This is a genomic window from Meiothermus sp. Pnk-1 (assembly GCF_003226535.1).
In the GTDB taxonomy this organism is placed as follows: Bacteria; Deinococcota; Deinococci; order Deinococcales; family Thermaceae; genus Allomeiothermus.
The window spans coordinates 1-56,204 of sequence record NZ_QKOB01000012.1 but is presented as its reverse complement, the minus strand read 5'-3'; the positions used below and the strand labels follow the sequence as shown (position 1 = coordinate 56,204).

Annotated in this window: 55 protein-coding genes (1 of these 55 running past the window's edge); 45 read left to right on the top strand and 10 right to left on the bottom strand. The window is 66.4% G+C overall.

Annotated elements, in window-relative coordinates; genetic code table 11:
• Both DNA98_RS14040 and DNA98_RS14035 read right to left on the bottom strand, forming a co-directional pair.
• Positions 1-93 carry the start of a hypothetical protein gene (locus tag DNA98_RS14040; RefSeq protein ID WP_110531789.1) on the bottom strand. 339 nt of this gene lie to the left of the window's left edge, so 93 of the gene's 432 nt are visible here — the first part of the coding sequence; the start codon lies at positions 91-93; its stop codon lies off the left edge, out of view.
• 6 nt (positions 94-99) lie between these two features.
• The gene (locus DNA98_RS14035) at positions 100-1,443 is read right to left on the bottom strand and encodes a hypothetical protein (protein ID WP_165364027.1); all 1,344 of its coding nucleotides are present in this window, start codon (positions 1,441-1,443) and stop codon (positions 100-102) included.
• A gap of 54 nt (positions 1,444-1,497) precedes the next feature.
• Between DNA98_RS14035 and DNA98_RS14030 the strand changes: the two genes are divergently transcribed.
• The 23 genes from DNA98_RS14030 (at position 1,498) to DNA98_RS13920 (ending at position 24,415) form a co-directional block, all read left to right on the top strand.
• Positions 1,498-4,284, top strand: coding sequence for a hypothetical protein (locus DNA98_RS14030; protein WP_110531785.1), 2,787 nt, complete (start codon positions 1,498-1,500; stop codon positions 4,282-4,284).
• A 309-nt stretch (positions 4,285-4,593) separates the two neighbouring features.
• Positions 4,594-4,926 carry an antibiotic biosynthesis monooxygenase gene (locus DNA98_RS14025; RefSeq protein ID WP_110531818.1) on the top strand — a complete coding sequence of 111 codons (333 nt, stop codon included), beginning with the start codon at positions 4,594-4,596 and terminating at the stop codon, positions 4,924-4,926.
• Positions 4,923-5,840, top strand: a complete 918-nt coding sequence (locus DNA98_RS14020) for a hemin ABC transporter substrate-binding protein (RefSeq protein WP_110531783.1) — start codon at positions 4,923-4,925, stop codon at positions 5,838-5,840. The genes DNA98_RS14025 and DNA98_RS14020 overlap by 4 nt, the downstream gene beginning before the upstream one ends.
• Positions 5,837-6,862 carry an iron ABC transporter permease gene (locus DNA98_RS14015; RefSeq protein WP_110531781.1) on the top strand — a complete coding sequence of 342 codons (1,026 nt, stop codon included), beginning with the start codon at positions 5,837-5,839 and terminating at the stop codon, positions 6,860-6,862. Before DNA98_RS14020 ends, DNA98_RS14015 begins: the two co-directional genes overlap by 4 nt.
• Before the next feature lie 2 nt (positions 6,863-6,864).
• On the top strand, positions 6,865-7,707 hold the full coding sequence (locus tag DNA98_RS14010) for a heme ABC transporter ATP-binding protein (RefSeq protein WP_110531816.1): 843 nt from the start codon (positions 6,865-6,867) through the stop codon (positions 7,705-7,707).
• Positions 7,704-8,048, top strand: coding sequence for a hypothetical protein (locus tag DNA98_RS14005; RefSeq protein WP_110531779.1), 345 nt, complete (start codon positions 7,704-7,706; stop codon positions 8,046-8,048). Before DNA98_RS14010 ends, DNA98_RS14005 begins: the two co-directional genes overlap by 4 nt.
• A gap of 16 nt (positions 8,049-8,064) precedes the next feature.
• Positions 8,065-8,613, top strand: coding sequence for a flavodoxin (locus DNA98_RS14000; RefSeq protein WP_110531777.1), 549 nt, complete (start codon positions 8,065-8,067; stop codon positions 8,611-8,613).
• Positions 8,610-9,263, top strand: coding sequence for a DUF4397 domain-containing protein (locus DNA98_RS13995; protein ID WP_110531775.1), 654 nt, complete (start codon positions 8,610-8,612; stop codon positions 9,261-9,263). The genes DNA98_RS14000 and DNA98_RS13995 overlap by 4 nt, the downstream gene beginning before the upstream one ends.
• Positions 9,263-10,285: an imelysin family protein gene (locus tag DNA98_RS13990; RefSeq protein ID WP_165364029.1), complete on the top strand. Its 1,023-nt coding sequence runs from the start codon at positions 9,263-9,265 to the stop codon at positions 10,283-10,285. The genes DNA98_RS13995 and DNA98_RS13990 overlap by 1 nt, the downstream gene beginning before the upstream one ends.
• A complete protein-coding gene (locus DNA98_RS18410; protein ID WP_110531773.1) occupies positions 10,282-12,501 on the top strand; it encodes an FTR1 family protein in 2,220 nt (739 codons plus the stop codon). Before DNA98_RS13990 ends, DNA98_RS18410 begins: the two co-directional genes overlap by 4 nt.
• Before the next feature lie 8 nt (positions 12,502-12,509).
• The gene (locus tag DNA98_RS13980; RefSeq protein ID WP_110531771.1) at positions 12,510-12,992 is read left to right on the top strand and encodes a ferritin; all 483 of its coding nucleotides are present in this window, start codon (positions 12,510-12,512) and stop codon (positions 12,990-12,992) included.
• Positions 12,989-13,939 carry an ABC transporter substrate-binding protein gene (locus DNA98_RS13975; RefSeq protein ID WP_110531769.1) on the top strand — a complete coding sequence of 317 codons (951 nt, stop codon included), beginning with the start codon at positions 12,989-12,991 and terminating at the stop codon, positions 13,937-13,939. The genes DNA98_RS13980 and DNA98_RS13975 overlap by 4 nt, the downstream gene beginning before the upstream one ends.
• A complete protein-coding gene (locus DNA98_RS13970) occupies positions 13,936-14,829 on the top strand; it encodes an ABC transporter substrate-binding protein (protein WP_110531767.1) in 894 nt (297 codons plus the stop codon). The genes DNA98_RS13975 and DNA98_RS13970 overlap by 4 nt, the downstream gene beginning before the upstream one ends.
• 10 nt (positions 14,830-14,839) lie before the next feature.
• Positions 14,840-15,718, top strand: coding sequence for a nitroreductase family protein (locus DNA98_RS13965; protein ID WP_110531765.1), 879 nt, complete (start codon positions 14,840-14,842; stop codon positions 15,716-15,718).
• A 99-nt stretch (positions 15,719-15,817) separates the two neighbouring features.
• Positions 15,818-16,546 (top strand): glyoxalase/bleomycin resistance/dioxygenase family protein, encoded by a 729-nt coding sequence (locus DNA98_RS13960; RefSeq protein ID WP_129865687.1) that lies wholly within the window; start codon positions 15,818-15,820, stop codon positions 16,544-16,546.
• A 42-nt stretch (positions 16,547-16,588) separates the two neighbouring features.
• Positions 16,589-17,488, top strand: coding sequence for an ABC transporter substrate-binding protein (locus DNA98_RS13955; RefSeq protein ID WP_233493225.1), 900 nt, complete (start codon positions 16,589-16,591; stop codon positions 17,486-17,488).
• Positions 17,489-17,491: 3 nt separating this feature from the next.
• Positions 17,492-18,430, top strand: coding sequence for an ABC transporter substrate-binding protein (locus tag DNA98_RS13950; protein ID WP_110531759.1), 939 nt, complete (start codon positions 17,492-17,494; stop codon positions 18,428-18,430).
• 8 nt (positions 18,431-18,438) lie between these two features.
• Positions 18,439-18,930 carry a flavodoxin domain-containing protein gene (locus DNA98_RS13945; protein WP_110531757.1) on the top strand — a complete coding sequence of 164 codons (492 nt, stop codon included), beginning with the start codon at positions 18,439-18,441 and terminating at the stop codon, positions 18,928-18,930.
• Complete coding sequence (locus tag DNA98_RS18550) at positions 18,930-20,630, top strand: ABC transporter ATP-binding protein (RefSeq protein ID WP_110531755.1); 1,701 nt, start codon at positions 18,930-18,932, stop codon at positions 20,628-20,630. Before DNA98_RS13945 ends, DNA98_RS18550 begins: the two co-directional genes overlap by 1 nt.
• Before the next feature lie 56 nt (positions 20,631-20,686).
• On the top strand, positions 20,687-21,688 hold the full coding sequence (locus tag DNA98_RS13935) for an iron ABC transporter permease (RefSeq protein WP_110531753.1): 1,002 nt from the start codon (positions 20,687-20,689) through the stop codon (positions 21,686-21,688).
• Positions 21,685-22,500: an ABC transporter ATP-binding protein gene (locus DNA98_RS13930; protein WP_110531751.1), complete on the top strand. Its 816-nt coding sequence runs from the start codon at positions 21,685-21,687 to the stop codon at positions 22,498-22,500. Before DNA98_RS13935 ends, DNA98_RS13930 begins: the two co-directional genes overlap by 4 nt.
• The gene (locus tag DNA98_RS13925) at positions 22,497-23,417 is read left to right on the top strand and encodes an ABC transporter substrate-binding protein (RefSeq protein ID WP_110531749.1); all 921 of its coding nucleotides are present in this window, start codon (positions 22,497-22,499) and stop codon (positions 23,415-23,417) included. Before DNA98_RS13930 ends, DNA98_RS13925 begins: the two co-directional genes overlap by 4 nt.
• A 2-nt stretch (positions 23,418-23,419) precedes the next feature.
• Positions 23,420-24,415: an iron ABC transporter permease gene (locus tag DNA98_RS13920; RefSeq protein ID WP_110531747.1), complete on the top strand. Its 996-nt coding sequence runs from the start codon at positions 23,420-23,422 to the stop codon at positions 24,413-24,415.
• Positions 24,416-24,427: 12 nt separating this feature from the next.
• Here DNA98_RS13920 and DNA98_RS13915 read toward each other — a convergent pair whose 3' ends face one another.
• Together DNA98_RS13915 and DNA98_RS13910 are read right to left on the bottom strand one after the other, a co-directional pair.
• Positions 24,428-27,736 (bottom strand): diguanylate cyclase, encoded by a 3,309-nt coding sequence (locus DNA98_RS13915; RefSeq protein ID WP_110531745.1) that lies wholly within the window; start codon positions 27,734-27,736, stop codon positions 24,428-24,430.
• Positions 27,737-27,972: 236 nt separating this feature from the next.
• Positions 27,973-28,974 carry a YeiH family protein gene (locus DNA98_RS13910; RefSeq protein WP_110531743.1) on the bottom strand — a complete coding sequence of 334 codons (1,002 nt, stop codon included), beginning with the start codon at positions 28,972-28,974 and terminating at the stop codon, positions 27,973-27,975.
• Positions 28,975-29,047: 73 nt separating this feature from the next.
• On the opposite strand from DNA98_RS13910, the gene DNA98_RS13905 reads away from it, so the two are divergent.
• From DNA98_RS13905 to DNA98_RS13875, 7 genes are all read left to right on the top strand, one after another.
• On the top strand, positions 29,048-29,935 hold the full coding sequence (locus tag DNA98_RS13905) for a LysR family transcriptional regulator (RefSeq protein WP_110531741.1): 888 nt from the start codon (positions 29,048-29,050) through the stop codon (positions 29,933-29,935).
• Positions 29,936-30,284: 349 nt separating this feature from the next.
• Positions 30,285-31,568: a molybdopterin-dependent oxidoreductase gene (locus DNA98_RS13900; RefSeq protein ID WP_233493224.1), complete on the top strand. Its 1,284-nt coding sequence runs from the start codon at positions 30,285-30,287 to the stop codon at positions 31,566-31,568.
• A gap of 9 nt (positions 31,569-31,577) precedes the next feature.
• The gene (locus DNA98_RS13895; protein ID WP_110531739.1) at positions 31,578-31,985 is read left to right on the top strand and encodes a sulfide dehydrogenase; all 408 of its coding nucleotides are present in this window, start codon (positions 31,578-31,580) and stop codon (positions 31,983-31,985) included.
• A 2-nt stretch (positions 31,986-31,987) separates the two neighbouring features.
• Positions 31,988-32,437, top strand: coding sequence for a cytochrome c (locus tag DNA98_RS13890; protein ID WP_110531810.1), 450 nt, complete (start codon positions 31,988-31,990; stop codon positions 32,435-32,437).
• A 1-nt stretch (position 32,438) separates the two neighbouring features.
• Positions 32,439-32,798: a sulfite exporter TauE/SafE family protein gene (locus DNA98_RS13885; RefSeq protein ID WP_110531737.1), complete on the top strand. Its 360-nt coding sequence runs from the start codon at positions 32,439-32,441 to the stop codon at positions 32,796-32,798.
• A 127-nt stretch (positions 32,799-32,925) separates the two neighbouring features.
• Positions 32,926-33,132, top strand: coding sequence for a twin-arginine translocase TatA/TatE family subunit (locus DNA98_RS13880; RefSeq protein WP_110531735.1), 207 nt, complete (start codon positions 32,926-32,928; stop codon positions 33,130-33,132).
• Positions 33,133-33,138: 6 nt separating this feature from the next.
• Positions 33,139-34,584: a S8 family serine peptidase gene (locus tag DNA98_RS13875; RefSeq protein WP_110531733.1), complete on the top strand. Its 1,446-nt coding sequence runs from the start codon at positions 33,139-33,141 to the stop codon at positions 34,582-34,584.
• A 30-nt stretch (positions 34,585-34,614) separates the two neighbouring features.
• On the opposite strand, the gene DNA98_RS13870 is transcribed toward DNA98_RS13875, so the two are convergent.
• The 3 genes from DNA98_RS13870 to DNA98_RS13860 all read right to left on the bottom strand — a co-directional run bounded on the left by DNA98_RS13870 (position 34,615) and on the right by DNA98_RS13860 (position 36,801).
• A complete protein-coding gene (locus tag DNA98_RS13870; protein ID WP_110531731.1) occupies positions 34,615-34,893 on the bottom strand; it encodes a hypothetical protein in 279 nt (92 codons plus the stop codon).
• Between the two features lie 58 nt (positions 34,894-34,951).
• Positions 34,952-35,758, bottom strand: a complete 807-nt coding sequence (locus DNA98_RS13865) for a hypothetical protein (RefSeq protein ID WP_174720030.1) — start codon at positions 35,756-35,758, stop codon at positions 34,952-34,954.
• Between the two features lie 134 nt (positions 35,759-35,892).
• Complete coding sequence (locus DNA98_RS13860) at positions 35,893-36,801, bottom strand: manganese catalase family protein (RefSeq protein WP_110531729.1); 909 nt, start codon at positions 36,799-36,801, stop codon at positions 35,893-35,895.
• A 99-nt stretch (positions 36,802-36,900) separates the two neighbouring features.
• On the opposite strand from DNA98_RS13860, the gene DNA98_RS13855 reads away from it, so the two are divergent.
• A complete protein-coding gene (locus DNA98_RS13855; protein WP_110531727.1) occupies positions 36,901-37,803 on the top strand; it encodes a LysR family transcriptional regulator in 903 nt (300 codons plus the stop codon).
• 438 nt (positions 37,804-38,241) lie between these two features.
• On the opposite strand, the gene DNA98_RS13850 is transcribed toward DNA98_RS13855, so the two are convergent.
• The 3 genes from DNA98_RS13850 to DNA98_RS13840 form a co-directional block, all read right to left on the bottom strand.
• On the bottom strand, positions 38,242-39,552 hold the full coding sequence (locus DNA98_RS13850; protein ID WP_199489395.1) for a nitrate/sulfonate/bicarbonate ABC transporter ATP-binding protein: 1,311 nt from the start codon (positions 39,550-39,552) through the stop codon (positions 38,242-38,244).
• 19 nt (positions 39,553-39,571) lie between these two features.
• Entirely contained in the window at positions 39,572-41,587 is a 2,016-nt protein-coding gene (locus DNA98_RS13845; protein WP_110531725.1) for an ABC transporter permease subunit, read from the bottom strand.
• Between the two features lie 321 nt (positions 41,588-41,908).
• Positions 41,909-42,214: a helix-hairpin-helix domain-containing protein gene (locus DNA98_RS13840; RefSeq protein WP_233493223.1), complete on the bottom strand. Its 306-nt coding sequence runs from the start codon at positions 42,212-42,214 to the stop codon at positions 41,909-41,911.
• 290 nt (positions 42,215-42,504) lie between these two features.
• Between DNA98_RS13840 and DNA98_RS13835 the strand changes: the two genes are divergently transcribed.
• From DNA98_RS13835 to DNA98_RS13775, 14 genes are all read left to right on the top strand, one after another.
• Positions 42,505-43,305: an IclR family transcriptional regulator gene (locus DNA98_RS13835; RefSeq protein WP_129865737.1), complete on the top strand. Its 801-nt coding sequence runs from the start codon at positions 42,505-42,507 to the stop codon at positions 43,303-43,305.
• Positions 43,306-43,323: 18 nt separating this feature from the next.
• Positions 43,324-44,919: an ABC transporter substrate-binding protein gene (locus DNA98_RS13830; protein WP_110531719.1), complete on the top strand. Its 1,596-nt coding sequence runs from the start codon at positions 43,324-43,326 to the stop codon at positions 44,917-44,919.
• 13 nt (positions 44,920-44,932) lie between these two features.
• On the top strand, positions 44,933-45,880 hold the full coding sequence (locus DNA98_RS13825; RefSeq protein ID WP_199489394.1) for an ABC transporter permease: 948 nt from the start codon (positions 44,933-44,935) through the stop codon (positions 45,878-45,880).
• On the top strand, positions 45,873-46,739 hold the full coding sequence (locus DNA98_RS13820; protein WP_110531717.1) for an ABC transporter permease: 867 nt from the start codon (positions 45,873-45,875) through the stop codon (positions 46,737-46,739). The genes DNA98_RS13825 and DNA98_RS13820 overlap by 8 nt, the downstream gene beginning before the upstream one ends.
• A 26-nt stretch (positions 46,740-46,765) precedes the next feature.
• The gene (locus DNA98_RS13815; protein WP_110531715.1) at positions 46,766-47,968 is read left to right on the top strand and encodes a dipeptidase; all 1,203 of its coding nucleotides are present in this window, start codon (positions 46,766-46,768) and stop codon (positions 47,966-47,968) included.
• An 11-nt stretch (positions 47,969-47,979) separates the two neighbouring features.
• Entirely contained in the window at positions 47,980-48,822 is an 843-nt protein-coding gene (locus DNA98_RS13810) for an alpha/beta fold hydrolase (protein WP_110531713.1), read from the top strand.
• A complete protein-coding gene (locus tag DNA98_RS13805) occupies positions 48,819-49,799 on the top strand; it encodes a Xaa-Pro peptidase family protein (protein WP_199489393.1) in 981 nt (326 codons plus the stop codon). Before DNA98_RS13810 ends, DNA98_RS13805 begins: the two co-directional genes overlap by 4 nt.
• A complete protein-coding gene (locus DNA98_RS17950) occupies positions 49,784-50,008 on the top strand; it encodes a Xaa-Pro peptidase family protein (protein ID WP_199489392.1) in 225 nt (74 codons plus the stop codon). The genes DNA98_RS13805 and DNA98_RS17950 overlap by 16 nt, the downstream gene beginning before the upstream one ends.
• Positions 50,009-50,185: 177 nt before the next feature.
• A complete protein-coding gene (locus DNA98_RS13800; RefSeq protein ID WP_110531711.1) occupies positions 50,186-51,421 on the top strand; it encodes an ABC transporter substrate-binding protein in 1,236 nt (411 codons plus the stop codon).
• A gap of 16 nt (positions 51,422-51,437) precedes the next feature.
• Positions 51,438-52,310, top strand: coding sequence for a carbohydrate ABC transporter permease (locus tag DNA98_RS13795; protein WP_110531709.1), 873 nt, complete (start codon positions 51,438-51,440; stop codon positions 52,308-52,310).
• Positions 52,300-53,136, top strand: coding sequence for a carbohydrate ABC transporter permease (locus DNA98_RS13790; protein WP_110531707.1), 837 nt, complete (start codon positions 52,300-52,302; stop codon positions 53,134-53,136). Before DNA98_RS13795 ends, DNA98_RS13790 begins: the two co-directional genes overlap by 11 nt.
• A 6-nt stretch (positions 53,137-53,142) precedes the next feature.
• On the top strand, positions 53,143-54,747 hold the full coding sequence (locus DNA98_RS13785) for an FAD-dependent oxidoreductase (protein WP_110531705.1): 1,605 nt from the start codon (positions 53,143-53,145) through the stop codon (positions 54,745-54,747).
• A 3-nt stretch (positions 54,748-54,750) separates the two neighbouring features.
• Entirely contained in the window at positions 54,751-55,791 is a 1,041-nt protein-coding gene (locus tag DNA98_RS13780; RefSeq protein WP_110531703.1) for a LacI family DNA-binding transcriptional regulator, read from the top strand.
• Between the two features lie 285 nt (positions 55,792-56,076).
• Positions 56,077-56,204: DUF4277 domain-containing protein (locus tag DNA98_RS13775; RefSeq protein WP_146237992.1), on the top strand; the 128-nt coding region annotated here is incomplete at its 3' end.

The following is a 56,204-nucleotide window of genomic DNA, read 5'->3' as shown; positions in this document are numbered from 1 at the left end:
GCTCAGGGTCCCCTCGATGTTCTTGGGCCCGCCACCGCAGGCCACCAACGCCACTCCCAACCCGACCAACACGATCCTGATCTTGCGCATCATCGCACCTCACGGTATGGGTTGTTTGGCATAGCGGATAAGCCGGGGGCCATCCCCCACATAGGTCCCGTTGCACCCCTGCAGGCTGCGCACGTCGTAGACCAGGTGGGCGGCGGTTTCGCTCACGCTCAGGCTGGCCCCGTAGCCGGGATACCAGAAGGCCTGGGGGTTGTTCCGGCAGCCGCCAGGCGGCGGCGGGGGTGGGGTGATCTGATCCCCCGTCTCCACCAGGGCCGCGCGCCAGGAGGCGCCGTCCCGGGCGCAGTTCCCCTCGCAGGAGAGCAGCCGCACCTCGAAATCATCGGCCACCACCATCCGGGGCCGGTCCCGGGCGTCCAGGGCCAGGCCGATCCCCACCAGCTCGCGGGATTGGGGCGGAGGCGGAAAGCGCACCGCCTGCCAGCTCTGCCTGGAGGTGCAGTTCTGGTCACAGGCTAAGTAGAAGTACGCCCGCTCGTCGGGGTTGTCGTCCCCCCGGCGGCCAAAGTAAAACCCCAGCCGGGGAGCCCCGGCGGAGCTGAGGGCCAGGGAGAAGCTCCCCCGGTAGGCCACCGGGGCCAGGTCCACCTGGCTGGTCTGCTCGCAGGTGTAGCCCGAGCAGCGTAGGTAGGTGAGCAGATCCTGCCCCTGCCCGTCGGTGCGCCGGAAGGCCAGCTGGGCCCCCCGGTCGGGCCCCATGGCCAGGGCGAAGTCACTCCAGGAAGCGTCCTCGGCCAGCTTGCGCCGGGCCCAGTTCCCCCCCTGCCGGAAGAGGTAGTAGCGGGCGTAGGAGGCGTAGTTGCTCAGGGCGTAGACGATGGCCGGCTCCCCCTCGGGGCTCGCCGCCAGGGCGGGCAGCTCGGGCTCGAGGTCCTCCTCGGGGAAGACCTCGAGCTGCCAGCCGGCCCCTTGGGTGCAACCCCCGCCGCAGTAGGCGTAGACCAGCCGCTCGGGGCCTATCCGGTTGGCGTCGGTGTCGCGCAGCCACACCGCGTGCAGCCCCCCTCGGGCATCCCGCACCATCCGCCCGTAGCCGCCGAAGAGGCCGTGGTCGTCCAGGGTGAGGAAGCGCCAGTTGGCCTCGTTGGTGCAGTCCCCTCCGCACTCTCCGTAACGGATGGGGTAGACACCTTGGCTGTTTCGGGTGAAGCCGGTATAGAGCAGGTGCACCCGCCCGCCCGGGGCCAGGGCGATGCTCCCTTGGGTGCCGTTGGTCCCCCCCGGGTTGCCGAGGTCGGGGAAGACCGCCTTGGGGGCTGCCCCGCCCCCACCTCCACCGCCACCGTCGCCAGGCGGCTGGCCGGGGCCTCCGCTTTGGCCTCCGCAGGATAGGAGCAGGGCGGACAAGCCCAGCACAAGCAGACGCGCTCTCATGGGGCTTCAGTCTAGCCGGACCCCACTCACCGCCTGATCACCTACAATGGTCCCATGGAAGGTGCCCTCGCGGCCAAGCTCCGCGGGCTCGCCTCGGGGCGCAGCGGGGTGGCCCTGGCCCTGTGGGGCGAGCCCGGCATCGGCAAAAGCCACCTGGCCCGGCGTATCCTCGAGGCCCTGCCCTTCCCCGGCTACGCCCTCGAGGCCGGTCTGCCCCCCTCGCACTGGCTCAGGCGGCTGCCCCCTGCGCAGCTTCCGCCCTGGGCCCAGCGGCTGTGGAAGCAGCTCGAGGAGGGCGGGGCCCTCGAGGCCAGGGCCCTGGTAGACCTGCTGGGCACCTGGCTGAGCGCGCGTGCCCCCGCGGTACTGCTGGTGGAGGACCTACACCACAGCGCCTGGCGCGAGGTCTGGGAGCTGCTGGCGCTGCGGGTACGCCGGCTGCGCGGGGTGGGCCTGGTGACGACCAGCCGGACCCGCCCCTCCCCCTCCTTCACGCCGCACCGCGTCCGGCCCCTGGAAGAGCCCGAGCTGGCCCAGCTCCTGCCGGGCCTGCCCCCCGAGGCCTGTGCGTGGATTTACCGGCGCAGCCGGGGGAACCCGCTGTTCGCCCTGGAGTACATACGCCTGTTGCAGCGGCAGGGTCACCTCTGGCCGGAGGAAGGGCGATGGTGCTGGCGGGAGCCCGGCCCCGACCCCAGCCACCCCGTCGCGCTGGAGGCGGTGTTGTCGGTGGCCCTACAGCCGGTCTGGGGGTCGCGGCCTGCGGCCGAGACCTTGTTGGCGCTGGGATTGGGCGGGGTCTGGGACGACCGGGCCGCCCTCGCACGGGCCCTGGGGTATACCCTCGAGGAGCTGGAGGAGCGCCTGCGCGAACTGGAGGGCCTGGGCCTGCTGCGCGAAGGCCGGCCCTTCCACCCTCTGCTGGTGGAGGTGGCCGTACGCGAAGACCCCGAGCTGGCCCGGTCGGTAGCCCGCCGCCTGCTCCCCTGCTTGCGCGAACCCCCTCCCGCCCTGCTGGCCGCGGCCCGGCTCCGGCCGGAGGAGGCGGCGGACTGGTTGGAGCGCGGGGGGGCCGGTGCGCAGGTGCTGGCCCCCCTGGCGGGGCTGCTCGAGGACGCCCCCGCGCTCCTGCGGGTGGCCCGGAAGCTGGCCCACCTCCCCGCCCAGGCCCTCCCCATCGCCCAAAAGGCCTATCGCCTGGCCTCTGAAGGGCCGACGCGCACCGAGGCGCGGGAACTCCTCGCCGAGCTGCTCCTGGAGGTAGCCTCCCTGGGGGAGGCCCGTGCCCTGCTGGAGGCGGCCCCCGCCCCCCCCAGGCGGCTGTGGGCGCGGTTGCTCTACGAGGAGCGGCGCTTTGAGGAGCTGGTCGCGCTGTGGACGGACGAGGAGCCCAGCGCGGCCGACCTCCGGCTGCTGTGCGCGGCCCTGCAGGCCCTGGGGCGCGGGGAGGAGGCCCAGGGGCTGTGCGCAAGCCGCCTGGCCCGATGCGAGGGCACCGAGGCGGGGTTCATCTGGCACGCCCTGGGGAACCTCCATGCCCACCGCGCCCAGTACGCCGAGGCGGCCCGCGCCTATGAACAGGCCCTGGAGGCTTTTGGCCCGGAGAACCCGGCGGCGCTCGGGGTGCGGCTCAACCTGGTCTACGTCTACGAGTGCCTGGGCGAGACCCCACGGGCCCTGGAGGCCGCCCAAGCCCTGGTGCGCCTGACCGCCGGGTGGGGCCTGACGAATAGGCACTTCGACGCGCGGCAGAAGCTAGCCCGGGTGTTGATCGCGCTGGAGCGGCAGGAGGAGGCCGAGGCCCAGCTCCTCGCGCTGCGGGAGGAGCTGCTGCGGCTCGACGAGCCGGTGGTCCTGGCGTATGTGGAGGGAAACCTCTCGGAGGTCCTGCGCCCGCGCAACCCCACGGCGGCCCTCTGGCATGCCCGCCAGGCCCTAGCGGCGGCCAGGCGTTCTAAAGACCCCTTCGCCCTGGGCTACGCGCTCAACTGCGCCGCCCTCGCCGAGGCCACGCACGGGGACCCCGACCGGGCGCTGCGCCTGGCCGAGGAGGCGCGCGCCCTGGCCCAACGCGCCCAGCGGCGCGGCAGTCTGGCCGGGGCGCTCCTGGCCTGCGGGATTGCCCGCCTGCGCAGGGGCCAGGAGGCCCAAGCCCAGGCCGACCTGACCGAGGCCGAGGGGATTTTCGCCGCCATGGGCTACCCCCAGGGGCTCGTAGAGGTGCGCCGCTGGCGAGAGGGGGAAGGGGCCAGCCCGCCCCCCGCCGCCCTGCGCCTGGAGGTGCTGGGGCCCCCCCGGCTCGGAGGGGTGCCCCTGCCCCCGAAGCTCGAGGCCCTGCTGCTGTGCCTGCTCGAGGCCCGCCTCCAAGGCCGCGAAGGCTACAGCCTGCCCGAGCTGCTCGACGCCCTCTACCCCGGCCTGGACGAGCCATCCGCCCGCCACGCGCTGCAGCAGCTCATCTACCGCGCGCGCCGGCGTTTCGGCGGCGGCCTCATCCGGCAGGTGCCCCAGGGGTACGCCTTGGGGGCGGTGACCAGCGACGCGGAGGAGTTCCTGCGGGGAGGGGGCCCCCAGCTCTGGCGCGGCGGCTACCCCGGGGACGGCCCCGTGCGCGCCCGGTTGGTAGCGCGGCTGCGCCAACAGGCGGAGGGCCTGATACAGGCCGACCCGCTCGAGGCCGAGCGGCTGGCGCGGCTGCTGGTGGAGATGGAACCCTACGACGAGCGGGCCTGGGGCCTGCTGTTGCGGGCGACGCCCCCCTCGGGCCGGGAGGCGGTCTGGCGCGAGGCCTGCCGGCGGCGGGCGGAGGTGGGGGAAGGGCCCCTCCCGCGGCCGGCCTAAGCCGAGGGCTAGGGGCGAAGCGGCCCACACCCAGGGGCTTGCTCAGGGCGAGCTCGGACTGGGGGCGCTCAGCGCAGACCCCTGCCGCCGGTACCGCCCCGTCTCGACCTGGACTTCCAGAATGGCCCTAGACCAGCCGTGCTGGATGTCGGCCCGGATGTACGCGAGGCTCCTGGGCGAGAAGCCCAAAGCTCGAGGTGAGGCGAAAGCGCTGTTGGGAATAGTTACTACTGCTAAAATAGTAAAATCCGACCGGAATACTTGACTTTAAGCCCTGCGCGTTCTAGCCTTGGCTCCGTGGAGGTAGGCATGTTCGTGACCATGAACCGCATTCCGGTCCACCCGGAGCACGCCGAGCGCTTCGAGGAGAATTTCCGCCAGCGGGCCCGGCTCGTAGACCGCATGCCGGGCTTCATCCGCAACCTGGTGCTGCGCCCGGCCAACCCCGCCGAGGAGCCCTACGTGGTGATGACCTTCTGGGAGAGCGAGGCCCACTTCCAGCACTGGGTGAACAGCCCCGAGTTCAAGGAGGGCCACGCCCGAAGCGGTAGCCTGCCGCGCGAGGCCTTCCGCGGGCAAAGCCGCCTGGAGACCTTCTCGGTGGTCACCGACTCCGCCGAGGCCAGGGAGGAGCGGGCATGAAGAGGCTGCTTTGGGCCGCTTCTGTGGCCCTGGGGCTCGGCCTGGCCCAGCCCTTCACCGTCAAGGACGCCCGGGGCCAGACCGTCACGGTGCGCTCCATCGAGCGCATCGTGAGCCTGAACGGGGTGACCACCGAGATCCTCTTCGCCTTGGGGGTGGGCGACAGGGTGGTGGGGCGCGATACCAGCAGCTACTACCCGGCGGCGGCGAACAAGCTGCCCACCGTGGGCTACCAGTTCCAGCTCAACGCCGAGGGCATCCTGGCCCTGAAGCCCACCCTGGTGCTGGGGCGGGAGGACGCCAAGCCACCCCAGGTCTTCGACCAGCTGGCCGCGGCCGGGGTGACGGTGGTGCGGGTGCCGGATAAGCCCACCCTGGAAGGGGCCAAGGAGAAGATCCGCACCATCGCCGCGGCGGTGGGGCAGGTGGAGCGGGGGGAGGCTTTGGTGCGGGCGTTGGAGCGCGACCTTCTGGTGCTGCGCTCCAAGCAGCGCCAGGCCACCGTGAAGAAGACCCTAAAGGGCCTCTTCCTCTACCTGCGGGGCACCCAGGTGACCTACGTGTGCGGGGAGGGCTCCAACCCGGTAGGGATGATGGAGCTGGCGGGGATCGCCAACGCCGCCAAGGGCATCAAGGATTGCCAGCAGATGACCGCCGAGGCGGTGGTGGCGGCCCAGCCCGACCTGATCGTGGTCTTCACCAAGGGGCTCGAGAGCATCGGGGGGCTGGAGGGCCTGCGCAAGCTCCCCGGGGTGATGCAGACCCCCGCCGGGCAGGCCGGGCGGGTGGTGGCCATCGACGACCTCTACCTGGGGGGTTTCGGCCCCCGGGCCGGGCGGGCGGCGCTCGAGCTCTTCATTGGGGCCTACGAGCGCCAAGGGCTCTACATCGCGGGGGAGCCGGCCCAGCCGTGACCCGCCTGCACCTGCCCCCCACCTCGCGCTATCGCCGGGCGCTGCTGGCCTTGGCGCTGGCCCTGCCGGCGGCGCTGCTGCTGGCGGCGGGAATCGGGGCCTACTTCATCCCGCCCCTGGAGATTCCCCGCATCCTCTGGGAGAAGGCCGACCAGGCCTATGCGGTGCTGGTCTCGATCCGCCTGCCCCGGGTGGTGCTGGCCGCGGCGGTGGGGGCCCTGCTGGCCCTTGCAGGGGCGGTGCTGCAGGGCCTCTTCCGCAACCCCCTGGCCGACCCGGGGCTCATCGGGGTGACCTCGGGGGCCGGGCTGGGGGCGGCCCTTTTCATCATCCTGCTGCCGGGGGCAGGGGCCTTGCAGGCCTTTGCCCTGCCCCTCATGGCCTTCGTGGGGGGGCTTCTCACCACCCTTTTGGTCTGGCGGCTGGCCAGCAGCGAGGGGCGGGTGCAGGTCCTGACCCTGCTGCTGGCCGGCATCGCCCTCAACGCGGCGGCGGGGGCTTTGATCGGCCTTCTGATCAGCCGGGCTACCGACGAGCAGCTCAGAAGCCTCACCTTCTGGACCCTGGGGGGCTACGGCGGGGCCACCTGGCCGACCCTGCTGGCCATGGTCCCTACCGGGCTGGTAGCGCTTGGGGGCCTGTTGCGCCTGGCCCGGCCCTTGAACGCCCTGGTGCTGGGGGAGCGGGAGGCCTTCCATTTGGGGGTGAACCTCGAGCCCTTCAAGCGCCGGGCGGTGGCCCTCTCGGCCCTGGCGGTGGGCACCGCGGTGGCCGCGGCGGGCGGGGTGGGCTTCATCGGGCTGGTGGCCCCGCACCTCTTCCGGCTCTTGGCCGGCCCCGATCATCGCTACCTGCTGCCTGGGGCGGCCCTGCTGGGGGCCTCGCTGAGCCTGCTGGCCGACCTGGTGGCCCGCACCGCGGTGGCCCCGGCGGAGCTGCCGGTGGGGGTGGTGACGAGCCTCCTGGGGGCCCCCTTCTTCATCTGGCTGCTCCTGCGCCACAAGCGGGAGGTGGCCCGGTGAGCCTGCTGCTGGCCGAAGGGCTGGGGTACCGGGTGGGGGGGCGCACCCTGTTGCAGGGGGTGAGCTTCGCCCTGGAGGCCGGGGAGGTGCTGGCGGTGCTGGGCCCCAACGGGGCCGGCAAGACCACCCTGCTGCGCCTGCTGTCGGGCGAGGAGCCGCCCAGCGAGGGGCGGGTGGAGCTGGCGGGGCGGCCTTTGCGGGGGTATAGCGCCCTCGAGCTGGCCCTTGCCCGCGCGGTGCTGACCCAGCGGCGGGAGCTGAGCTTTCCCTATAGCGCCTACGAGGTGGCCTTTCTGGGCCGGCTGCCCCACCTCGAGCGCCGGCCCGAGGCGCCGCTGGACCACGCCCAGACCGAGCGGGCCCTGGCCGAGACGCAAGCCCTTTCCCTCGCCCCCCGGCTCTACCCTACCCTCTCCGGCGGCGAGCAAAGCCGGGTGGACCTGGCCCGGGTGCTGGCCCAGGAACCCCGCCTCCTGCTGCTGGATGAGCCCACCAACCACCTCGACCCCAAGCACCAGGTGGAGGTCATGGCGCTGTGCCGCCGCCTGGCCGAGGGCGGCCTGGGGGTGGCGGTGGTGTTGCACGACCTGAACCTAGCGAGCCTTTTTGCGGATCGAATTCTGCTCTTGCACCAGGGGCGGATGGTGGCCCTGGGCCACCCCGCCGAGGTGCTGCACCCGGAGCGGCTCGAGGCGGTCTACGGCCTGCCCTTCGCCTTAGCCCAGCACCCCAGCGGCCGCCCCTGGGTGATGCCGCTGGCCCAATCCCCGGCCGAGCGAGGTTTTGCCCTGCAATCCGGCCCCTTTCCACACCTGGACAAAGCAAAGGGGGTGTCGAACCCATGAGCTGCCCACACCTGCGCCGCCTGGCCACCCTGAGCGAGTTCCGTTACATCGAAAGCTGCCCCTGTAGCGGGGGTATCGTGCACCTTTCCTGGGACGTGGCCACCCTGCACCTGAGCCTCAAGGATTTCGCCTGGTTGGTCGAGGTAGTAGACGAAGCCGTAGAACGAAACCGCTTCGAACCGCCGGAGGCGCTTTTCGTGCTCTGGATAGGCAACCTGGCCCTGCGGATGAGCCGCGCCGAGGAGGTTGAGCTTCGCGGGATGCTCCACTCGGCCTTAGCCGAGATGTCGCAACGGCCCGAACCCCGTTCAAGCGGGCCTTTTACCAGATTGTTGAACTGAAGGAGGAAAGCTGGCCATGTTCACGCTGGGCATCTTCTACGGTTCCACCTACGGCAACACCTACGACGCCGCCTGCGAGATCGCCGATGAACTCAAAAAGTACTTTACCGGGGAAGTATGGCTTCACGACGTCGCCGATCAGGGCTTAAAGCGCCTGGAAGAGTGCGATGCCCTCTTGCTGGGCTGCTCGACCTGGAACCTCGGGGACCTGCAGGACGACTGGGCGCGCTGCATCGGCCAGCTCGAGGCGGCCCCGCTGCAGGGCAAAAAGGTCGCCCTCTTCGGCGCAGGGGACCAGTACGGCTACCCCGACAGCTTCCAGGACGCTTTGGCCATCCTGGCGGAGAAGGTGCGCCGGGCAGGGGGGGAGTTGGTGGGCTTTACCTCTACCGAAGGGTACTTTTTCAGCCAGAGCCTGGCGGTGGAGGAGGGACGGTTTGTGGGGTTGGCCCTGGACTACGACAACCAGCCCGAGCTTTCCAGCGTGCGTATACGGGCCTGGGTCGAGCAAATCGCAGAGGAAATGGCTTTGCCGGGCTGTGCTGAGCGGGAGGTATTGGGATGAACAAGATCATCGGAGTTCTTCTGGTGGCGCTGGCCGGCTTGGGGGTCGCACAAACCGCGGCCCTGCGGGTAGCCCACCTCTCCCCGGATGCCCCTGCGGTGGAGATCTGGGTGGGGGGAAACAAAGTGGAAGCCTTCTCTAAGCTGGCTTTTAAGGCGGTCTCGGCGTACCAGAGCCTTCCGGCAGGCGAGGTAGAGCTTGCGGTGGTACCCGCAGGCCAAACCGGCCCGCGGATCGAGGCCCGGGTACGGCTCGAGGCGGGCCGAAGCTACACCCTGGCCCTTATCGGGCTGCAAGCCCAGCTCAAACCCACCCTGATCGCAGATGCCCCCGTCCCTGTCGAAAGCGGCAAGGCCCGCCTGCGCCTGGTGCACGCGGTGCCGAACTTTCCGGGCCTGGATATCCGCAGCAAGGACGGGGCGCTGCTGGCCCAGAACCTGGGGTTTGCCAGCGCCAGCGAGTACAGGCTGGTGGACGCAGGGGGGAACCTCGAGCCGGTCCTATTCGCAGCCGGCGACACCCAGCGGGGTATCCCGGTGCCCGCGTATAGGCTCGAGGCGGGCAAGACCTACACCCTCTTCCTCGCCGGGCAGTACAACCACCGCGCCGAGAACTTCGGCCTGAGCTTTGTTTGGGTGGAGGATCGTTGATGTACAGATGGATAGCCCTGTTGGTGCTGCTGGGCCTGGCCCAGGCCCAGGGGGTGGAGGCGGTCAAGGGTTACCTGATCGGGCGGGTGGAGGAGCAGAAAGCCGCCACCGCGGCCCTGGTCAAGGCCAGCCAGGAGTACTTCGCCTTGGCCCAGAAGGCCGGCTTCGACTACCGCCGCTTGGCCCAGGCCCAGCCCGGCCCGCTGCGCCGGAGCCTGCAAGCGGCGAGGGCGGCCTGGGTCAAGGCCAGCCCCCTCTACGAGAGCGTGGAGGGGATCGTGGCCGGGGTGGAGTCGCTCGCCGACTTCGACCTGAACCTCGACGCCGGAGCCTCCGCCGCCGAGGGGGGCGATGCGGTGGTCACCTTTGATTTGCACCTGGACAACGGCAAGGTGCTGAAGCGCCCCGGCAACGCCTTCGGGGTGCTGGAGGGCACCCTTTGGGGCAGCGAGCGGGCTTTTGGCAGCGGGGTGCGCTTCGATGTGGACGGCGACGGCAGGCTGGGCTTCGGCGACTACCTGCCCGACGCCCATGTGCTCAAAGCCGGGGCGGCCAAGCTGGACGAGCTGACCGGGGGGCTGCTGGCCGCGGCCAAGGGGTGGAAGCCGACCCCCAGCGACGTCTTTGGAGCCCTGGTGGCCAACGTGCCCACCGCGGCCTCGGTCTTTGTGGCCCGGTGGAAGACCTCCCGCTTTGTGCTGGGCGATAAGGCCACCCGGCGCGACTTCAACGTGATCTCCTCGCTCGACGACCTGGTGAACAACATCCGCTCCTGGCAGGAGCTCTACGCCGGGGTAGCCAGCCAGGTTCGCGCCAAGGATCCCGCGCTAGACCGGCAAATCGCCGAAGGGCTCGCGGGCCTAAAGGCCTACGCCGAGCGGCTGGTGGCCCAGGAGAAGACCCGCCGCTTCAGCCTGGAGCAGGCCGAGCTCGTCTACAAGGAGGCCGACAACCGGGCCACCGCCGTCACCGGCAAGCTGGTGCAGGCCGCGGCCCTCTTGGGGCTCAAGGTGGGCCAATGAAACGCTGGGTGGGGTTGTTGTTGGCTCTGGGGCTGGCGCTGGCCCAGTCCCCGGCCGAGCGGGCCGAAGGGCTCAGGGCCAAGCTGGTGGAGGCCCAGCTCGAGCTGGCCTTCGACCCTCAGGCCGCGGCTGGGCTGCTGAAAGCGGCCCAGGCCGAGGCGGCGGCTTTGGCCGGGGTGGGCCTGAGGGTGGACCTAACGCCCCTCGAGGGGGCCCTCGGCGCGCGGGACGAGGCGGCTTTTGCCAGGGCGCGGGCCCGCTTGTGGACCGACCTGTTGCGCCAGGGCTACTCCCGGCTGGAGGAGGCGGTGCGCTCGGGGGACTTCGCGGCGGCCCAGAGCTGGGCCCTGTTGCGCGAGTACCGGCCCGCCACCCGCTACGCCGCGCCCCAGGCCGAGGCCACCTTGGCCCTGGAGGAGCTGCGCCAGGGCCGCCTGAAGCCCGAGGAGGCCCTCTTGGCGGTGCGCGCCGACCTGCTGGGGGCCTACCAGGCCCGGCTCGAGGCGGCTTTGCGCGACCTCGAGGCGGCCCAATCCCAGGGCCAGCCCGTTCGGGCCGCCGAGCAGCGGGCCTTGGCCCAGGGCTACTTCGAGATCCTGGCCCCGGCCTACCGGGAGGCGCGGGGAGCGGCGAAGCTCGCCGAGGCCCGCCAGGCGCTGGCCTCGGGCTCGCTTGGGGCCATCCGGGAGGCCCTCGCAGGCTTCCAGGCCGCCCCCCTCTCCCCCCGCGAGCGGGCCCGGCGGGTGGGCCAGACCCTGCGCTTTTTGGACCTGGTGGCGGTGGAGTACGGCCGGGGGGTGGCGGGCCCGGCGGGGGCGGTGCGGGTCACCAAGGCGTTGGAGATCGAGGAGGCCACGGCTTTTCTGGAGAGCGCCCGCGCTGCCTGGAGCGACCTGGAGCCGATGTTCCCGGTAGCCCAGGTGGAGGGGGTTCGCCGGGGCTTCAAAGAACTCGAGCAGGGCCTGCAGGCCGCCCACCGGGGGGAAAACCCTCCCACCGCCCAGGCCCTGGAGGATGGGGTGGGGGCGCTGCGCCAGCGGCTCGAGGCCCTGCTGCCCGCCGAGTGGCGCCGGGCCGACCCCGCGGGCGACCTGGAGGTGATCCGCCAGCAGCTCAAGGCCCTGGAAAACGCGGTGGCCCAGGGCCGCTACGACCTGGCCGAGACCGCCCGCATGGACGCTTACGCCCTCTTGGAGTCGGGGCCCGAGGCCCGGCTCAGGGTCTTCGCCCCGGCCCTGGCCCTAGCGATCGAGGACCTGTTCTGGAACGGGCGCAACCCGGACGGCTTAGCCCGCCTGATCCGGCAAAAGGCCCCGCCCGGCGAGGTGCGCCAGACGCGGCGGCAGCTCGAGGCCAGGCTGAACGAGGCCGGCGGCTTCCTCTCCACCCAGAGCGCCCCCGCCGCCACCTTAGCCAACGCCGCGGTGATCGTCTTCCGCGAGGGGCTGGAGGCGGTGCTGATCCTGGCCGCTCTCCTGGGGAGCTTGAAGCGCCCCGAGGTGCGCCGCTTCCGCCGTCCGCTGTGGCAGGGGGCCCTGCTGGCTTTTGGGGTGACGGTGCTGACCTGGTTCGCCATGCGCGGGCTTTTGAACCAGTTCGCCCGCTACGGCGAGCGGCTCGAGGCGGTGGTCTCCTTGCTGGCCATCGCGGTGCTGCTCCTCATCATGAACTGGTTCTTCCACCAGGTCTACTGGACCGACCACCTGGCCGGCTTCCACCAGCAAAAGCAGCGCCTGCTGCGGGCCGAGACCGGGCAGTACCTGGGGCTGATCTCCCTGGGCTTCGTGAGCGTCTACCGCGAGGGCTTCGAGACGGTGCTCTTCTTGCAGTCCCTGGTGCTACAGTCCAGCCTGGCCCCGGTACTTCTGGGCATCGGCTTGGGGCTGCTGGCCACCTTGGGGGTGGGCCTAGTGGTCTTCGCCCTGCAGGCCAGGCTGCCCTACAAGCGGATGCTCATCGCCACCGGGGTGCTGCTGCTGTTGGTGCTCTTCACCATGGTGGGCACCACCGTGCACGTCTGGCAGGTGGTGGGCTGGCTTCCCGTGCACCCCATCGGAGGGCTGGCCCTTCCCTACTGGGCGGGGATGTGGCTGGGGCTTTACCCCACCTGGGAGGGGCTGCTGGCGCAGGTCCTGGCGGTGGGGGCGGTGCTGGGCAGCTACTTCCTAGCCGAGGCTCTCAAGCGTCGAACGCTGCGGGCCGCCCAGCCGTCTTGAGGTGAGGCATGATCAGTAAGCGCTTACAGGAGAGGCTCAACCAGCAAATCGGCCACGAATTGACGGCCAGCCAGCAGTACTTGGGCATGGCGGCCTACTGCGGGGGGCTGAACCTCTCGGGCTGGCAGGCGTTTTTTGAGCGCCAGTCGGAGGAGGAGCGCACCCACGCCTTGAGGATTTTTCGTTTTCTCCTCGAGGTTGGGGCTCCGGTTCGGCTGCCCGCCTTGCCGGAGGTGAAGACCGAGTACGCCAGCCTGCTCGAGGCCAACCAGGCCGCGCTGGCCTACGAGCAAAAAGTCACCCGCGACTTCCAGGCCATGGCCCAGGCCGCCCTGGAGGAGAACGACCATACCACCTACGCGTTCTTGCAGTGGTACCTGCAAGAGCAAATCGAGGAAGAGAGCCAGTTCAGCCGACTGGTATCCCTGCTGGAAAGCGGCCTTAACCCCTTTTTGGCCGAGAGCCTGTTGCCCAAAGGAGAAGAGGAATGAACCTAAAAAATCTCGCCGGATCGCTCGTGATTTTAGGAGTTGCCCTGGCCCAGACCCTCACCCTCGAGCACGACGAGGGCACCAGCCGGGTGCCCCTCAACCCCAAGCGGGTGGTGGTGATGGACGAGGAAGCCCTGGGCTGGCTGGCCGCGCTGGGGGTGGGCGACCGCATCGTGGGGCTGGCCAGCGCCTACCTCACCCCGGCCGACATCAGCGGCGGGCGTATCAAGCCCGAGGTGCTGCAGAAGGGCTTTTTAGCTCGAGCCAAGCTCAACAACCCGGCCTACATCGGCTCCTGGCTCGAGCCCAACCTGGAGACCCTGCTCACCCTCAAGCCCGACCTGATCGTGCGGCTCACCTGGCAGGGCAACAAGTACTACGACAAGCTGAGCCAGATCGCCCCGACCATCGGCTATGAAGAAGGCGGCAAGGGGTTTTGGGAGCGGGGCCTGCGCGACCTAGGGCGCATCTTCGGCAAGAGCACCGAGGCCGAGCGGGTCATCGGCCAGGTGCGGGGGGCCTACCAGGCCGCGGCCGCCCGCCTGCGCAACGCGGGGGTCTTCCAGAAGTACCCCAAGGTAGTGGTGGTGGCCCCCTTCGCCGGAGGGGGCAACTGGGTCTACACCAACGTGCGGCTCATCCCCGACCTGCGGGCCATGGGCTTCAAGGACGGCTACACCCCCAAGGAGGTCACCCTGGGCGTGGGGGCCCAGGTCAGCGACGAGGCCCTCATCAGCCTGGACAAGCAGACCCTGGTGGTGGTCTTCCCGCCCGGCGGCCAGTACGACGGCTCCAAGGCCTTCTTCGACAGCCCGGTGGGACAGAAGCTCAAAGACCAGGCCATCCTCTACACCCCCGAGCCCTTTAGCCCCTACAGCGGCCCGCTGGTGAGCCTGCGCAACGTGAGCGAGCTGACCCGGCTGATTCTGGAGAAGGTGAAGCAGTGAGGGCCTGGGGTTTGCTGGTGGCGGTGTTGGGTGCAGGGCTGGCCTTGGCCCAGCCCTGCAATGGCCGCATCGTCAAACACGCCATGGGGGAAAGCTGTGTGCCCAAGGTGCCGCAGCGGGTGGTGGTGCTGGATACCGGCGAGCTGGATAGCGTCCTGGCCCTGGGGGTCAAGCCGGTGGGGGCGGTAACCGCTACCCTTGGCCAGCCCTTTCAGCGCTACCTAGGTGACCAGACCCAGGGCATCGAGGTGGTGGGGACCATCCAGCAACCTAGTCTGGAGAAAATCCTAGCCCTGAAGCCCGACCTCATTCTCACCAACAAGCTTCGCCACAGCGCCATCTACGAGCAGCTCTCGCGCATCGCTCCCACGGTGATGGCCGAGAGCGTGGGGGTGGTCTGGAAGGAAAATCTCCTCTTGGCCGGGGAGGCGTTGGGCCGCAGCACCCAGGCCCGGGTCTTGCTGGCCCAGTACGAGCGGCGGGCGGGCCAGCTCCGCAACCGCCTGGGCGGGCGCGGGCGGCTGCCCACCGTGAGCATCCTACGCTTTGTCCCGGGGCAGATCCGCAGCATGAACAAGGCCAACTTTATCGGCACCATCCTCGCCGACATCGGCCTGCCGCGCCCGGCCTTCCAGAACAAGGACAGCTTTGCCGACTACATCTCCCTCGAGCGCCTGCCCGACCTGGACGCCGATTACCTCTTCTACTCCACCTTCGGCGACCCACTCAAAACCGACCAGGCTGCCGCCCTGGCCAGCCCCTTGTGGGGCCGGCTGAGGGCGGTGCAGAACAAGCGGGCCTTCGCCGTAGACGACGATACCTGGTTCTTGGCCATCGGAATTTTAGGAGCCTACAAGGTTATGGACGACCTGGAGCGCTTCCTACGCTAGGAGGATTTGGATGACCACCACCGACCTGACCCCCGAGCGGCTGCTGGCCTACCTCGAGCACATCAACGACGACCACGCCGAGGAGCTTCTGGCCACCATCAAGGCCTTGGGCGGCCCGGAGTGGGCCGAGAGCGCCGAGATGACCCAGCTCAGCCCGGAAGGCTTCACCGCCTTGGTCTGGGACGGCGAACGGAGCGAGCGCTTTGAGCACCGCTTTGCCGAGCCGGCCAAGGACGCCTTGCACCTGCGAGAGATGCTGGTGGCGCTGATGAGCCGGCCCAAGCTGCCCCACCGGCCCTACCCCAGCTTCGACGCCGAGGCCCTCGAGGCGGTCATTCAAGGGCGGCGCAGCTACGGGGTGCAGGCCCTGAAGCCCGACCCGGTGCCCCGCGCCCTCATCGAGCGCTGCCTGGATGCGGCCCGCTACGCCCCCAACAACGGGCGCACCCACCCCTTCCGCTTCGTGGTAATCACCGGCCCCAAGGCCAAGGAAGACCTCTTTGCCCAGGTGCGGGAGGTTTTCCCCAAGGCCCTGCCGGGCTACGATCCGCGCTGGCTGGAGAACTACCGCAAGCTCATCCTGGGGGCCCCGGTCTGGATCGCCATCGGGATGCAGCCCCGCCGCGAGCGGCCCATGCCGGAGTGGGAGGAGCTGGCCGCGGTGAGCATGGCGGTGCAGAACCTGCACCTGATGGCCGCGGCCCAGGGCCTGGGGGGGCTTTGGGTCAGCGGCCCGGTGGCCACCCACCCTGACCTGGCGGCCTACTTCGGCTGGGCCGAGCCCCCCGACCGGCTCTTGGGGCTTTTCTACATGGGCTTCGCCAAGCGGGCTCTGGCCCCGCGCAAGTACCCCAGCCTGGAGAGCTTGGTGCGCTGGCAGGAAGACTGAAAAGCCCCCCGAGGGCCGTTTCGTGTCATAGCGGCGCAATCTATAGTAAATCGGTTGGAATATGTGTGTTTTAGCTATGTGAAGGGGCAGGCGGAAATCATGACGCACAGGGTATCGAGGGTATGGTTAGGCTTTGCCGACCTCGAACAGGCCACCCGGGCCTATACTCGGCTGGGTTTCCGGGTGGTCCAACCCAGACTGGGGGGCAAGGCGCTGATTTTCCTGGCCGATGGGGTGGTGCTGGAGCTGTTTTCCCTGGCCCATCTGCCGTTTGGCCGCGAAGAGGACGAGCTGCTGGAGCGTCGGCGGCACTTTTATGCGGGAAAGATGGGGCTGTTGGACTACGCCCTTGGCTCCACGGCTGCCCTCGAGCAAGCCTCGGTTTGGCTCGAGGGGCGAGAGATTCCCCACCGGGCGTTGGGGGGCAGGCTCCTGCCTCAGCTTCTGGTGTGCCCGCCGCCGCTGCCCTTGTGGCTCGGGCCCCTCACCCCCCAACCCGGACCCGAGCAAACCCAGCACCCCAACGGAGTGACCGGCCTGCACGCGTTAGTGGTGGGCAGCCCGGCCTATCCCGCCGCATTGGCCCAGCACCGCCGCCTGCTGGGCCCCCCGCTGGGCTTCGAGAACCATGAAGGGCAGAGGCGAGCGGTGTTTGCCGTGGGAGAGCACTTCATCTACCTGCAAGGGGCCGAGCGGGAAGGGCTTTCAGGCCTCATCCTGCGCAGCCGCTACGCCCTGTGGGGGCGGCTCGAGGCCGAACAGACCTTGGGGGTGCCGCTGATGTTGTTGGGCGATCCGGTCTTTGCGTTAGCCCCAGAGGCCGACTAGGAAAGGAGTGCGATGCGACGTATAGGGTTTTTGCTAATGGGGATGAGCTGGCTCGGATTGGCCCTGGCCCAGAACTGCACCGGCCAGCTCGTGCGGCATGCTCTGGGCGAGACCTGTGTGGTGGGGGTGCCCCAGCGGGTGGTGGCCCTGGAATGGACCTACGTAGAAGACCTCTTGGCCTTGGGGGTGCAACCGGTGGGGGTGGCGGAGATCCAGGGCTATCAGGAATGGGTGGGCCTCCCTTTGGGCCTGGATAAAAACGTGGTGGAGGTGGGGCTGCGATCGCAGCCTAGCCTCGAGGTACTCACCACCCTAAAGCCCGATTTGATCCTGGCTCCAGCTTTCCGGGTTAAGCCGATCTATCCCCGCCTTGCACAAATCGCTCCTACCCTGACCTTCGACCCCTTTGCTGAGGGAGTCCGCCCCTACGCGGAGATGGTAAATACCTTCCAAACCATCGCCAAGGTGCTAGGGCGCACCCCCCAAGCCCAGACCGTCCTCACCCGGATGGAGACCCACTTTGCCCAAGCCCGCCAGAGCCTGCAAAAAGCGGGCCTGGGAGGCCAGCGCTTCGTGCTGGCCCAGGCCTTTACCAGCAGGCAAAACCTCGCCACCATGCGCATTTTTACCCGCAACAGCCTGGCGAGCCAGATCTTGGAGCGCATCGGTCTCAAAAACGCTTGGGAGGATACGCCCCAGCCCTACGGCTACACCGAGGTAGGCCTCGAGGCCCTGAGCCAGATCCAGACCGATCACTTCATCTACATCGTCCATGACGACGACAACGTCTTTACAAGCAGCGCGGAGGCATTGTGGAAACGCCTGGATTTCGTGCGCAATCACCGGGCTTACCGCTTGCCCGGCAACACCTGGACTTTTGGCGGACCGCTTTCGGCGGAGCGGCTGGTGGCCATGGTGGTGGAGAGCATGACCCGGAGGTGAAAGATGCGTAGGATTCTTTGGCTTAGCGCCCTCTTCATTTCGGGGTTGGCCCTGGCCCAGTACCCCCTGCAGGTGCAACACGACGCCGGCCAGACGGTCATTCCCAAGCAACCCGAGCGCATTGTGGTGTTGGGGGAGGAGCTAATGGAACTCCTCATTCCGCTGGGGGTCAAACCGGTGGGCTATGGCTCGAGCCGGCTGAATGGGGCGCGGGTGGGAGGAAAGGTCGAGGGGCTGACCTACTACCGCCCCGAGGAGATCGGCCCGGCGGTCTTCGTGGGAGATGCCTATACCCAGCCCAACCTGGAGGCCATCACCGCGCTCAAGCCCGACCTCATCCTCTTCTGGGCCACCGCGCCCAAATCGGTGGCAGAAACCCTCAAGAAAATCGCCCCCACTGTAGGCTGGGACTACAACCGCGACGAAAAGGTGGGCTGGCGCCGGGCCTTCAGCGAGACCGCGCGGATCCTCGGGCGGGAAAAACAGGCCGAGGAGGCTTTGAAGCGCTACACCCAGCAGCTCGAGGCCTACCGCTCCCGGGCAGCCCCTTTCGTAGCCCGCATGCCCCGGGTGACCGTACTGTTTTTCTACAACGAGGAGACCACAGGTATCTTTGGCCCCCGCTTTGGATTTTCCATCGCCCTGACCCGGCTGGGGTTTGAGCTGGCGGGCATCCCCGGGGTCTCGATCCCTGACCGCTCCTACGCCCCTATCTCGACCGAGATGCTGCTCAACGTGCAAAGCGACTGGGCCCTCTACCTGCGGCCTAAAAGCCCCGATGGTCGCTACCCCGAGCTGACCAGCGAGCGCATGCTCAAGCAGAGCAAAGTACCCATCTACCGCTTCTTGCTCGACGTGCAGGAGCCCCAGTCGGGACCCATCACCGACCTGCGCCGCATCGAGGGCATACTCCGGCTTTTAGAGGCCGGAGCGCAAAAGTAGGGGGCCGGGTGCGGATCGTGGTAGGAACCCAGACCCTGACCGCCCTCGAGGTGGCCGAGCGACTACAAGGCTGCTTGCAAGGGTGGGGCTACCCCTCTCGCTTGGTCTTCGCCGAAGAGCTTCGCCCTGCGGAGCTGGCGCGAGAGGAAAGGGTCATCTTTTGCCTCTCTACCTGGTGTTGGACCCAGCGCCCTAGAACGCCCACGGAGTTGCTGCCGCAGGGAGCGGCCTGGTTGTATGAGCGTCTGAGGGCGGGGCGGCCCAACCTCTCCCGCTTGCGCTACGGGATCTGCGCCTTGGGGGAGCGGGCCTATGGGCCTTACTTCTGCAAGGCCGGGAGCATCTACACCCAGCTTCTGGGCCAGCTCGGGGCCCGCCCTTTACAGGGCCGCCTCGAGCTGGCGGCGCCGGTGGAGGGCTGGGCCGAGCTTTGCGACTGGGCGGCGGCCCTGGTAGCCAACTTGGAAAGCGGGGCTGAGCCCTGGAGAAAGGAGTGTTAATGCAGGAAGACCACTTGCTAGAGGTGCGCGACCTGGCGGTTAATTTTCACACCGACGACGGGCTGGTCGAAGCGGTGAAGGGGCTTTCCTTCTGCCTGAAACAAGGCGAGACCCTGGCCATCGTAGGAGAGTCGGGGTCGGGAAAGTCGGTAAGCGCCCTGGCCCTGATGCAGCTGTTGCCCAAGCCGGCCGCGCGCATCGTGGGCGGGCAGGCCCTTTTTCGGCGCAAGAATGGGGCGGTGCTGGACCTTTTGAAAGCCGAGGAAGCCACCCTGCGCCGAATCCGGGGCAACGACATCGCCATGATCTTCCAAGAGCCCATGACCTCCTTGAACCCGGTCTACACCGTGGGTGATCAGATCGCCGAGGCCATCGTGCTCCATCAGGGCAAAAGCCGGAAGGAAGCCCGCCAGCTGGCCATCGAGATGCTCAACCTGGTGGAAATCCCCAACCCCCACAAGCGGGTGGACGACTACCCCCACCAGATGTCGGGGGGGATGCGCCAGCGGGTGATGATCGCCATGGCGCTTTCCTGCCACCCCTCGCTGCTCATCGCCGACGAGCCCACCACCGCGCTGGATGTGATCATCCAGGCGCAGATCTTGGAGCTGATGAAAAAGCTCCAGGCCGAGATCGGCACCGCGGTGCTCTTCATTACCCACGACTTGGGGGTGGTGGCCGAGATGGCCGACCGGGTGGTGGTGATGCAGCACGGGCTGAAGGTAGAAGAAGCCGATGTGCACACCCTTTTCAAGGCCCCCAAAGAGGAATATACCCAGCGCTTGCTCGCCGCGGTGCCGCGCATAGACCAAGAGAAGCCCGCTCCCCCCGAGAAGGCCGCCCTGCCGGTGCTGGTGAGGCTGGAGAACCTGCGGGTCTGGTTTCCCCTACGGGCAGGGGTGCTTTCGCGGGTGGTGGGACACGTCAAGGCCGTAGATGACGTCTCCCTCGAGGTCTATAAGGGCGAGGTGCTGGGGCTGGTGGGGGAGTCGGGCTCGGGTAAAACCACCTTAGGCCGCAGCCTGCTGCGCCTCATCGAGCCCACCGGAGGGCGCATCTGGTTCGACGGCCAGGAGATCACCTCCCTGCCCAAAGGGGCCCTCCGGGCTTTCCGCCGCCGTATGCAGATCATCTTCCAAGACCCTTACGCCTCGCTCAACCCGCGCATGACCGTGGGGGATATCGTCGCCGAGCCCTTGGTCATCCACCGGGTGGGCAGCCCCAAAGAGCGCCAGGAGCGGGTGGCCGAGCTTTTGCAGACCGTGCAGCTCTCGCCTGATCACGCCCGCCGCTACCCCCACGAGTTCTCCGGAGGGCAGCGCCAGCGCATCGGCATCGCCCGGGCCTTGGCCCTCAACCCCGAGTTTATCGTGGCCGACGAGTGCGTCTCGGCTTTGGACGTCTCTATCCGCGCCGAGATCATCGAGCTCCTGAAGGAGCTGCGGGCTAAGATGGGCCTCACCCTGCTGTTTATCTCCCACGACTTGGCAGTGGTGGAGGATATCTCCGACCGGGTGGCGGTGATGTACAAAGGCCGGTTGGTGGAGGTCTCGAGCAGCCACCGCATCTACCGCGAACCCAAGGACGCCTACACCAAAGCCCTGCTTTCGGCCATCCCTATCCCCGACCCCAGCATCAAGCGCGAGCGCATCCCCTGGAACCCGGAGGCCTACCTGGCGGCACGCCAGCAGAGCGCTTGACGAAATCCGCCGACGGGGCATAGACTGCAAACCCGAGTAAGTCGATTGGAATACCCATGCTAGGCCGCCCCACCTTCTCCAAACCCGCCCTGCTCCCCCTGCTGGCCCTGGCCTTGTTGGCTTTGGGCGTCTTGGCCCTGGGCACCGGGGCGGTGCGGATGGGGCCTGTGGAAGTTATCCAGGCGCTGGCCGGGCCGCGCGACGAGACCTACACCCGCATCCTCTACGAGCTGCGGCTGCCGCGCATCCTGGTGGGGGCGGTCTGCGGGGCCTTGTTCGCGGCCTCGGGGGCCATCCTGCAAGGGGTGGTGCGCAACCCCCTGGCCTCGCCGGACATCGTGGGGGTGGCGGCGGGGGCGGGGTTGGCCGCGGTCTTCACCCTGATCCTGCTGCCCAAGGCCCCGGCCTGGGGCCTGCCGGTGGGGGCTTTTGGGGGGGCTTTGGCGGCCTTCGGGCTGGTGTACCTCCTGGCGCGCAAGGCCGGGGAGGTGCTGCCCATCCGCCTGGCCCTGATCGGGGTGGCGGTGGAGGCCTCGCTGGACGGGCTGCGCCGGCTCATCCTGGTGCGGGCCGACGACTCCATCGCCCAGGCCCTGATCTTCCTGAGCGGCACGGTGTACGGGGCCGACTGGGAGCGGCTGTTTCGGGTGCTGCCGTTTGCGGCAATCCTCATCCCCTTGGCTCTCGTGCTCCACCGGCGGCTGGACGTGCTCTCCTTTGGCGAAGAGACCGCCAAGAGCCTGGGGATGCGCCTCGAGCCGGCCCGGCTGGTGGCCTTGGGCCTGGGTACGGCCCTGGCCGCGGTGGCGGTGATGGGGGTGGGCATCCTGGGCTTCGTGGGGCTCATCGCCCCCCACGCCGCGCGGCTGCTGGTAGGGTCCAGGTTCCGCCTGCTGCTCCCCGCCTCGATGCTGCTGGGGGCTTTGCTGGTGGTGGGGGCCGATACCCTGGGGCGGGGCCTGGTGCCCCCCCTGGAGATCCCGGCGGGCCTGCTCACCACCCTGCTGGGAGCCCCCTACTTCCTCTACCTGATGCGAAAGGCAGGGCGGGTGCGATGAGTCTGCAAGCCCAACAACTCTCCCTAGGCTACGACGAACGCCGCGTCATCGAGGGCCTCAACCTCTCCTTGCCCAAAGGGCAGGTCACCGCCCTCATCGGCCCCAACGGCTGCGGCAAGTCCACCCTGCTGCGGGCCTTGGCCCGGCTCCTAAAGCCCAAAGAGGGGGCGGTGCTGCTCGACGGCAAGGCCATCCACGCCCTGCCCACCAAGGCCGTGGCCCGCCATCTGGCCCTCCTGCCCCAGATGCCCCAGGCCCCCGAGGGGCTGAGCGTGGAGGAGCTGGTCTGGTTTGGCCGCTACCCCTACCAAAGCGCCTTTGGGGGGCGCAGCGAGCACGACCGGCGGGTGGTGGAGTGGGCCCTCGACCAGACCGGCATGCGGATCTTCGCCAGCCGGCCCCTGGAGACCCTCTCCGGCGGCCAGCGCCAGCGGGCCTGGATCGCCATGGCCCTGGCCCAGGAGACCCCCATTCTGCTCCTGGATGAGCCCACCACCTACCTGGACCTGAGCCACCAGCTCGAGGTCTTGCAGCTTCTGCAACGGCTCAACCGCGAGGGGGGAAAGACCATCGTGATGGTGCTGCACGACCTCAACCAGGCGGCGCGCTACGCCCACCACCTGGTGGCGGTGAACGCCGGCCGGGTGGTGGCGGAGGGAGCCCCCGAGGCGGTGCTCAACGAGCGCATCCTGCGCGAGGTGTTCGGCCTCAAGGCTCACTTCCTGCGCGACCCCGAGACCGGCACCCCGCACTGCATCCCCTACGCCCTGGCGCGTAGGGAGCCCCTTGAACTGGCAGAGGAAAAACCATGAAACGAACCCTGACAGGCTTGTTGGCGCTCCTGGGCCTGGCGCTGGCCCAGGTTCAAATCCAGCACGAGCTAGGCACCCTCACCCTGAACGCTCCCGCAAAGCGGGTGGTGGTGCTGGAGTACAGCTTCCTAGATACCCTGCTGGCCCTGGGGGTGAACCCGGCGGGGGCCGCCACCGGCACCCAGGGCGGCGACCGCGGGGTACCGCCCTACCTGCGCCCGCGGGCGGCGGGGGTACCCTCCATCGGCTCGCGGGCCCAGCCCAGCCTCGAGGCCATCCTGGCTGCAAAGCCCGAGGTGATCCTGGCCGACGCCTTCGTACACAAGGACCTGATCCCCCAGCTCGGGCGCATCGCCCCGGTGGTGGCCTTCCAATCGCGGCGGGGCAGCTTCGAGGACCTGAACCAGCAAGTTCTGCTGATCGGGCGTCTGGTGGACAAAGAGGCCCAGGCCCGGCAGATCCTCGAGGACCAGGAGCGGCTGTTGCAAAAGGCCCGGGCCTTCGCCAACCCCAAAGCCCCCCCGGTTTTGCTGGGGGTGGCCACCCCCAACAGCTTCACCGTGCACTCCAACGAGAGTTTCATCGGCTCGCTGCTGGAACGGCTGGGGCGCAAGAGCCTGGCCAAGCCGCAGAACAACCAGAGCCAGTACGAGCTGAGCCTGGAGGGGTTGCTGGCGCTGAACCCCGCCACCCTGGTGCTCTTCACCGCCCCGGATGAAACCCCCATCGTGCGGAGCTGGGCCAAGAACCCGCTGTGGCAGAGGCTCGAGGCGGTGAAGCGGGGCCGGGTGTACGAGTTCGACCGCGACAACTGGACCCGGGGCCCGCTGGCCACCCGCCTCATCCTGGCCGAGCTGATCGACAGCGGCCTTCTGGCCGATCAGCCCCCCGCTTCCCGCTACGCCTTCAAGCCTTGAGCATGGTGCTCTCCCGCCGCCACGTCCAAGCCCTGCCGCTGGTGTTTGTGCTGGCAGCGGGGCTCTCGGCCTTCTCCTTCCTGCTGGCCATCTCGGTAGGGGCGGTGGACATCCCCTTGGGCGAGGTATGGCGGCTGCTCCTCTGGCCTGATGACTCCAACTCGAGCCTCATCGTGCACACCCTGCGCCTGCCCCGGGCCTTGGTGGCCTTGCTGGTGGGGGCCGCGCTGGGGGTCTCGGGGGCCATGATGCAAGGCGTCACCCGCAACCCCCTCACCGAGCCGGGCATCCTGGGGGTGAACGCAGGGGCCGCGCTGGCCCTGTTGCTGGGGGTGGTCTTCTTCCCCGGCCTGCCGGCCTGGGCCACGGTGCTGCTGGCCGCCTTGGGCGGGGTGGGGGCGGCGGTGCTGGTCTACAGCATCACCGCGGCGGTGGGCCTGACCCCGGTACGGCTGGCCCTGGCGGGCATCGCGGTGGGGGCCATGCTGGGGGCGGCGGCCAGCTTTCTCCTGATCATGTTCGAGGAGCGCGCCCGGGGGGCTTTCATCAACCTCTCGGGCAGCCTGGCCGGGCGCGGCTGGGAGCACCTCTGGACCATCCTGCCCTGGACCCTCCCGGCGCTGCTGCTGGCCCTGGCCCTATCGCAGCAGGTCAACCTGCTCTCCCTAGGCGAGGAGGTGGCCAAGAGCCTGGGGGCCCGGGTGGGCTGGGTACGCCTGGCCGCTACCGGGGTGGCGGTGCTCCTGGCCGGGGCGGCGGTGAGCGTGGCCGGGCCTATCGGGTTTTTGGGCCTGGTAGTGCCCCATCTGGCCCGCTGGCTGGTGGGCCCCGACTACCGGCGGGTGATCCCCCTCTCGGCCCTGCTGGGGGCCAGCCTGCTCTCCTTGGCCGACGTGGCCGCGAGGCTCATCGACCGCCCCCTCGAGACCCCGGTGGGCATCCTGGTGGTGGCGCTGGGGGCGCCCTTCTTCGTCTACCTCGCCCGGCGGATGGGATAAGCGCGGGGCTGGTCAGAGAGGCTGGGCCTCGAGCGCGACCCGGCAGGCCTCTTCGAGGCCCAGCGGAGGGGGTTCAGCCCCGGCCCCCAGGGCCTCTTTGGCCTTTTGGAGCTGCTCCTCGAGGTTTCGCCGGGTGCCCGGGGGTAACTTGGTGGGATGTTCCTGGTCCCAGCGCCGCACCGAGGCCGCGATCTGCAGGGCCTGGGCCGGCCGGTGCAGGGCCAGCAGGGCCTGGGTGCAGCTCACGAGCACCAGGGCCAGCGAGGCCACCTGTCCCATCTGGCGGAAGAGGGACAGGCTCTCCAGCAAAAGCGGCCAGGCCTCGAGGGGGCGCCCAGCCTCCAGCAGGCGGGCCGCGATGTTGGCGTAGGCGTTGGCGATGCCCTGCTGGTCCTTGAGCCGCCGTTTGATCTCCAGGCTCTCGTACAGCCAGCGCAGGGCCTCTTCGGGGTCTTCGCTGACCAGCGCCAGGTTTCCCAGGGCGTAGGCCACGCCCTTCTCATCGCCGACCTGCCGCTTGAGCTCGAGGCTGTGCAGGAAGTAGGTGCTGGCCGTGCGGTCCTCTCCCTGCAACCCGTAGACGATGCCGAGGTCGTTGAGGGTGGTGGCCTCGCCATAGCGATCGCCAATTTCCCGTTTGAGGGCTAGCGACTCCTCGAACGCCGCCAGGGCCTGCGCGAACTCGCCCGCCTCGCGCAGCAGCAACCCCTTCAGGTGCAGGGCCTCGGCTAAGAGCCCGGGGTCGCCCAAGGCGCGGCTGGCCCGGAGGCTCTGCTCCACCAAAGCCATGCTCTGCTCCCAGAGCCCCAGGTTCTTGAGCTGCAGGGCCAGCGACTGCTGGGTTTTGGCCTGCACCGCCGGGGGCACCGGATGGGGCATCTCCAAAAACACCTGGTGCCAGTGGGCGATTTCGCGGTAGAAGCCGTGCCAGGCGTAGCAATGGCTGAGCCAGGTGGCCATCTGCTGGCCCTGGGCGGCCCGGCCCAGGCGCTGCAGGGTGGAGAAGGCCAGCCGCAGGTTGTCGAACTCGAGCTCGATGCGCCGCACCCAGCGGCTTTGCTCGGGGCCCTGTAGGGCGGCTTCGGCCCGCTCTGCCAGGCCCCAGAAGTACTCGGCGTGGGCGGCCAGGCTGGGCTCGAGGGCCTCGGGCGAGAGCTTCTCCTGGGCGAACTGCCGCAGCAGCTCGTGCATCAGGTAGCGTCCGTCGTGGTGGGGGTCGCGCTGCACGAGCGAGAGGTTGACCAGCCCCAGCAGGCCCGAGACCGAAGCCCCGGCCACCCGGGCCGCCCCCTCGCGGTCGAAGCCGCCCCGGAAAACCGAAAGCCGCGCCAGGATCTGCTGCTCCTCGGGGTGCAGCAACTTCCACGACGACTCGAACACCGCCCGCAGGGAGTGGTGGCGCTCGGGACGGGTTTCGTCGCCCCCTGGGGCGGTCAGGAAGCCCAAGTTTTTCTCGATCTCCTGGGCGATCTCCCCTAGGCTCAGCACCTTGGCCCAGGCCGCGGCCAGCTCCAGCCCCAGCGGCAGGCCCTCCACCACCCGGCAGATGCGGCGGGCGGCCTCGAGCTCGGCCTGGCTCAGGCGCAGGCCGGGGTTGACCCGCTGGACGGCCTGCAGCAGCAGCCGCATGGCCGCCGAGTCGCTCCCCTCCAGGGCCAGCCCCTCCAAGGGCAGCACCCACTCCTCCGGCAGGCCCAGCCGTTCGCGCGAGGTCAAGAGCAGGGTGAGGCCGGGCAGGGCCTGTAGCAGGGCGCGCAGGAACTCGCTGGCCTCGAGCAGCTGCTCGAAGTTGTCCAGCACCCACAGCACCTGGCGGCCCGCGAAGTGCTGCACCAAGCTTTCCTGGGGATCGCCGGAGGTTTTGAGCCCGAATTCCTGGATGAGGCGGTTGGGCAGCGCCTCGGCCTGGTCCAGGCCGGCCAGGGAGACGAAGTGGGCCCCGTCGCGGTAGAGGTGGGCCACCTCGAGGGCGGCCTGCATGGCCAGGTGGGTCTTGCCCATGCCCCCCTGGGCTACCAGCGTCACCAGGCGGCGCTCGCGCAAGAGCCGCTTGAGCTCCAGCAACTCGCGGTCGCGCCCGATGAGGCTGTGCTTGGGGACGGGGAGGCCCGGCGTGGGCGGGGGCGGGGCTTCGGCCTCCCTCAGCCTCTGGGCGTAGTCAGGGCTTAGGGTGTACCCTTTGCCGCCCGGGCGCAGAACCCCGCTGCGTTCGGCCTGCTCCAGCCACTCCAGCAGGGGCCGGGGCCAGCCCCCCGTTTCCCGCCACAGCCACCCCACGAAGTCCTCGGGGGCCTCCCAGCGCAGGCGGCTGCGCAGCAGGACGCGGGCCGATTCAAGCGAGAGGGCCCGCAGCTCGACCTCCTCTACCAGCGCGGGCACGGGCCACTCGGCGCCATCTCCCCCGACAACCAGACCCATCACCGGCCCCTGCGGGTCGCTCAGCAACTCGGCGATCACCTTGCGGCTGGCCACGTCGAGTTCCCCTGGCCGGTCCACCAGCCACAGCACCGGCCCCTCCAGCGCCTTTAGGGCGGGGCTGCCCTGCCGGATTACGGCCTCGGTGAGCCCGAGGCCCACCCCGTCGAGCAGCGCCCCATAGGGGTGGGTGGCGTAGGCCCGGCGGCCCGTGAGCCAGAAGGTACGGTAACCCAGCAGCCGGGCGTGACGTTGGGCTTCCTCGAGGAAGCGGGTGTGTCCCGCCCCGCCGGGTCCCACCGACCGCAGCAGCCCCCGCTGATGTTTGGGCAAGGCGCGCAGGAAGTGCTGCAAGCCAAGCTGGGCGGCTTCGCGCTCGAGCCAGCGCGTCTGCTGGGGCTCGCCCTCGCCCCCCGCCTCCGCCAGCCGGGCACGCCCCTGCCGCTTGGCGGCGAGCAGGTACTGGTCGGCCCGTTCGAAGAGCGCTTGGGGGGTATCGGCACCGGCCCGGCTGGTGGCCAGCCCCACGCTCAGGGTCAGCGACAGGGGCGGGTCGCCCGCGAAGGGCCGCGACTGGACCACCTCCATCAGCCGCTCGGCCAGCAGGACGGCCTGGGCGTGGTCGGTGCCCGGCAGCAGCAACACGAACTCGTCGCCGCCGTAGCGAAACAGCCGGTCGCCCGCCCGGATCGCGCCCTGGATGCGCTCGACCAGCTCCCGCAGGACGGCGTCGCCGCGGGCGTGGCCGAAGGTGTCGTTGATGCTCTTGAAGTGGTCGAGGTCCAGAATCAGCAGGGCGGTCTCGTCGCCGGTGAGCTCCGCCGCGCTGAGGGTGGCCTCGAGGGTGGGGAAGAGCTCAGCTCGGCTCAGCGCCCCGGTCAGCGGGTCGAACTGGGGCGAGATCATGGGCGGCCCCCGAACATGTGGCTATTTTACCGGAGCGCGCGGCAAGCCTCTCCGCGCCGATTGGGAAAACTGTCCGGTTCAGGAAGACCTTGAGCTGGGCAGTGCGGGGGATGCGACGACCTGAGGCCAACCTTCGCCAAACCCATGCCCGCCATAAGAAGCCCCGAGGGCATTGCATTTTTGTGGTTACCCCTACAGGAGGCGTCCTTTGCTATGAAGTCGTGAGGCCAGCATATCTAGGGGTGGCCCAGCCGCAGGGCCAGGCCAGCCGCCAAGAGCAAGAAGGCAAACCCCACCAGGCCCACCCAGGCCGCCGGGAGGCCGTGGCCCCTAAGGCTCTTCAGATCCACCCCCAGGCCGATGGCCGCCATGGAAAAGGCGGTGAGCACCTGGCTTGCGGTCTGGAGGCCGCTCTTCAATTCCGGAGGGATCAGCCCCAGGCTGGCCACGCCCCCCAGGGCGAGGAACCCCAGGAGGAAGGGGGGCAGAAGGGGGGGCCGGTGGCCCCGCTGAACCACCCCCGAGGGCTCCCGCCGGGCCAGGATCACCCCCAGCAGGAGGAGCGTAGGGGCCAGGAGGGCCACCCGGGTGAGCTTGGCCAGGGTGGCCAGATCCAGGGCGCTGGGCCCTAGGGCTGCCCCTACCGCCAGCACCTGGGCCACCTCGTGCAGGGTGGCCCCGGCCAGCAGCCCCAAGGCTGCCTGGGAGTGAAACCAGGGGGCAACCAAGGTCAGGCCGAGCGCCCCCAGGGTGCCCATCAGGCTCACCACCGCGACAGCCAGCGAGACGTGCTCCTCCTTGGCCCGCACCACCGAGGCCCCGGCCGCGATAGCCGAAGCCCCGCAGATCCCGGTGCCCAAGGCCAGGGAGAGGCGGAGGCCACGGGGCATCCCCATGGCCTTACCCACCGCGTTGACCAGCAGCAGGGCCAGGGCGATCACCCCGAGGTCCAGCAGCAAGATCAAAGGCCCCGCCTGGAAGAGCAGGCCCAGGTTGAGGCGCACCCCCAGCAGCACCACCCCCAGCCGCAGCAGGCTCTTGGCGGCAAACTCCAGGCCCGGCCGCACCGCCGCGGGAGGGGTGTACGCCAGGCGGAGCGTGAGGCTCACCAGCAAGGCCAAGCCCAACGGGCCTACCGCCTTGAGGCCGGGCAGATTGGCCAGGGTGAAGGCCAGGATCACCGGGGGAAGGACCAGCGTCAAACCGGGAAAGAACTTGAGTGCGGCAGGTCGCGTCATGGAGTCCACGCTAGGGAGAAAAGTAATATAAGTCAAATTTTTGTCTTTTATAATCTATCAAAATAAAGTTTATATGCGCTTGGATCCCGAGAGCCTGCTCACCTTCACCGTGGTGGCCCAGCAGGGCAGCCTGAGCCGAGCCGCCCGCCAGCTTCACCGCACCCAGCCCGCCATCTCGAGCCAGATGGCCAAGCTGGCCGAACGGGTAGGGGAGCCACTGTTCACCCGGCACCCCCAAGGGGTGCGGCTCACCGCCGCGGGGGAGGCCCTGCTGCCCCACGCCCTGGCCCTAAAACGGGCCCTAGAGGGAGCGGTGGAGGCCGTGCAGGCCCTCGAGGGCCTAAAAACCGGGCGGCTACGGCTGGCCGCCAGCACCACCATCGCCCACTACTGCGTGCCCAAAACCCTGGCCCGCCTCCGCCAGGTCCACCCCGGTCTGGAGGTGGCGCTCAGGGTGGGGAACAGCCAGGAGGTGCTGAGCCTGTTGCAGGCGGGGGAGGTCGAACTCGGCCTGGTGGAGGGGCACCTGCCCCGGCTTCCCGCCGGCTTTGAGGCCGAGGTGCTGGCCCAGGACCGCCTCTTCTTGGTCACCCCACCCGGCCATCCGCTGGCCGGACGCCGGGTGGGGCCGCGGGAGCTCGCCGGCTTGGAAGTGGTCTGGCGCGAGGAGGGCAGCGGAACCCGCCAGGTGGCCGAGCGGGCCCTACGGGGGCTGGAGCTCAAAACGGCGCTCGAGCTTCCGGGCAGCGAAGCGGTAAAACAAGCCGTACGGCTGGGCCTGGGGGTGGCCTTCCTCTCAGGGTACGTGGTGGAGGCGGAAGTGCAAGCGGGCCTGCTGGGGGTGGCCGAGGTGGATCTGCCCGGTCTGGAACGGCCGTTCACCCTCCTCCGCCCCCCCGAGGCCCTCCTTTCCCGCGCCGCCCGGGCCTTTGTGGAGGCATCCAAAGGCGCGGGAAAGTAAGTAGGGGGCGCACTTGCCGGCGAACTCGAGCGCGCCCGTGGCACCGCTTCAGGGCAGTCGATGGTTTTCCCGGCCAGCGGCGAAGGGTGCTTTGGTGCTACCCCTAAACCCTTAGTGCTCTGGCAGTTTGATTTTTGGGGTATTGGGCTGCACTCGAGTCCCACGTCATACGTCGTACGCCAAGCGCGAGCTGCGGGGTACCGCCCAGTAGGCAAATCTTGTTACTAGACCACTTAGCCTCCAGGTGGGGTCATAAGGATTACTTATGGGGGGTATAGCTATCCGTGCGCTTCCTCCATCCGCTTGCCTGAAGTAGAACAGGAACACAGTGCACGTCGAGGAGGTGGTCGTGGATCCGTTGCAAACCCTTTCCATGCGCTCCCTGAAACGGCGCAGCCTGCTCGCCGCAGGTTTGGGTGCCCTGGCCAGCGGCCTGGTGCGGGCGCAGACCGCGCCCCAGGCTGAAGAGGCCCTGCCCTCCTTCACAGGTCCGGGGCCCAATCCCTACTGGAACGGGGTCAACCCCTACGTGGTCTATCCGCAGAAGCTTCCCCTGCTGCGCCTGACCGACCGGGGCGTGCAGCTCGAGACCCCCCGGGCGTATTTCCTCACCGCCCTTACCCCCAACCCGGCCTTCTACGTGCGCTACCACCTGGACATTCTCCCCAACGCCATCGACCTGGCCAAGTGGCGGCTCAACCTGGAAGGGAACTTCGAGCGCCCGCAGAGCCTCGGCTTCGATGACCTGCTCAAGCTGGAGTCCAGGAGCATCGTGGCGGTGAACCAGTGCTCGGGCAACTCCCGCAGCCGCTTCCAGCCCAGGGTTCCCGGCGGCCAGTGGGGCAACGGGGCCATGGGGTGCGCCAAGTGGACCGGGATTCCCCTGAAAACCCTCCTGGAGATGGCCAAGCCCAAGCCGGGCACGCTGCAGATCCAGTTTGAGGGGTTGGACCGGGGGCACGGCCCGGAGGGCAAGGGCTCGAGCCGCTTCATAAAGTCCCTCGACCTGAACGACCCGGTGCTGGAGGAGTGCCTTCTGGCCTACGCCATGAACGACGAGCCGCTGCCCATGCTCAACGGCTTTCCCTTGCGGCTGGTGGTCCCCGGCAAGTTCGCCACCTACTGGCTCAAGCACGTCACCTGGATCCGGGCCCTCACCGAGGAGGACAAGAACTTCTGGATGGCCTCCGCCTACCGCGTCCCCGATACCCCCAACGGCTCCACCACCCCCGAAGATGCCGCCGCGGGCAAGGTCAAGACCGTGCCCATCGGCCACTTCCAAATGCCGGTGCGCTCGTTCATCGTGGATCCGGACGGCTCCGCCCCGCTGGTCAAGGGGATGCCGGTGGCAGTGCGCGGGGTGGCCTTTAGCGGGAGCGGCCGGGTGGTGCGGGTAGAGGTCTCCGCCGACGGCGGGCAAAGCTGGGGCGTGGCCGCCTTGGGAGAGTATCTGGGCCCCTACGCCTTCCGCACCTTCACCTACTCCTGGACCCCCAAGGCCCCGGGGCGCTACACCCTGGCGGTGCGGGCCACCGACGAGAAGGGCAACGTGCAACCCGACCAAGCCATCTGGAACCCCGGGGGATATCTCTGGAACAAGATCGAGCGCCAAGAGGTCGTGGTGATCGGTTAGGAGGCTTCCATGCGCAAAGCGTATTTCGCTTTAGCCCTTTTCGGCCTTTTGGCCCTGGCCCAAAGCGAGGAGAACATGGGCCTGGTGGAGGCCGGCAGCTACACCCCAGGCTCCCTGGGCCAGATCATCCAGCCCCTCCCCGCCCCCGCGGGCGAGGGCTCGGTGTACCGCGTGGGGGCCTACCCCCTCTACACCCCGGAGCTGGCCGATGGCCCCGGAAAGGAGCTGGTGCAGGGCTATTGCCAGGTCTGCCACAGCACCACCTACATCACCATGCAGCCCCCGCTGCCCGCGGCCACGTGGCAAGCCGAGGTCACCAAGATGATCAACACCTACGGGGCTCAGATCCCCGAGGACACCGCCAAGGCCATCACCGCCTATCTCCAAGCCCACTACACCCCGGAGACCCGCAAATGAAGATGAAACCGTTCCTCCTCTCCTTTCTGCTGCTGGGTGGCCTGGCCGCTGCCCAAGAATTTGATGGAGCGAAACTGTACAGCGCTTGCTCAGGGTGCCACCAGGCCACTGGCCAGGGCATCCCCGGCGTCTTCCCTCCCCTGGCGGGCCATGTGCCCCAGATCCTGGAGGCCAAAGGGGGCCGGGAGTACCTCGTTCGCGTGATGCTGTATGGCCTTCAGGGCCCCATTGAGGTCAAAGGGAGCAAATACGCCGGCGGGGCCATGCCCGCCTGGAGCCAGCTCAAGGACGGCGAGATCGCGGCCATCCTGAACTACATCAGCACCGCCTGGGGCAACAAGTTCCCCGAGGGGCAGAAGCCCTTTACCCCTGAGGAGGTGGGGGCGGGGCGGGCCCAGAAGCTGACCGCGGCCCAGGTCCTCGAGGCCCGCAAGGCGCTGGGCTTGAAATAAGGTGCATCTCCTCCTCTCCGCTCTGATCGGCCTCTCCGCCGGATTGCTCTCGGGGCTCTTCGGAATCGGGGGCGGGGTCATTGTGGTACCCGCCCTCATCCTCCTCTTGGGCCTGGACCAGCGCACGGCCACCGGGACCTCGCTGGCTGCCCTCCTCTTGCCGGTGGGAATCCTGGGGGTGCTGGCCTATGCCCGGGAAGGGGCGGTACGCTGGCCGGTAGCCGCTTTGGTAGCCCTGGGGCTCCTTCTAGGAACCTTTTTCGGAGCCAGGCTGGCCTGGCAGCTCCCCGAAGGGGCCCTCCGGGTGGGGCTGGCCCTGCTGCTCATCGGCGTGGCGCTGCACCTTCTCCTTCGGCGCTAGGGACAAACCCCCCGCCTCTTTCATCTACATTTCACGGCCAGATGGAAACTTGGTGCATGGGTAACTCGATTTCCCGTACCTACGTCGTACGCCAAACGCAGGCTGATCCTGTTACGAGGGGGATACTATGCTGGCCGGTCAAGATCTGGTAGTGGTCCTTTTGATCGCCCTGCTGCTGCTCGGGCCCAAGCAGCTCCCTGGGCTCGCCCGGGGGCTGGGTCAGAGCATTCGGGAGTTCAAGAAGGGCGCTGAGGGGCTCTTAGACGAGGACAAACCCGCGGCGCCGGAACCGCCCAAACCCGCAGCCACCGAGCAAGACAAGGCCAAACCCTAGAGCGTCATGCAGCCGTTGCACCGGCAAGCCAAGGGTTCGCGGTCGCCAACCCTGGCCCACCTGCTCGTTGGGGGGTGGGCGCTCCTGCTGGGGTTGGCGCTCTCCGCTTGCAGCTCGGTGGCTCCTGCGCCCACCCCCTCAGGCTTCGCCCCCTGCGTGCCCAGCCCCTCGACCCAGGCCCGCCCGCTCGCGCTTCCCCAGGGCCTGGGGGACTTTCTCGCCCCCCATGTGCCGGGCGAACTCCTGGCCCTATCCGGAGGCATCGCCCCCCAGACCCTCGCCGCCCGGGTGGGGGGAATCCAGCTCCAGGATCGCCTGGCGGAAGGCTTCCTTCGCCTGCGCGTGCCGGTGGGCCAGGAGTGGGCCAAGGCGGAGGCCTTGCGAACGGCGGGTGCCCGCTGGGTGCAGCCTAACTACCTCTACTTCCCCCTTTACCAGCCCAACGATCCGCTCTACCCGGCCAGCCTCGCGGATCCGTACCGCCTGCGGCCGTTTTACCAAGAAATTCACCTGGAGTCCGCCTGGGACAGCGTGGGCACGCCGCGCTGCACACCGGTAGTGGCGGTGCTGGACACGGCCTTCAACCCGGCTCACCCCGACCTACAGGCCAACCTCCTCGCCGGGAAAAACCTGACCCCGGACGGGTTGGGCCCAGATGACCTGAGCCCCGCCCCACCTCCCCAGGGCAGCAGCTATCTGCAAGGGGAGGCCGACCACGGTGAGGGGGTGGCGGGCCTGGTCGCGGCGGCGGCGAACAACGGGCGGGGGATACCCGGAGTGGGCCTCAACTACGCGAGGGTACTCCCGATCAAGGTCTTCTACTGGGTGGGCACTAGCTATAGCGTTTCCTCCGATGTGCTGGCCAACGCCATCCGCTACGCCGCCGACCAGAAGGCCGCGGTCATCAACCTGAGCCTGGGCAGCCCCACACCGCTGGACCCGGCCGTCCAGCAAGCCCTAGACTACGCCCTATCCAAGGGGGCCCTGCCGGTAGCGGCTTCGGGAAACGACGGCGCGGATGGCCTCGACTACCCGGCGGCCTACCCGGGCGTATTAGCGGCGGGTGCGGCCCGGCTGGATGGGGGGCGCGCCGACTTCTCCAACTACTCCTCCCAGCCCAAGTACCTGGTGCTCGCCGCGGCGGGGAACAAGAGCCCCCAGCAACTCCTCTACTCGCTGGCCATCGGTCAAAATTACCCCTACTACCAAAGCCTGGGCAACTACGCCGCCTGGGCCGGTACGTCCTTTGCCGCCCCTCAGGTGAGCGGGGTGGCGGCTTTATATGTGGCCAAGTTCGCCGCCCGCTACGGCCAGGGACCCACCCCCGATCAGACCCGGCGCTGCCTCACCCAAACGGCCAGCAATGGCGGCGCCTACGATGCCCAGACCGGCTACGGACTCTTACAGGCCGACCGGGTGCTGACCGACACCACCGTTTGCTTTCCCAACTGAGCATTTGCAGGCGGTAGGGTGTACGGCAAGTTAGCCCTCCAGGAGGGCCTTTCCCTTCACCAGGCGCCCGTAGTGCTCCTTGGGGTGGCCGGCCGGGTCGGTGGAGCGCAGCAAAAAGCGGCCCTTCTGGCCCATCCCCAGGCTGCGGTAGCTCTCCACCCTCTGCGGGGTGAGCCCCTGGGCGGTGATCGCCGCGAAAAGAGCTGCCAGAGCGGTCTCTTCTTGGGGTGTGGGGGGATCCGAAAGGGCCTCGAGGCCCTCGCCGAAAGCGCTGTACTCCACCTCTGTTCCTGCGATGCGTATTTTCATAGCCACCCCACGGCTTGCGCCGAAACAAGCGCCTCGCTACGCTCGGCGAAAATACGCCTCACCTCCCGCGGCTCGGGCGGTACCCAGCACTGCGCGCCGCCTCTTCGCTCGGGAAGCAGGCTACCGCGCGGGTAGCGGCGTAATAGGGGTCGCTTGGGGGGTGGTAGACGCGGGCCTTGGAGCCTTTGATGGGCGCTTCCGCCGGGCAGGAGCCGTCCGGGTTTGGGCGGGCGCTTTGCGGGGTATACGCGGGGGGCGGTGGGGCATCTTGGCCCAGGGCAAAGAGCCTTTGCTTGGCTTCCGGAGTTAGATGGAACGCTTCTGGATAGCGTGCGCCGAAGCGGAAGGCCGCACAGCCCTCGGCAGCGTCACCGCAGACGGCCTTAAAGGCTTCGATCCAGTTTTTAGCGATGGCGTGCTGGGCCACCGAGAGGGGCAGTTCCCCGCGGCACACCAGGTAGTGCAGGGCGTTTTCCAGTCGATCTTTGACGTGGTAGTTCCAGGGGGTGATGAACCCCGCTTGAGGCCAGAGATTTCTCACTGAGTTGGAGCCGCCAAGCTCGAGGGAGATCAGATGGTCGACCTCCCAGTCCTGGCCCGGTGCCTTGGTGAGGCCGTACAGGGCAAAGACCTGCTGCTTTAGCGCAGGAGGGACATTCCTTACCGATGCGCTGTACCCTTTCTGGCAAACCAGGGAGGCGTCGGTGGTGAGTACGTCTCCTGGGGTCTTGGCGGCGTCGGGAAGAAGGGGGGGTGTGGCCTGAGCTGCGGCGATGCCTAACAAGACTCCCAGGATCCAAAACCGGGCCACGTGGCGGTCGCTGAAGCGAGCCCTGTGGCGGTCGCTGAAGCGAGCCTTGGGCATACCCAGAAGGCTAAGCCTCCCTGCTGAAGTAGGGATGAAGCAGCGGGGGTGCGCGCCCCAGGGGCCAGCCGGGGCGCGGGCGGCCTTGGGTCCACCTGGCGTGGCGTAGTTTCGCCGAGCGGAGCGAGGGTGGATTATTTAGCCTTCTCGTAGAGTTTCTTGGCGATCTCGAAGAGATCTTCCACCTGAAACTCCGGAGCGAACTCCGCCGAGTCATGGCCGGCGTCGAAGACTGAGCCGCCCTGAGGAGGCCCATCCACCACCACCACGGGGCTTCCGTCCTCTGGCGAAGCCCCGTTCCAAATAAGGCCCAAGTCCTGGTAATCGGAGGGGCTGAAGCGGTAGAGGTTGCGGTGGAAGCCCAAGTCCATATATTTCTTGGCTTCGGGGATCTTGCTGTTATCGATGCGGGGAATAGGGAGCAGCTTGGTCATCTCCACCCCGGTGAGGCTTTCTAGGGCCTTGCCGTAAGCGGCCGCATGCACCCCGCCGCGCACCAGCAGATAGCCGATCATCTCGCGGGCTACCGGGTTTTGGGTCATTTCGTAGACCCGAAGCTTATGGGTGCGGGCGGCCACCTCCAAGAAAAAGTTGTGCAGCAGGTCCAGGATCAGGTTCCCGCTGGTGAAGACGTACTCTCCATTCCAAGGTTCACCCATCGCCCCCATCACCAGGGTATTGGCCCCACCAGCTATGAAGTGGGCGGCATTGCGGGCATCTTTAGCAAAGCCCAGGGGCGCGCCGGCCGGGTCTACGGGGTTCTCTTGAGCCTGGCCGGGGTTCTTGGCCAGCAGGCTGTTCACCGTGGCTGAAACCAGTTCGATGTGCCCGAGTTCCTCGGTGGCGATGTTAGCGATGAGGTCGTAGTAGGGTTTGAGGGCCGTCTTCCCCCGGAAGTTGAAGGACTGGTACATGTAGTTCATCAAGGTAGACATCTCCCCAAAGCGCCCTCCCAGAAGGGCCTGTACGGCGGCAGCAGCGTTGGGGTCTTGATCTTTGGGCATGGGTAGCTCGATTTGCAGACGGTCTATCCTCAAAAACATCCTGCACCTCCTGTCCGGCTTAGCCGGACAGCTCTCACCCTAGCGGGCGAACGCGCATAAATCCAATAGATTGTGGGCGCATTATAATAAAATAAATTTATGACCTTGGAGCAGCTGCGTTACCTGGTCGTACTGGCTGAGGAGGGCAATTTTACGCAAGCGGCGGAGAGGCTGTTTTTGACCCAGCCGGCGTTGAGTGTGCAAATTCGCAGGCTCGAGGAGGAACTCAAAACACGCCTTTTTGATCGCAACAAGCGGCCCCTAGAACCTACTGAGGCGGGGCGCGCGGTAGTGGCACAAGCCCGGCGGGTCCTGGAGGAGGTGGAAAAAATCAAGCTTGGGGTCAACGGAGAAGCCCAACTGTTTCAGGGCCCTTTTCGGGTAGGGGTCATTCCAACGTTGGCTCCCTACCTCCTGCCTCGCTTGTTACCGCGAATCATCCAGCAGTGGCCCCAGCTGGAGCTTTCGGTGCGGGAAGAACTCACCCCCGACATCCTGCGGGACTTGCTGGAGGGCCGGCTCGACGCTGGCTTGATCGGCACCGCAGAGAAACTGCCTGGTCTCGAGGGCGCTCCCCTGTTCGAGGAGCCATTCATAGCCTATGTCTCCTGCAACCACCCGCTCTACTCCAGCCCCACCTTGCACCCTTTAGAAATTCCCCTGGAGGACACCTGGATTCTCGCAGAGGGACACTGTTTCCGCCAGCAAGTGCTCTCGCTCTGCCGTCCCGGGGTAACCCGGCGCCAGGTGGAGTTTCAGAGTGGGGACCTAGAAACCCTGATGCACCTGGTCGAGGAGATGGGGGGGATAACCCTGCTGCCCGAGGTGGCCTTGTGGACCCTGCCACAGTCCAAGCGGAGCCACCTTCGCCCACTACAGCCCAGGATGGGCCGCACGGTTTACTTGATCCATCGGGAAGGAGCGCTTAAGCGCCCGGTGGCTCGAGCCCTAGGGGATGAGGTTAAGGCGATCTATACCCAGCTCACGACCAATCCCGTCTAGTACCGTCACAAATCCAAAAGCTCGCCATCGGCAGGCGCGCCACACCGCGCTTCGGGCCCCAAGCCAACACGCCGATCCGCAGACCCGCACGTATAGATCGCCCGCGGGGCCGGGCTCGAGCCGCCCACCGCTGTACACCAGGAGCTCAAGCCCTGCTCGTCCATCGACCTCTCCACCCGCTTCTCCCGCATCGCTGGGGCACGGCCAGCCTGGCAGCCCAAGCCCCTTTCCCCATCGGGGTGGTGCAGGGTTCATGACTGATAAGGCGGCTTTGCGCAGCAGGCCCCTTGGAGTTTGCCGACCTTTGGCGAAGGGGATCGCTCTTTTCGTACTACCCGACAAAGCCCCAAGCTAGGCGGCCGCGCAGCGGGCCTTCGCCAAAGGCTCCGAGAGCAGATCGCGCTAAGCCCGGCGAGAGGGTTAGCTCCCGTAAGAACCTCAGAGGTGGCGACCGATTGCAGCCTCCCGCAGCAACACCCCCCGGTTGTAGTCGTACTCAAAAAGCTCCGCGTAGCGCCCCCAGTCGATGGCCGTGGCCAGCACTGCCTCGGCGTCCTCGGTGGACATGTAATCCTCCAGTTCCCTCAAGAAGCGCTCCTCGGGAGCCTGCCCGGTGGGGCGTGTCTGCAACACCCGGTGAATGTGCCCCACCAGGGGCACCTGGAGCAGAAGACGCTCGGCAAAGATCTTCTTGCGCTCCTCCAGATCGGCCTGCGCGAAGCGCTGACCCTCCGGGGTCAGGCGGACGTCGCCTTCCTGCAAGACCGCCAGGCCCAGGAGTTCGGCGGCGTCCAGCAGGGGGAAGAGGTCGTCCACCTCGAGGCGCATCTCCTCGGCCAGGCGGGGCAGGTCCTCCTTGCCGTAGTCGGGGCCTTCGGCCACCCGCTCCAAGAGCCCGGTCAGGGCCCCCACCGGGGCTTTGGGCAGGCGGTGGCCCAGCGTGAGGGGTTCGGGGGTGGCCCGCTCGGGGGTGGGGCGGGTGGTCAGGATGCGGTAGACCTCCTCGACCAGCTCCTGAAACGCCGGGTCCTCGCGCTCCCGCGGGTGCGGGAGCCTCACCGCCACCTCGGCCCGGATGCGGCCGGGGTTGGCCGAGAGCACCAGGATGCGGTCGGCCAGCAACACCGCCTCTTCGATGTTGTGGGTCACCAGCAGGAGGCTCTGAATGGGGATGCGCCCACTTCCCCACAGCTTCAAAAGCTCGCTGCGCAAAGTCTCGGCGGTGAGCACATCCAAGGCGCTAAAGGGTTCGTCCATAAAGAGCACTTCGGGCTCCGTGACCAGCGCCCGGGCAAACCCCACCCGTTGGCGCATCCCCCCGGAAAGCTCTTTGGGGAATGCCTTCTCGAAACCGTCCAGCCCGATCAGGTCGATGGCCTCCAGGGCCCGGCGGCGGCGCTCGGGGGCGGGAATGCCCATCGCCTCCAGGCCCAGCTCCACGTTTTGCTGCACGGTGAGCCAGGGAAACAGGGCGAAGCTCTGGAAGACCATGGCCATGCCCGGCATGGGGCCGCGCACGGCCTGGCCGCGGTAGCGCACCTCGCCCTCGGAGGGCCGCAAAAGCCCGCTCAGGCAGCGCAAGAGGGTGCTCTTCCCCGAGCCGCTGCGGCCCAGGAGGGCCACGATCTCGCCCTCCTTCAGCTCGAGCTCGACTCCCTCCAGGACGGTAAAGGGTTTGCCCTCGGGGGTGGTGAAGCGCTTGGTGAGGTGGGTGGCTTGGAGCAGGGTATCGCGGGTTGTCTGCACCATGGGGTAGACCTCCAAATATTCAGTCCAGGCGGTAACGCTCCTCGGCCAGCTGGTACAGCCGCCGCCAGATGAGCCGGTTGTAGGCCAGCACCAGCAGGCCCATCACCAGCATCCCTAGCCCCACGTGGGGGTTGAACTCGCCGGTGCTCCAGCGGGCGATATAGGCCCCCAGGCCGGTGGCCACCAGGGTGGTTTGGCCCCAGCGCACCACCTCGGCCACGATGCTGGCGTTCCAGCTCCCGCCGGTGGCGGTGATGCCTCCGGTCACGAACGCAGGGAAGATCGCCGGGAGGAGGAGCCGCCGCCAGAGGCCCCAACCCCGCAGGCCGTACATGCGGGCGGCTTCCTTGAGGTCGTTGGGGATGGCCACGGTACCCGCGATCACGTTGAAGAGGATGTACCACTGGCCGCCCAGCACCATCAGCGGCGAGACCCAGATCTCCGGGTTGAGCCTGAGGTGCGCGATGGTCACGACAAAAAGGGGAAATAGCAGGTTGGCCGGGAAGGCCGCGCCGAACTGGGCCAGGGGCTGGGCCCACTGGGTGAGGCGGGGCCGCAGGCCGATGTACACCCCCACCGGCAGCCAGACCAGCGTGACCAATAGCACAAAGAAAGTGACCCGTAGCGCGGTGAAAAGGCCGTATTTCAACACCTCGGGCACCTCCGGCCAGGAGACCTTGCCTGCCGGGGCCAGCGGACGTCGGCAAGAATCCGCCAGGTCCGCTGGAGCCCGCACTCCGGGCTCGTGCAGCAAAGCCTTCAGGCGGCTATCGAGCTGCTTTCCCCCCTGGGTGGCGGCACACACCTGGGAAAGCCAAACCGTCCCGTCGGCGCCGGGGCGGATCCCTACGGCCGCAAAGCGTTGGGCGATCTCGGGGGATAACTCGAGGTTGAGGTTGGGGTTGGGTTGGAGCGGGCGCCCCCCCTGGAAGCCCAGGCCGGGGCCAAATAGGTACCCCAGCAGCACCCCCAGCAACCCCAACGAGCCCAGGGCTACCCCCAGGTTGAAGCCGAGGTCGGCCAGGCGGGCTTGGCCTTGCCGCCGGGGCGGGGGCTCGAGGGCTTCACCCGGCCGTCCCTTGCGGGCGCTTTTGCGCCACAACCACTCCCATAGGGGCTGGGGTAGCCGGGCGATGCGCTGGGAGAGGCGGGCGCGCTTGAGCAGGGTCAGCACCCAAGACTGGGCCGTATCGCTGGATTCGGATTGCTCGAACTTGAACCGCTCGGCCCAGGCCACGATGGGGCGAAAAAATAGCTGGTCGTAGAGCAGCACCAGCAGGAACAGGGTGACCCCGGCGTAGAGCATGGCCTGGGTGTTGGCCTGTTGGATGGCCAGGGCGATGTACGATCCCACCCCCGGCAGGTACTGCGCCTGGTCGCGCCCCACCACGTTGATGGCCTCGGAGGCCACCACGAAGAACCAGCCCCCCGAGACCGACATCATGGCGTTCCAGACCAGGTGCGGCAGGGCGAAAGGCACCTCCAACTTCCAGAAGCGCTGCCAGGGGGAGAGCCGGAGCATGGCGGCGGCCTCTTGCAGCTCTTTGGGCACCGTGCGCAGCGAAGCGTAGAAGCTGAAGGTCATGTTCCAGACCTGGGAGGTGAAGATGGCAAAGATGCTGGCCGCCTCGAGGCCAAACAGATTCCCCCGAAACAACCCCAAAAAGATCGAGGTGGTCGCGGTGAGAAAGCCCAAGATGGGTAGCGACTGCAAAAAGTCCAGGATGGGAATGAGCACCCGCTCCGTACGCGGCACCTTAGCGGCTACGGTGGCGTAAACGACGGTGAACACAAGCGACAGCAGCAGCGCCGCCAGCATCCTTAGCAGGGTACGCAGCCCGTAGTAGGGCAGGTGGGCCGGGTCCAGGCTCACCGTGAGGTTGGGCGAGGCGGGGCCAAAGGGTTGGGTGGCCCCTTGCAAGGCCAGGGTGAACAGCGCGAGCAGGGCCAAAACCCCGGGGATCACCACCAGGTCCCAGCGGGAGAAGGGCGCGCGGGGCCGCAGGGCCTCAGGGGAGGGGAACACCTGCCTCATGGGCGCACCCCCAAAGACCGCGGTTTCTTGGGCGAGGTTAGGGTATAAGGGGAGAAACGGTCAGCAAGCAGGATGTCGAGCACGAAAAAACCTCCTTGGATTCGACTAGGTCCCCAAGGAGGCTGGCCCAGCGGCCATTCAGGGTAAAGCGCTACCCCCAGGGGGACTTGGCTTGGGGTTGTAACTGCCAGCGTCTTCCATGTGGAGTAGATCAGTTCCTTTCGCTAAAGGTTGAGGGATGCTTATACAAGATGGCCTGTTCTTCGATGATCCACCGCGCCTAGCGTACGACGTAAGACATAAATCCAGCCACCCGCGCCCTCAGTTGAACAGCACGTACGGCGCGATCTTCTTCCAGGTGGCGGGACCGATGCCCTTTACCTTGCGCTGGAGTTCCTGGGCGTTCTTGTAAGGGCGGTGCTTGAGGATCTCCCGGGCCAGCTTAGGGCCAATGCCCGGCAGCGTCTCGAGCTGGGCCAGGGTGGCGGTGTTGATATGCACGGGAGCAATCTTCATGGACATGGTGGCTTTACTCGCCCCAGCGGTGTTCCCCGAAGCGGCGAAGGCCATGAACGAGCCGCCCACCATCGCCAAGGCCACCAGGGCTGACCGTGCGAACTGTCTCACGCGTACCTCGCTTTCCGTGACCTCTCGGTCACGGGGGCAGTATGGCGAGGGGAGGTGAACTCACCATGAAGCGCGGAGCGATGATTCCTTGAGCCGATCTCGTGCCGTCTGAACGATGCTCGAGGCCGGGACAAACCCTGGAGGCAAAACCTCTCTCTTCTAAAGCGCGCAACGTGCGGCATAAAACGGTAGAACAAACAGCTGTGCGGTTGGACACGGCTCTCAGCAAAGCCCTGCCGATCTTGACAAAACAGCCATCTCGGAGTAACCTACCTACGTAGTTTCACATTGTGAAAAGGTTTTACATGGCGAGCCAACCTCAGAGTCAGTACGTGATGAACTCTTCCTACCGCACCCTCCAGGTGCTGTTGGCGTTCGCTGCGCCGCCCCACCGCTTCAGCTTGAGTGAGGTCACACAGCGCATGGGGCTGGAAAAAAACCAGGTCTACCGCTCCTTGAAGACGCTCGAGGAGGCTGGCTTCCTGCGTATGGATGCCGATGGGCGCTTCACCCTCACCCCGGTACTGGGGGTGTTGGGAGCCGCATCAGCAGAGAATCAACCCGTATCACTGGTGGACCTAGCAGCCCCCTTTATGGACCAGCTAGCTGCCGAAACCAAGGAGTCGGTGAACCTGTTCGTGCTGGTAGGCGATTCTGCAGTCTGCGTTGATCGGCGGGACAGCCCTCAGCGGGTGCGGGTAGCCTCAGTGCTCGGTCAGGCCGTACACCTGCACGCCGGGGCAGTCCCCAAAGCCATCCTGGCCCATCTGCCCGAAGCTGATCGGGAGCGTATATTGAGCCGCCTGAGCAACTACCCACGCTACACCGAACGCACCCTATTGGAAGCCGCTAAGTTAAGGCAGGAATTGGCCCGTATAAGAGAACAAGGCTATTCGGTGAGCGACGGCGATTATGACGTAGCCGCACGAGGGGTAGGGGCAGCGATCTTCGACCAAAGCGGCAGGGTAATCGGTGGAATCAGCGTCGGAGGGCCTGCTTTTCGGGTAGACGACGCAACTCTCCGCCGCTTCAGTGAGCTCATTATCCGCGTAGCCCAGGCCATCTCGAGGCAACTTGGCTACACCGGATAGAGAAGGAGGCTCGTGGCGATGAAAGGCATACGGTGGAAGTTTGGCGGTATACGCGCAGCGCTGCTGGCAGGAACACTCAGCTTAGGCTGGGTACTGGCCCAGGACTACGATCCCAACGCAACGCTCAACCTGGCAACCAACGCCGACCCTACCCTCAACCCCTGGACCCCGGGAGCGGTGGTGGAGTCCAACCTGATCAACACCATTCTCTTCGACCAGTTGGTGCGCTACAACAAGAAGGACCTGAGCCCAGCCCCCGGCCTGGCCACGAGCTGGAAGGTTGCCGAGGACGGGCTTTCCTGGACCTTCAACCTGCGAAAAGGGGTGACCTGGCACGACGGCAAGCCTTTCACCGCCGAAGACGTGGCCTTTACCTTTAACAATGTGGTGCTCAATAAAAAGTTGGGTGCACAAAACGCCGGCAACTTCAGCAAAGTTAAGAGCGTAGAGGTGATCAACCCCTACGCGGTGCGCTTTGTGCTCAACGCGCCCTTTTCTTCCTTACCTTACTATCTGGCCTATTACGCAGGCATCCTGCCTAAGCACGTCCTGGGCAACGCCGATAACCCCCTGCAGGTAGCCAGCTTCAACAAGAAGAGCCCCATCGGCACCGGAGCCTTCCGGGTAGCCGAGTTTGTGCCGGGTTCCTACGTGCGCTTGGTTAAGTACGAAAAGTACTGGGGGGGTACCCCCAAGATCAACTCCATCGTGTTCAAGATCGTACCCGACCCCAATACCCAGATGGCCCAGGCTATCTCCGGGGAGCTAGATTTCGTGGGGGTCTCCAACCCTGCCTTACTGGCCGGTGTGGAGCGCAATCCCAAGCTACAGGTGCTGCGTCAGAGCCAAAATCTCTACTATTTTGTGGCGCTTAATCAGAATGACCCCCGCTTCCGCGACGTGCGGGTGCGCCAGGCTCTGCTTTACGCCCTTGACCGCAAGGCCATGATTGACTCGGTGGTGCGCGGTTACGGGACCATTGCCACCGGCCCTATCGCCCCCCTGCAAAAAGCCTTTTACGTGAAGGACGTACCCCAATATCCCTATAACCCGGAGAAAGCCAAACAGTTGCTGGCTCAGGCTGGCTGGACCCCCGGCCCCGACGGCGTGTTGCAAAAAGATGGCAAGCCCTTCGAAATCGACATGCCTACCGGACAGTTTGGTTACCTGGTGCCGGCCACGCTGCTCGTGCAGCAGTACTGGAAGGCCATCGGGGTGAAGGCCAATGTCAACGTGATGGAGTGGAACGCCTACATCCAGAAGATGTTCGTCAATCGCCAGTACGAGGCCACCCTGGCCTGGTGGAGCACCCCACCCACCCCCGACGTCACCCCTTACTACGCCTCTGTCGCCGCCGACAAGGGCAACAATATCCCCAACTATAAGAATCCTGAACTGGATAAGCTGCTCGAGGAGGGCCTCAAGGCCCGCGGAATCCAGGAGCAAGTGCTCGTCTACCGGCGGATCCAGCGCCTATTGGCCGAGCAACTTCCCTATCTCTACCTGTGGTACCCCGACATCATCTCCGTACGCAACGAACGGGTCGGTGGCATGGCTGACATCAACACCGCCACGGCTTTCCAGTACTCCTCGGAATGGTTCATCAAGCGCTAGGAGGGAGCTGAAGGTGGCCGCTTACATCGTCCGCCGGCTCCTCCAGGGGGTGGTGGTGCTGTTTTTGATCTCGGCGGTCACCTTCCTGCTCATCAACCTGGCCCCCGGCGGCCCCACCTCGGCGGTGAGTCTAGGCCGCACCGCTGAGGAGCGCGAGGCCGTGCTCCGGCAGTACGGCCTCGACCGCCCGGTGCTGGTGCGCTACTTCGACTGGCTGGGCGGGGTGCTGCGGGGGGACTTGGGCAATTCCTACAACCAGGGTCTCCCCGTTGCCTCGCTGCTGGCGCAACGGATGGGCAACACCCTACAACTCGCCCTCACTACCCTGGGGCTCACGACCATATTGGGGATAGTGTTGGGGACTCTCTCGGCGTTATACAAAAACCGCTGGCCCGACCACCTCATCGGCAGCCTGGCCACGGTGGGCATGTCGGTCCCGGCCTTCTGGCTGGGCATCGTGGCCATCATCGTCTTCGCGGTGCAGCTCAAGTGGCTGCCCTCCTCGGGCATCTTCACGGTGGGGCAGGAGTTCTCCCTCGCCGACCGGCTGCGCCACCTGGCCATGCCCGCGGGGGTGCTGGCCTTTACCCTGATGCCTAATGTCATCCGCATCACCCGCTCGGCGCTGCTGGAGGTGCTGACCTCCGACTACGTCCGCACCGCCCGGGCCAAGGGCCTCTCGGAGCGGGTAGTGCTGCTCAAGCACACCCTCAAGAACGCCATGGTCCCGGTGATCGCTATCCTCGGCCTCATCACCACCGTGCTCTTCTCGGGCTCGGTGGTGGTGGAGAGCGTGTTCGGCTGGGCCGGGCTGGGTCGGTTGGCCATCGAGGCCGCCAACGGGCGCGACTACCCGGTGATCCTGGGCGTCACCCTGTTGGTGGGCACCATCGTAGTGGCGGTCAACCTTCTCGTCGACGTCCTCTACGCCGCCGTGGACCCTCGGATCAGCCATGAATAGCTCCGCGCCGAGCTCTGCCGCCCCAACCCGACCCCAGAGCCGCTTGTGGTTGCGGGTTCGCCGCAACCCGGTGGGCCTGGCGGCCTTCCTGATGATCTGCCTGCTGACGCTGTTGGTGGTCCTCGGCCCGGTCTTCTACCGCGTGGCCCCCGACACCACCGACCCGCTCAACATCCTGGCCGCCTCGAACCCCGCCCACCCCCTGGGCACCGACGAGCTGGGGCGGGACATGCTCAGCCGCCTGCTCTACGGTGGTCGGATCTCGCTCGCAGTGGGCCTGCTTTCGATGCTGGTGGGCCTGACCATCGGCACGCTGGCCGGGGGGGTGGCGGGCTACTTCAAGGGCTGGACCGAGACCGTGGTGATGCGGCTGGTAGACGTGTTCATGTCGATCCCCAGCTTCTTCTTGGTGCTGGTGATCGTGACGGCCTTCGGCAACCACCCCCTGACCGTGGTGGTCACAGTGGGGGTGGGCTTCTGGGCTCAGATGGCCCGGGTGGTCTACGCCGAGTTCACCAAGTACCGCGGGCGGGAGTTCGTCGAGGCCATGCACGCCCTGGGGGCCTCGCACCCGCGCATCATGTTCCGCCACATCTTCCCCCAGGTGCTGCCGCAAGCCATCGTGTTGGCGACGCTGGGGGTGGGCTGGGCCATCCTTACCGAGGCCGCCCTCAGCTACCTGGGGCTGGGCATCCAGCCCCCCCTGGCCTCCTGGGGCAACATGCTGCAGAACGCCCAGGCCTACCTCTACTCCAACCCCATGCTGGCGATCTGGCCAGGGCTTTTCATCGCGGTGACGGTGCTGGCTTTCAATGTTTTAGGCAACGCGCTGCGGGATGTGCTCGACCCTCGGAATTAGCCTCTCACCGCAACGGGAGCGAATCTATGCAGAAAAAACGCTACAGTGGATACAAATCCTTCCAGTACCTCGAACCTGGCGTCGATTACAAGCCTTTCAAGCTGGCTAAGGAGCTGAACCGGGTGCCGAGCCGAGGGGTGGAGGTTACTCCCGAGCAGGAAGAGCGAGTAAAACGTATCTTTCAAGAAAACCTCATCATCTCCCTGCACGACCACTGCTTCGTGGCCCCCGAGAACCTCGCCGATTTCTTCGAGTTCCGCCGCCAGGGCCGCGACTGGACCGGCTACGAGGGGTTGAGCGTCAGCGGCCTGGACTGCGTCTTTGACAACCTCATGAACGGCACCGCCATGATTACCTCGCGCTCGGGGTGGAAGTGGGACGACATCATCTACGATCTAGGCATGCGCCTGTCCGACATCGCGCACCAGGACATGGTGGTGCTGGCGACGACCACCGAGGACATCGTGCGAGCCAAGCAGAACGGTCAGATCGCCTTCGTGGTCTCGCTCGAGGGCGCGGCTATGATCGAGAACGAACTCGACCGACTGGACATCCTCTACGGCCTAGGGGTGCGCTGCTTAGGAATCGCCTACAGCGAGGGCAACCAGCTCGGCGGGGGCCTGCGCGAGCCCAACGACGGCGGACTCACCGTCTTCGGTCGCAAGGCGGTTAAGCGCATGAACAAGCTAGGCATCGCCATCGACATCTCCCACTCCGGCGACCGCACCTCCATGGACACCATCGAACTCAGCGAGAAGCCGGTCTTCATCACCCACGCCGGAGCCCGGGCTTTGTGGAACTCCAACCGCCTCAAGCCCGACGAGGTGATCAAAGCCTGTGCCGAGAAGGGCGGAGTCATTGGCATCGAGGCCGCCCCCCACACTACCATCACCCAAAAGAACCCCCGTCACTCCATCGAGAGCTTCATGGAACACTTCGAGTACTGCGTGGACTTGGTGGGCATCGACCACGTAGCCTTCGGCCCGGACGTGCTCTTTGGCGACCACGTGGGCCTGCACCACACCCTCTCGGAGGCATTGTCCATCGCGGCCAGCCGGGGGAAGCTCGAGTACCCCCAGGTAGAGTGGGTGGACGGCCTGGAGAACCCCGCCGAAGCCTTCCCCAACATCGTGCGCTGGCTGGTCAAACACGGCTACAGCGACGAGGATATCGCCAAGGTGGTGGGAGGCAATGTCATGCGGGTGCTGAAGGAAGTCTGGTACCGCTAGGAGCGTTAGCCATGAGGATTGAAGTCAACGGGGTACAGCTGGTTTACGACGACTCAGGCGGCAACAAGATTCCCTTTGTCACCCTGCACGGCGGCCCCGGCATGGGTAGCCGCAAGGGGGACTGGACCGCCTTCCAACCCCTTACCGATACTTTCCGCCTCATCAGCTATGACCAGCGCGGCAACGGCGAGTCAGAGAGCCGCGAGCCCTATTCACACGAGCAGTTTGTGGCCGACCTCGAGGCCCTGCGCCAGCAACTGGACTTGGGCAAGATCATCCTGCTAGGAGGCTCGTACGGCGGTTTCATCGCCCTGGAATACGCTCTGCGCCACCAGGAGAACCTGCATGCCCTCATCTTGCGTGACACCGCTGCTAGCAACAAATACCGGTACACCAGCAAGCAGCGCGCCCTAAAGAGCGGCTTCCCGATGGATGCGGAGCGATTGGACCGGCTCTTCGACGGGCGGATGACCTCCGATGAGGACTTCCGCGAGAGCTTCGCCATGATCCAGCCGCTTTACACCGTCCAGCGCGACCCTGTAGCAGAAGCCCGGCGGCTGGCAGCCATCCCCTTCCGCTACCAGACCCACAACTGGGCCTTCAGCCGCAACCAGCCCCACTACGACCTCACCTCGAGGTTGTCCGAAATCAGGGTACCAGTCTTGGTGACGGTAGGTCGCCACGACTGGATTACCCCCCTCGAGGCCAGCCAGGAGTTGCACCGACTGCTCCCCAATAGCGAGCTGGTGGTCTTCGAGCACAGCGGCCACTCACCCCACATGGAGGAGCAAGGACGGTATTTACAGGTGGTGCGAGATTTCCTCGAGCGCCATCTGGCCGCGCAACCGCGATGATCAACCCCATCTCCCCTGACGAGCGCGCCTACCGGGCCCAGCGGGCTTTTGAATTCGCCGGACCAGACCTGGCAGGGCTGGTTCTCTTCGACGATCAGTTTATCCAGTACTACACCGGCTTTGTCTTTATCCCCACCGAGCGCCCCGTCGCTCTGGTCATCACCCGCGAGGGTCACCGGACACTTTTCGTTCCTCGCCTTGAACACGAGCACGCCCTCGAGAGCGCCCAGGTCGAAGAGGTAAGTTCTTATCCCGAGTTTCCGGGCGAGCAACACCCCCTGCAGCTCCTGGGCAAGCTCCTGGGGAAGCTGGGCCTTGGGCGCGGCCTCATCGGTGTGGACTACGACGGCTACCCCCCGGTCATGGGCTACAGCGGCCCTGCGCTAAGCGAGCTGTGTGCAGTCCGGCGGGTATCCACCGCACTGGACCGCCAGATGGCCCTGAAGTCCGAACACGAACTCTTCCTCATCCGAGAGAGCGCCCGCTGGGCAGAGTATGCCCACCGTTTGCTGCAACGATATACCCGCCCTGGTCTCAGGGAATCCGAGGTGGAGTCGAGGGCTACCCAAGAGGCCACCCAAGCCCTCCAGGCTGCGATGGGACCGGGGTTTCGCAGCCAGAACAAGTGGGTCAGTGGGGCGGTTGCGTTGTTCCGTGGCCAGATCGGCCCCACCAGCGCCCTGCCCCACGCCATCAGCACCAATGCGGCCTTCAAGCCCGGCGACAACCTGGTCACCGGGGCTAGTGCGGGGGTGTGGGGCTATCTGAGCGAGCTGGAGCGCACCATGTTTCTTGGTGAACCCTCTCCCCAGCAGCGACGCTACTCCCGCCACATGCTCGAGTTGCAGGAGCTGGCACTAGAGCAGTTGCGCCCCGGTAGAGCCTGCGCTGAGGTTGATCGCATCGTGCGGGCTTATTATGAACGGGAGGGCCTGATCCCCTACTGGCGACACCATGTGGTGTGGGTCACGGCCTAGGGCAGCGCATTCACGAAAGCCCCTTTCTCGACGTCGGGGAGGTAGCCACACTCGAGCCTGGGATGGTTTTGAGCGTCGAGCCCGGTCTCTACGTGCCGGACTTAGGGGGCTTCCGCCACTCGGATACAGTACTCATCACCCCAAAGGGAGTTGAACTGCTCACCGACTACCCCCGCACGCACGAGGCGCTGGTGATCCCGCTGGGATAAACGCGTCGCTGCGGTCAGGAGCACGAGAGGTCGAGGCTATGACGGCCCTCGAGCCCTGCCTCGCCTATAGCCCCGGCTTGACCCGCCGATCCCCTGTTGACTTACCGCATTTCGAGTCTAATAATACGCATAACCCTATACGTATTATCAACATCTTGGGGTAATCCGGAGGCCGCGATGAAGCAAACGTTTTTGATGCTGGTGGTTCTTTTGGCCCTGGGCTCTGCTTCAGCTCAGCAAAAGATCAGTCTGCGCTTTTCTACCTGGGCAGGAGGTGACGGGCTGGCCCTCTTACAGCAGCTGGCCAGAGAGTACAGCGACAGCAGTCCACGGGTGAACGTCACCGTCGAAGTCACTCCCTTTGCCGATTACCCCCGCAAAGTAGCGATCCAAGTGGCCTCCGGCGACGCCCCGGATGTAGGTTGGTTGGCCGAGCGAGACGTTCCCGCCTTTCTGGCCAACAATGCCCTGGTAGACCTGAGGGCCAGCCTCTATGCCGATAGCACCTTTGACGCGGCCGATTTCCCACCCAGCACCCTCAGCCTTTGGCGTAAGGGCGGTGGAATCTATGGAGTGCCCTTCTCCAACTCCCCGCAAGTCCTGTTTTACAATAAGGACCTCTTCGCCAAAGCAGGGGTGGCCGACCCAATGACCCAGTACGCCAAGGGATCCTGGGATTATGCCGCTTTTCAGAAAGCCGCCGACACCATAAAAGAGAAGACCGGGGCCTTCGGGGCTCGCATCATGCGCCTCGATCCCAAAGCCTGGTCGAGCGGCACCCTGGCGGTGCTGTGGTCATATGGCGGAGGGGTCTACGATGACAAGTTCAGATGCGCCCTAGACAGTGAGGGCAGCCTGCGGGGCTTCACTCTCATGCACGAGATGATGTTCAAGAGCGGCAGCATGCCCCGCCTCGGCGACCAGACTACCTTTGAGACCGGTCGCCTGGGCATGTACATGGACAATGTGAGCTACTCCGCCCAGTTGCGCACCGTCGGCTTCAAGTGGGGCATCGCTCCCATGCCCAAGGGACCCAATGGACGCATTACCCAGCTCGGGCAGGCGGGCTACGTGGTCTTCGCCAAGTCCCGCTACCCCAAGGAGGCGACTGAGTTCCTGGCCTTCCTGGCCTCCAAGGACGTGATGGCCCGTACTGCCCGCTTCTTCCCCCCGCCCCGCAAGAGCGTTCTGGCTAACCCGGCTTACCTGAGCAGCAACCCGCTTATTCCGGCAGAGAGCTTGAGAGTTGCTTTAGTAAACCAGATCTCCTCGGCCAGGGTTTTCCTTGCCCCCACCAACTGGCTGCGGGCCAATGACGTCATCACCTCCGGACTCGATCGCCTATATCAGCCCAACGCCGACATCAAGGCCGTCCTCGGCGACATTTGCCGCCAGGTGGACGCCCTCCAGTAACCGGGAAGAGGCCCCCATGCTGCGACGGCAGGAACAACTTACCGGGCTATTCTTCACCCTGCCCTACGCCCTGGGGATGCTGGTCCTGGTCATCCTGCCGCTGCTGGCGGTGTGGGTGATCTCTGGGACCAGCTGGTCGCTGCTGGACGAGCCCCGCTGGATAGGATTGAAGAACTACCAGCGGCTTCTCCAGGACCCCGACTTCTATCACTCGCTGAGGGTCACCACGCTCTTCACTGTGGGCATTCTCGTGCTCAACATCTCCAGTGCATTGGGCTTGGCCGTGCTGCTCAACCAAAAGCTGCGTGGCATCGGCATCTTCCGTACCATTATCTTCTCCCCCGTGGTGATGCCGGTGGTGGCCTGGGCACTGGTCTGGAAGTTCTTGCTACAACCCGAGGGACCGATCAATCAAATTCTGGCTTCCGCAGGAGTGCAGGGGCCCAACTGGCTCTTCGAACCGTCCTTGGCCCTTTGGCTTTTGATAGTGATCGAGGTAATCAAAGCGGTGGGGCTGAACACGGTAATCTTCCTGAGCGCCCTACAGGGAGTGCCCAAGGAAATGCACGAAGCGGCCATGCTCGACGGCACTGCCGCTGTGCAGGCTTTTTTTCGCATCACGCTACCGCTCATCTCCCCCACCGTGTTTTTGGTGTTTATCGTGACCCTGATCGGGGCCTTGAAGCTCTTCACCCCGGTGTTTGTGCTCACCGGGGGCGGCCCTGCCGGGGCCACCACCACCTTGATCCTCTTCATGTATAAGCAGGGCTTCAGCTTCTTCGAGTTTGGCTACGCCTCAGCGGTGGCGGTGGTGCTCTTCGTAGTGGTGCTGGGGCTCACGGTCCTTCAGTGGAACCTGCGCAGGCGGTTGGTGTTCTATGAGAGCTAACCCCTACTGGAACGCCTTGCTGGTGGCCTTCTTGGTGATGGTCTCGGTGCCTTTTGTGGTGCCGATCGCCTGGATGTTCCTCAGCTCGCTCAAGAGCGGCGCCGAAATCTTCAGTAGCCCCTTCCAACTCGACTTTGCCAAGCTCTCCCTCGACAACTTCAGGGAGATCTTCGCCAGGTACCCCTTTGTCCGCCAATACCTAAACAGCCTGTACATCCTGGCCATCGTGATCCCGCTGACCGCTCTGCTCTCGGCCTTGGCTGGTTACGCCTTTGCCCGGCTGCGTTTTTGGGGTCGGGAAGCGCTATTTATCCTAACCCTGGGGGCCATGATGATCCCCAACGAACTCACTGCGGTACCCCAGTTCATCCTGTTCAAAAACCTGGGCGCCATCAATACCCATCTACCCGTGATCCTCTTGCAAGTCTTCAGCGCCACCGGTGCCCTGGCTGTCTTCCTGATGCGCCAGCACTTCATCACCCTGCCCAAAGAACTCGAGGAGGCTGGGCGAATAGACGGCCTGAGCTACTGGGGAGTGTTTTGGCACATCATGCTACCGCTAAGCCGCCCAGCCTTGGTAACGGTAGCCATCTTCGCCATGCTCAACAGTTGGAACGACTACTTCAACCCACTCATCTACCTCAACTCCGAAGCGAAGTTGACTCTGCCGCTGGCCCTCCAGCGCTTCACCGATCCGCTGGGCGGGGTGTTCTGGAACCTGACCCTGGCCGGCGGCACCCTGGTGGCCATTCCTGTCCTGCTGCTGTTCTGGCTGGCGCAGCGACAGTTTGTCGAGAGCCTGGCCAACAGCGGCACGAAGGGATAAGCACACATGGAGCGACGCTGCGACGTACTCATCATCGGCGGCGGGCTGGGCGGGATCGCCGCGGCCCTCTCGGCGCTGCGCCTGGGCAAGACGGTGATCATGACCGAGGAGACCGACTGGATCGGCGGTCAACTCACCAGCCAGGCCGTGCCCCCCGACGAGGGGCTGTGGATCGAGGAGCTGGGCTGTACGGCCACCTACCGGCAATTCCGCGAGGGGGTGCGCAACTTCTACCGCCGCCATTACCCCCTGCGGCCCGAATCCAAGGCCGATCCGCGCCTGAATCCCGGAGCAGGGAACGTGAGCCTGTTGTGCCACGAACCGCGAGTAGCGCTAGCTGTACTTGAAGCGATGCTGGCCCCCTATCGGGCCGACCGGCAGTTGGAGATCTGGCTTAACACCCGCCCGGTTCAGGTTTACACTGAGGGAGACCGGGTACTAGCGGTAGCGGTAGAGGACATCTGCTTTGGGGAGCGTCGAATCTTGCTGGCTCCTTACATCCTTGATGCCACCGAGACCGGCGAGCTGTTGGAGCTGGGGAGGGTCGAGTACGTGGTCGGAGCGGAGGGCCAAGGCGAGACCGGTGAGCCCCACGCCCTGCCCGAAGCCAACCCCTTGAACCAGCAGGCGGTGAGCTGGTGCTTCGCCATGGATTATGTCGAAGGCGAGGACTTCACCATCCCCAAACCCGCCCAATACGATTTCTGGCGCAACTACCAGGCTCCCTTTTGGCCGGGAAAGCAACTTTCCTGGACGCTGTGTCATCCCATCACTCACCAGGCGGTCTACCGCGACCTTTTCTCCGACCCGGTGGAGATCCCTCATAAGGGCGACCTCTGGCACTTCCGCCGCATCTTCGCCAAACGCCACTACCCTGAAGGTCGCTATAGAAGCGACGTAACCCTGGTCAATTGGCCCCAGAACGACTACTGGCTGGGTCCGATTATTGGGGTGAGCCAAGAGGAACAACAGCGGCACCTCGAGGGGGCGCGCCAGCTTAGCCTATCGCTGCTGTACTGGATGCAAACCGAGGCCCCACGACACGACGGGGGAACGGGCTACCCCGGATTGCGGCTGCGCGGGGACGTCACCGGCACTGAGCCCGGCCACGGCCTGGCCAAGGCGGTCTACGTGCGGGAGAGTCGAAGGATCAAAGCCGAGTTCACCGTGCTCGAGCAGCACGTCGGGGTGGAAGCACGGGGCAAGCTGCGAGGAGCGGAGCTCTTCCATGACACGGTAGGTATCGGCCAGTACCGTATCGACCTCCACCCTTCCACCGGCGGCCGTAACTACGTCGATATCGCCAGCTGGCCCTTCCAAATCCCCCTGGGAGCGCTGATTCCGGTGCGGGTACAGAACCTATTGCCGGCCTGTAAGAACCTGGGGGTTACCCACATCACCAACGGTTGCTACCGGCTGCATCCGGTAGAGTGGAATATTGGGGAAGCTGCCGGGGCTTTGGCCGCCTACTGCCTGGATCACAGCTACACCCCCAGCCAGGTACGCAACACCCCGGCGCTGTTGGCTGATTTCCAGCGACTAATCACTCAGATGGGCTTTGAACTCTTCTGGCCTGAACCCCAGCGCCTTACTCCCAGCCCCAGCTACTAAACCATGTCCGAGAAGCGCCGTGTCACCCAGAAAGATGTTGCCCTGCGAGCGGGGGTTTCACAAGCCATTGTCTCCACGGTATTGACTGGCCGTGAGGGCAAGATCCGCATCAATGAAGAAACTCGTCAGCGCGTGCTGCAGGCCATGCGTGAGCTGGGCTACGTACCCAATATCGCCGCTCAGAACCTGGCCGGGGGCATGAGCCGAATCCTGGGGGTATTTACCTATGAGTCGGTGTTTCCTACCAGTCGCAAGGATTTCTACTACCCCTTCCTGGAGGGCATCGAAGAGGAGGCGGCGCGAGCTGGATTCGATCTCTTGCTGCACACCCGCACAGTAGGTAAGGGCAACCGCCGAAGCATCTACCAAGGCGGAAGCAATCGGCTCCTGATCGCCGACGGCACGCTGCTGTTGGGTTTCATGGACACTGCGCACCGCGAGGAGCTAGCGCAAGTTATTGCTGAGGGCCACCCCTGCGTGTTCATTGGCCGTCGCGAGATTCCTGGCGGGAACCTTTCGTACGTCAGCGCCGACTATGCCGCTGCCACCCGCCAGCTCGTCGAGTATCTCCTGGAATTAGGCCACCGCAAGTTTGTTTACCTGGCTGAGCCCAACCAGCAAGAATCAGCCCTTGACCGACGCCTAGGTTACCAGCAAACCGGGGTGGGCAGCGTGGTGGTCCTCGAGCCTGCCGAATTCACCCTAGCCCAGTTCAAACGCCTTCTGCGCGCTGAAATCACCGCTTTCGTGTTGGAGAACGACCGCTTCGCCCGCAAGCTACAAAGCTTCGTGGCCAGGCTAGGCCTGGAAGTTCCTCGGGATCTCTCCTACGTGGTACTGGGTGATCCCCTCGGTGAGGAGAGCGGCGTCCCGGAATGGACCTCTTTTGAAATACCACGCCAGGAAATGGGGCGCGAGGCGGTGCGCCTTCTGGTGAGTCATCTGCTAGGGCGGATAGGCTTCCCAAAGTACGTGTCGTTGCCTTGCACCCTGCGACCGGGCAACAGTACTGGCCCAGTGCTCCAGCGTAATCAGGTGAGATAGCTCAAAACTCGCACTCCGCGCATACCCCGCATAGACACGCACCTTCTGCCCCTTGCTCTGGGGGCCAAAACGCCATCACCGGGGGGCGAGAGCAGGGGAGCTCCAGAGCGTGATGGCCAGCGCCGGCGGCCTCTCCAAGGTGGTGCAGCGGCAGTGTACCCACTTCATCACCTTCCGGCTCACCAACGTCGCCGAGGTCAAGCGCATCCTCGAGGTGTTCGGGGAGCTGGACGAAAAGATGGACCGATATTCCGCACCCCTCCCCTCCGGCCTTAGGATTTTGGGGTGGAACCCACACCCGCGCTCCAGGTTTACGACCTGGCCCATCTGGGCCTGGTGGCCGGCATCATGGACCGCATCGGCTTGGTGGGGGTGGTGGATCAGAAGGTGGGGCCCAGGCCACAGGAGAAGGT

Coding starts and splice junctions, on each gene's coding strand:
- DNA98_RS13805 (WP_199489393.1), top strand. CDS start 48,819: ATGATCAACCCCATCTCCCCTGACGAGCGCGCCTACCGGGCCCAGCGG.
- DNA98_RS13910 (WP_110531743.1), bottom strand. CDS start 28,974: ATGACGCGACCTGCCGCACTCAAGTTCTTTCCCGGTTTGACGCTGGTC.
- DNA98_RS13995 (WP_110531775.1), top strand. CDS start 8,610: ATGAACAAGATCATCGGAGTTCTTCTGGTGGCGCTGGCCGGCTTGGGG.
- DNA98_RS13925 (WP_110531749.1), top strand. CDS start 22,497: ATGAAACGAACCCTGACAGGCTTGTTGGCGCTCCTGGGCCTGGCGCTG.
- DNA98_RS13935 (WP_110531753.1), top strand. CDS start 20,687: ATGCTAGGCCGCCCCACCTTCTCCAAACCCGCCCTGCTCCCCCTGCTG.
- DNA98_RS13965 (WP_110531765.1), top strand. CDS start 14,840: ATGACCACCACCGACCTGACCCCCGAGCGGCTGCTGGCCTACCTCGAG.
- DNA98_RS13975 (WP_110531769.1), top strand. CDS start 12,989: ATGAACCTAAAAAATCTCGCCGGATCGCTCGTGATTTTAGGAGTTGCC.
- DNA98_RS13950 (WP_110531759.1), top strand. CDS start 17,492: ATGCGTAGGATTCTTTGGCTTAGCGCCCTCTTCATTTCGGGGTTGGCC.
- DNA98_RS13850 (WP_199489395.1), bottom strand. CDS start 39,552: ATGGTGCAGACAACCCGCGATACCCTGCTCCAAGCCACCCACCTCACC.
- DNA98_RS13880 (WP_110531735.1), top strand. CDS start 32,926: ATGCTGGCCGGTCAAGATCTGGTAGTGGTCCTTTTGATCGCCCTGCTG.
- DNA98_RS14025 (WP_110531818.1), top strand. CDS start 4,594: ATGTTCGTGACCATGAACCGCATTCCGGTCCACCCGGAGCACGCCGAG.
- DNA98_RS13890 (WP_110531810.1), top strand. CDS start 31,988: ATGAAACCGTTCCTCCTCTCCTTTCTGCTGCTGGGTGGCCTGGCCGCT.
- DNA98_RS13790 (WP_110531707.1), top strand. CDS start 52,300: ATGAGAGCTAACCCCTACTGGAACGCCTTGCTGGTGGCCTTCTTGGTG.
- DNA98_RS14020 (WP_110531783.1), top strand. CDS start 4,923: ATGAAGAGGCTGCTTTGGGCCGCTTCTGTGGCCCTGGGGCTCGGCCTG.
- DNA98_RS13785 (WP_110531705.1), top strand. CDS start 53,143: ATGGAGCGACGCTGCGACGTACTCATCATCGGCGGCGGGCTGGGCGGG.
- DNA98_RS14005 (WP_110531779.1), top strand. CDS start 7,704: ATGAGCTGCCCACACCTGCGCCGCCTGGCCACCCTGAGCGAGTTCCGT.
- DNA98_RS13800 (WP_110531711.1), top strand. CDS start 50,186: ATGAAGCAAACGTTTTTGATGCTGGTGGTTCTTTTGGCCCTGGGCTCT.
- DNA98_RS13895 (WP_110531739.1), top strand. CDS start 31,578: ATGCGCAAAGCGTATTTCGCTTTAGCCCTTTTCGGCCTTTTGGCCCTG.
- DNA98_RS13960 (WP_129865687.1), top strand. CDS start 15,818: ATGACGCACAGGGTATCGAGGGTATGGTTAGGCTTTGCCGACCTCGAA.
- DNA98_RS18410 (WP_110531773.1), top strand. CDS start 10,282: ATGAAACGCTGGGTGGGGTTGTTGTTGGCTCTGGGGCTGGCGCTGGCC.
- DNA98_RS14000 (WP_110531777.1), top strand. CDS start 8,065: ATGTTCACGCTGGGCATCTTCTACGGTTCCACCTACGGCAACACCTAC.
- DNA98_RS13905 (WP_110531741.1), top strand. CDS start 29,048: ATGCGCTTGGATCCCGAGAGCCTGCTCACCTTCACCGTGGTGGCCCAG.
- DNA98_RS13855 (WP_110531727.1), top strand. CDS start 36,901: ATGACCTTGGAGCAGCTGCGTTACCTGGTCGTACTGGCTGAGGAGGGC.
- DNA98_RS18550 (WP_110531755.1), top strand. CDS start 18,930: ATGCAGGAAGACCACTTGCTAGAGGTGCGCGACCTGGCGGTTAATTTT.
- DNA98_RS13915 (WP_110531745.1), bottom strand. CDS start 27,736: ATGATCTCGCCCCAGTTCGACCCGCTGACCGGGGCGCTGAGCCGAGCT.
- DNA98_RS13865 (WP_174720030.1), bottom strand. CDS start 35,758: ATGCCCAAGGCTCGCTTCAGCGACCGCCACAGGGCTCGCTTCAGCGAC.
- DNA98_RS13830 (WP_110531719.1), top strand. CDS start 43,324: ATGAAAGGCATACGGTGGAAGTTTGGCGGTATACGCGCAGCGCTGCTG.
- DNA98_RS13780 (WP_110531703.1), top strand. CDS start 54,751: ATGTCCGAGAAGCGCCGTGTCACCCAGAAAGATGTTGCCCTGCGAGCG.
- DNA98_RS13980 (WP_110531771.1), top strand. CDS start 12,510: ATGATCAGTAAGCGCTTACAGGAGAGGCTCAACCAGCAAATCGGCCAC.
- DNA98_RS13815 (WP_110531715.1), top strand. CDS start 46,766: ATGCAGAAAAAACGCTACAGTGGATACAAATCCTTCCAGTACCTCGAA.
- DNA98_RS13845 (WP_110531725.1), bottom strand. CDS start 41,587: ATGAGGCAGGTGTTCCCCTCCCCTGAGGCCCTGCGGCCCCGCGCGCCC.
- DNA98_RS13870 (WP_110531731.1), bottom strand. CDS start 34,893: ATGAAAATACGCATCGCAGGAACAGAGGTGGAGTACAGCGCTTTCGGC.
- DNA98_RS13820 (WP_110531717.1), top strand. CDS start 45,873: ATGAATAGCTCCGCGCCGAGCTCTGCCGCCCCAACCCGACCCCAGAGC.
- DNA98_RS13875 (WP_110531733.1), top strand. CDS start 33,139: ATGCAGCCGTTGCACCGGCAAGCCAAGGGTTCGCGGTCGCCAACCCTG.
- DNA98_RS13795 (WP_110531709.1), top strand. CDS start 51,438: ATGCTGCGACGGCAGGAACAACTTACCGGGCTATTCTTCACCCTGCCC.
- DNA98_RS14030 (WP_110531785.1), top strand. CDS start 1,498: ATGGAAGGTGCCCTCGCGGCCAAGCTCCGCGGGCTCGCCTCGGGGCGC.
- DNA98_RS13955 (WP_233493225.1), top strand. CDS start 16,589: ATGAGCTGGCTCGGATTGGCCCTGGCCCAGAACTGCACCGGCCAGCTC.
- DNA98_RS13990 (WP_165364029.1), top strand. CDS start 9,263: ATGTACAGATGGATAGCCCTGTTGGTGCTGCTGGGCCTGGCCCAGGCC.
- DNA98_RS13930 (WP_110531751.1), top strand. CDS start 21,685: ATGAGTCTGCAAGCCCAACAACTCTCCCTAGGCTACGACGAACGCCGC.
- DNA98_RS13810 (WP_110531713.1), top strand. CDS start 47,980: ATGAGGATTGAAGTCAACGGGGTACAGCTGGTTTACGACGACTCAGGC.
- DNA98_RS13920 (WP_110531747.1), top strand. CDS start 23,420: ATGGTGCTCTCCCGCCGCCACGTCCAAGCCCTGCCGCTGGTGTTTGTG.
- DNA98_RS13860 (WP_110531729.1), bottom strand. CDS start 36,801: ATGTTTTTGAGGATAGACCGTCTGCAAATCGAGCTACCCATGCCCAAA.
- DNA98_RS14035 (WP_165364027.1), bottom strand. CDS start 1,443: ATGAGAGCGCGTCTGCTTGTGCTGGGCTTGTCCGCCCTGCTCCTATCC.